Annotated in this window: 51 protein-coding genes, 1 tRNA gene and 7 pseudogenes (2 of these 59 cut by a window edge); 22 read left to right on the forward strand and 37 right to left on the reverse strand. The window is 63.0% G+C overall.

Annotated elements, in window-relative coordinates; translation table 11 throughout:
- Positions 1-111: the 3' portion of a carbohydrate porin gene (locus ACVWYI_RS33840; protein WP_456664268.1), read on the forward strand. It extends 1,254 nt beyond the left edge of the window; only the last 111 of its 1,365 coding nucleotides appear in the window; its start codon lies beyond the left edge, outside the window; its stop codon occupies positions 109-111.
- Here ACVWYI_RS33840 and ACVWYI_RS33845 read toward each other — a convergent pair.
- A complete protein-coding gene (locus tag ACVWYI_RS33845) occupies positions 101-565 on the reverse strand; it encodes a nucleotidyltransferase family protein (protein ID WP_354051750.1) in 465 nt (154 codons plus the stop codon). The genes ACVWYI_RS33840 and ACVWYI_RS33845 overlap by 11 nt on opposite strands.
- A gap of 956 nt (positions 566-1,521) precedes the next feature.
- Positions 1,522-1,725: pseudogene (locus ACVWYI_RS33850) on the reverse strand (cysteine hydrolase); the annotation flags it as partial.
- A gap of 318 nt (positions 1,726-2,043) precedes the next feature.
- Here ACVWYI_RS33850 and ACVWYI_RS33855 point away from each other — a divergent pair.
- Positions 2,044-2,781 carry a thioredoxin domain-containing protein gene (locus ACVWYI_RS33855; protein ID WP_247446503.1) on the forward strand — a complete coding sequence of 246 codons (738 nt, stop codon included), beginning with the start codon at positions 2,044-2,046 and terminating at the stop codon, positions 2,779-2,781.
- Here the strand turns inward: ACVWYI_RS33855 and ACVWYI_RS33860 are convergent.
- Genes ACVWYI_RS33860 through ACVWYI_RS33885 form a run of 6 tightly spaced genes read right to left on the reverse strand, consistent with a single transcriptional unit; the run spans position 2,723 to position 9,772 of the window.
- A complete protein-coding gene (locus tag ACVWYI_RS33860) occupies positions 2,723-3,826 on the reverse strand; it encodes a hypothetical protein (protein WP_456664269.1) in 1,104 nt (367 codons plus the stop codon). The two genes, ACVWYI_RS33855 and ACVWYI_RS33860, sit on opposite strands and share 59 nt — an antisense overlap.
- On the reverse strand, positions 3,823-4,353 hold the full coding sequence (locus ACVWYI_RS33865) for a c-type cytochrome (RefSeq protein WP_247446506.1): 531 nt from the start codon (positions 4,351-4,353) through the stop codon (positions 3,823-3,825). Before ACVWYI_RS33865 ends, ACVWYI_RS33860 begins: the two co-directional genes overlap by 4 nt.
- Positions 4,350-4,880, reverse strand: coding sequence for a DUF3341 domain-containing protein (locus tag ACVWYI_RS33870; RefSeq protein WP_247446507.1), 531 nt, complete (start codon positions 4,878-4,880; stop codon positions 4,350-4,352). Before ACVWYI_RS33870 ends, ACVWYI_RS33865 begins: the two co-directional genes overlap by 4 nt.
- Positions 4,873-6,228: an NrfD/PsrC family molybdoenzyme membrane anchor subunit gene (gene nrfD / locus ACVWYI_RS33875; RefSeq protein ID WP_247446508.1), complete on the reverse strand. Its 1,356-nt coding sequence runs from the start codon at positions 6,226-6,228 to the stop codon at positions 4,873-4,875. The genes ACVWYI_RS33870 and nrfD overlap by 8 nt, the downstream gene beginning before the upstream one ends.
- Positions 6,225-9,119, reverse strand: a complete 2,895-nt coding sequence (locus tag ACVWYI_RS33880; protein ID WP_456664270.1) for a TAT-variant-translocated molybdopterin oxidoreductase — start codon at positions 9,117-9,119, stop codon at positions 6,225-6,227. Before ACVWYI_RS33880 ends, nrfD begins: the two co-directional genes overlap by 4 nt.
- Positions 9,116-9,772, reverse strand: a complete 657-nt coding sequence (locus ACVWYI_RS33885) for a cytochrome c3 family protein (RefSeq protein ID WP_247446510.1) — start codon at positions 9,770-9,772, stop codon at positions 9,116-9,118. The genes ACVWYI_RS33880 and ACVWYI_RS33885 overlap by 4 nt, the downstream gene beginning before the upstream one ends.
- 90 nt (positions 9,773-9,862) lie before the next feature.
- Here ACVWYI_RS33885 and ACVWYI_RS33890 point away from each other — a divergent pair, with 90 nt between their 5' ends.
- The 6 genes from ACVWYI_RS33890 (at position 9,863) to ACVWYI_RS33915 (ending at position 16,280) form a co-directional block, all read left to right on the forward strand.
- The gene (locus tag ACVWYI_RS33890; RefSeq protein ID WP_247446511.1) at positions 9,863-10,246 is read left to right on the forward strand and encodes a hypothetical protein; all 384 of its coding nucleotides are present in this window, start codon (positions 9,863-9,865) and stop codon (positions 10,244-10,246) included.
- A 35-nt stretch (positions 10,247-10,281) separates the two neighbouring features.
- Positions 10,282-11,223 carry a cytochrome c oxidase subunit II gene (locus ACVWYI_RS33895; protein ID WP_247446512.1) on the forward strand — a complete coding sequence of 314 codons (942 nt, stop codon included), beginning with the start codon at positions 10,282-10,284 and terminating at the stop codon, positions 11,221-11,223.
- The gene (gene ctaD, locus ACVWYI_RS33900) at positions 11,220-12,827 is read left to right on the forward strand and encodes a cytochrome c oxidase subunit I (RefSeq protein ID WP_456664271.1); all 1,608 of its coding nucleotides are present in this window, start codon (positions 11,220-11,222) and stop codon (positions 12,825-12,827) included. The genes ACVWYI_RS33895 and ctaD overlap by 4 nt, the downstream gene beginning before the upstream one ends.
- Positions 12,820-13,461, forward strand: a complete 642-nt coding sequence (locus tag ACVWYI_RS33905) for a cytochrome c oxidase subunit 3 (protein WP_247446514.1) — start codon at positions 12,820-12,822, stop codon at positions 13,459-13,461. Before ctaD ends, ACVWYI_RS33905 begins: the two co-directional genes overlap by 8 nt.
- On the forward strand, positions 13,458-13,733 hold the full coding sequence (locus ACVWYI_RS33910) for a cytochrome C oxidase subunit IV family protein (protein WP_247446515.1): 276 nt from the start codon (positions 13,458-13,460) through the stop codon (positions 13,731-13,733). The genes ACVWYI_RS33905 and ACVWYI_RS33910 overlap by 4 nt, the downstream gene beginning before the upstream one ends.
- Positions 13,734-13,859: 126 nt before the next feature.
- Positions 13,860-16,280, forward strand: a complete 2,421-nt coding sequence (locus ACVWYI_RS33915; protein ID WP_354051756.1) for a membrane-bound PQQ-dependent dehydrogenase, glucose/quinate/shikimate family — start codon at positions 13,860-13,862, stop codon at positions 16,278-16,280.
- 4 nt (positions 16,281-16,284) lie between these two features.
- Here ACVWYI_RS33915 and ACVWYI_RS33920 read toward each other — a convergent pair whose 3' ends face one another.
- Both ACVWYI_RS33920 and ACVWYI_RS33925 read right to left on the reverse strand, forming a co-directional pair.
- Positions 16,285-16,719 (reverse strand): PPC domain-containing DNA-binding protein, encoded by a 435-nt coding sequence (locus tag ACVWYI_RS33920; RefSeq protein ID WP_354051757.1) that lies wholly within the window; start codon positions 16,717-16,719, stop codon positions 16,285-16,287.
- Between the two features lie 84 nt (positions 16,720-16,803).
- Complete coding sequence (locus ACVWYI_RS33925) at positions 16,804-19,125, reverse strand: FdhF/YdeP family oxidoreductase (RefSeq protein WP_456664272.1); 2,322 nt, start codon at positions 19,123-19,125, stop codon at positions 16,804-16,806.
- Between the two features lie 117 nt (positions 19,126-19,242).
- Here ACVWYI_RS33925 and fdhD point away from each other — a divergent pair, with 117 nt between their 5' ends.
- Positions 19,243-20,070, forward strand: coding sequence for a formate dehydrogenase accessory sulfurtransferase FdhD (gene fdhD, locus ACVWYI_RS33930; RefSeq protein WP_345946938.1), 828 nt, complete (start codon positions 19,243-19,245; stop codon positions 20,068-20,070).
- 84 nt (positions 20,071-20,154) lie between these two features.
- On the opposite strand, the gene ACVWYI_RS33935 is transcribed toward fdhD, so the two are convergent.
- Positions 20,155-20,919, reverse strand: coding sequence for an alpha-L-arabinofuranosidase C-terminal domain-containing protein (locus tag ACVWYI_RS33935; protein WP_456664609.1), 765 nt, complete (start codon positions 20,917-20,919; stop codon positions 20,155-20,157).
- Positions 20,920-20,949: 30 nt separating this feature from the next.
- Between ACVWYI_RS33935 and ACVWYI_RS33940 the strand changes: the two are divergent.
- Both ACVWYI_RS33940 and ACVWYI_RS33945 read left to right on the forward strand, forming a co-directional pair.
- Positions 20,950-21,266, forward strand: a pseudogene (locus ACVWYI_RS33940) (hypothetical protein); the annotation flags it as partial.
- A 194-nt stretch (positions 21,267-21,460) separates the two neighbouring features.
- Positions 21,461-22,249 carry a GGDEF domain-containing protein gene (locus ACVWYI_RS33945; protein ID WP_247446521.1) on the forward strand — a complete coding sequence of 263 codons (789 nt, stop codon included), beginning with the start codon at positions 21,461-21,463 and terminating at the stop codon, positions 22,247-22,249.
- An 84-nt stretch (positions 22,250-22,333) separates the two neighbouring features.
- Here ACVWYI_RS33945 and ACVWYI_RS33950 read toward each other — a convergent pair whose 3' ends face one another.
- The 3 genes from ACVWYI_RS33950 to ACVWYI_RS33960 form a co-directional block, all read right to left on the reverse strand.
- Entirely contained in the window at positions 22,334-22,534 is a 201-nt protein-coding gene (locus ACVWYI_RS33950; protein WP_345946939.1) for a hypothetical protein, read from the reverse strand.
- Between the two features lie 290 nt (positions 22,535-22,824).
- The gene (locus ACVWYI_RS33955) at positions 22,825-23,073 is read right to left on the reverse strand and encodes a hypothetical protein (protein WP_247446522.1); all 249 of its coding nucleotides are present in this window, start codon (positions 23,071-23,073) and stop codon (positions 22,825-22,827) included.
- A gap of 1 nt (position 23,074) precedes the next feature.
- The gene (locus ACVWYI_RS33960) at positions 23,075-23,299 is read right to left on the reverse strand and encodes a hypothetical protein (protein WP_456664273.1); all 225 of its coding nucleotides are present in this window, start codon (positions 23,297-23,299) and stop codon (positions 23,075-23,077) included.
- Between the two features lie 165 nt (positions 23,300-23,464).
- Between ACVWYI_RS33960 and ku the strand changes: the two genes are divergently transcribed.
- The 4 genes and pseudogenes from ku (at position 23,465) to ACVWYI_RS33980 (ending at position 25,600) form a co-directional block, all read left to right on the forward strand.
- Complete coding sequence (ku, locus tag ACVWYI_RS33965) at positions 23,465-24,394, forward strand: non-homologous end joining protein Ku (RefSeq protein WP_247446524.1); 930 nt, start codon at positions 23,465-23,467, stop codon at positions 24,392-24,394.
- 20 nt (positions 24,395-24,414) lie between these two features.
- Entirely contained in the window at positions 24,415-24,642 is a 228-nt protein-coding gene (locus ACVWYI_RS33970; protein WP_247446525.1) for a hypothetical protein, read from the forward strand.
- A 262-nt stretch (positions 24,643-24,904) separates the two neighbouring features.
- Positions 24,905-25,210, forward strand: coding sequence for a hypothetical protein (locus tag ACVWYI_RS33975; protein ID WP_456664274.1), 306 nt, complete (start codon positions 24,905-24,907; stop codon positions 25,208-25,210).
- Positions 25,211-25,286: 76 nt separating this feature from the next.
- Positions 25,287-25,600, forward strand: a pseudogene (locus ACVWYI_RS33980) (DUF1330 domain-containing protein).
- A 54-nt stretch (positions 25,601-25,654) separates the two neighbouring features.
- On the opposite strand, the gene ACVWYI_RS33985 reads toward ACVWYI_RS33980, so the two are convergent.
- Positions 25,655-25,924, reverse strand: coding sequence for a hypothetical protein (locus ACVWYI_RS33985; RefSeq protein ID WP_247446527.1), 270 nt, complete (start codon positions 25,922-25,924; stop codon positions 25,655-25,657).
- A 239-nt stretch (positions 25,925-26,163) separates the two neighbouring features.
- Here ACVWYI_RS33985 and ACVWYI_RS33990 point away from each other — a divergent pair, with 239 nt between their 5' ends.
- The gene (locus tag ACVWYI_RS33990; RefSeq protein WP_456664275.1) at positions 26,164-27,777 is read left to right on the forward strand and encodes a recombinase family protein; all 1,614 of its coding nucleotides are present in this window, start codon (positions 26,164-26,166) and stop codon (positions 27,775-27,777) included.
- A 352-nt stretch (positions 27,778-28,129) separates the two neighbouring features.
- On the opposite strand, the gene ACVWYI_RS33995 is transcribed toward ACVWYI_RS33990, so the two are convergent.
- The 8 genes from ACVWYI_RS33995 to ACVWYI_RS34030 form a co-directional block, all read right to left on the reverse strand.
- Entirely contained in the window at positions 28,130-30,286 is a 2,157-nt protein-coding gene (locus tag ACVWYI_RS33995) for an exonuclease domain-containing protein (RefSeq protein WP_456664276.1), read from the reverse strand.
- 153 nt (positions 30,287-30,439) lie between these two features.
- On the reverse strand, positions 30,440-31,180 hold the full coding sequence (locus ACVWYI_RS34000; RefSeq protein ID WP_456664610.1) for an SOS response-associated peptidase family protein: 741 nt from the start codon (positions 31,178-31,180) through the stop codon (positions 30,440-30,442).
- 264 nt (positions 31,181-31,444) lie between these two features.
- Entirely contained in the window at positions 31,445-32,230 is a 786-nt protein-coding gene (locus tag ACVWYI_RS34005; RefSeq protein ID WP_247446533.1) for an ABC transporter permease, read from the reverse strand.
- Positions 32,227-33,039, reverse strand: coding sequence for an ABC transporter permease (locus ACVWYI_RS34010; RefSeq protein ID WP_456664611.1), 813 nt, complete (start codon positions 33,037-33,039; stop codon positions 32,227-32,229). The genes ACVWYI_RS34005 and ACVWYI_RS34010 overlap by 4 nt, the downstream gene beginning before the upstream one ends.
- Before the next feature lie 68 nt (positions 33,040-33,107).
- A complete protein-coding gene (locus tag ACVWYI_RS34015) occupies positions 33,108-34,154 on the reverse strand; it encodes an ABC transporter substrate-binding protein (protein ID WP_247446534.1) in 1,047 nt (348 codons plus the stop codon).
- Positions 34,155-34,182: 28 nt separating this feature from the next.
- The gene (locus tag ACVWYI_RS34020; protein ID WP_247446535.1) at positions 34,183-35,490 is read right to left on the reverse strand and encodes an NAD(P)/FAD-dependent oxidoreductase; all 1,308 of its coding nucleotides are present in this window, start codon (positions 35,488-35,490) and stop codon (positions 34,183-34,185) included.
- Positions 35,491-35,505: 15 nt separating this feature from the next.
- Positions 35,506-36,222: an HAD family hydrolase gene (locus ACVWYI_RS34025; protein WP_247446536.1), complete on the reverse strand. Its 717-nt coding sequence runs from the start codon at positions 36,220-36,222 to the stop codon at positions 35,506-35,508.
- 35 nt (positions 36,223-36,257) lie between these two features.
- Positions 36,258-37,337, reverse strand: coding sequence for an ABC transporter ATP-binding protein (locus ACVWYI_RS34030; protein ID WP_354051775.1), 1,080 nt, complete (start codon positions 37,335-37,337; stop codon positions 36,258-36,260).
- 212 nt (positions 37,338-37,549) lie between these two features.
- On the opposite strand from ACVWYI_RS34030, the pseudogene ACVWYI_RS34035 reads away from it, so the two are divergent.
- Positions 37,550-38,489, forward strand: a pseudogene (locus ACVWYI_RS34035) (LysR family transcriptional regulator).
- A gap of 77 nt (positions 38,490-38,566) precedes the next feature.
- Entirely contained in the window at positions 38,567-39,652 is a 1,086-nt protein-coding gene (locus tag ACVWYI_RS34040) for an IS5 family transposase (protein ID WP_456664277.1), read from the forward strand.
- A 122-nt stretch (positions 39,653-39,774) separates the two neighbouring features.
- Here the strand turns inward: ACVWYI_RS34040 and ACVWYI_RS34045 are convergent.
- From ACVWYI_RS34045 to ACVWYI_RS34085, 9 genes and pseudogenes are all read right to left on the reverse strand, one after another.
- A pseudogene (locus ACVWYI_RS34045) lies at positions 39,775-41,537 on the reverse strand (relaxase/mobilization nuclease domain-containing protein).
- A gap of 223 nt (positions 41,538-41,760) precedes the next feature.
- The gene (locus tag ACVWYI_RS34050) at positions 41,761-42,687 is read right to left on the reverse strand and encodes a lytic transglycosylase domain-containing protein (protein WP_247447579.1); all 927 of its coding nucleotides are present in this window, start codon (positions 42,685-42,687) and stop codon (positions 41,761-41,763) included.
- Complete coding sequence (locus ACVWYI_RS34055) at positions 42,684-43,196, reverse strand: S26 family signal peptidase (protein WP_456664278.1); 513 nt, start codon at positions 43,194-43,196, stop codon at positions 42,684-42,686. Before ACVWYI_RS34055 ends, ACVWYI_RS34050 begins: the two co-directional genes overlap by 4 nt.
- A complete protein-coding gene (locus ACVWYI_RS34060) occupies positions 43,193-43,657 on the reverse strand; it encodes a DUF2840 domain-containing protein (RefSeq protein WP_247447577.1) in 465 nt (154 codons plus the stop codon). Before ACVWYI_RS34060 ends, ACVWYI_RS34055 begins: the two co-directional genes overlap by 4 nt.
- Positions 43,658-43,946: 289 nt before the next feature.
- Entirely contained in the window at positions 43,947-44,828 is an 882-nt protein-coding gene (locus tag ACVWYI_RS34065; protein WP_456664279.1) for a replication initiator protein A, read from the reverse strand.
- Between the two features lie 22 nt (positions 44,829-44,850).
- Positions 44,851-45,132: a helix-turn-helix transcriptional regulator gene (locus tag ACVWYI_RS34070; protein WP_247447575.1), complete on the reverse strand. Its 282-nt coding sequence runs from the start codon at positions 45,130-45,132 to the stop codon at positions 44,851-44,853.
- Between the two features lie 128 nt (positions 45,133-45,260).
- Positions 45,261-45,530, reverse strand: coding sequence for a DUF2285 domain-containing protein (locus tag ACVWYI_RS34075; RefSeq protein WP_456664280.1), 270 nt, complete (start codon positions 45,528-45,530; stop codon positions 45,261-45,263).
- Between the two features lie 311 nt (positions 45,531-45,841).
- Positions 45,842-46,036, reverse strand: a complete 195-nt coding sequence (locus ACVWYI_RS34080; RefSeq protein ID WP_247447574.1) for a transcriptional regulator domain-containing protein — start codon at positions 46,034-46,036, stop codon at positions 45,842-45,844.
- A 165-nt stretch (positions 46,037-46,201) separates the two neighbouring features.
- A complete protein-coding gene (locus ACVWYI_RS34085; RefSeq protein ID WP_247447573.1) occupies positions 46,202-46,474 on the reverse strand; it encodes a DUF2285 domain-containing protein in 273 nt (90 codons plus the stop codon).
- A 110-nt stretch (positions 46,475-46,584) separates the two neighbouring features.
- Here ACVWYI_RS34085 and ACVWYI_RS34090 point away from each other — a divergent pair, with 110 nt between their 5' ends.
- Complete coding sequence (locus tag ACVWYI_RS34090) at positions 46,585-46,866, forward strand: helix-turn-helix domain-containing protein (RefSeq protein WP_247447572.1); 282 nt, start codon at positions 46,585-46,587, stop codon at positions 46,864-46,866.
- A gap of 214 nt (positions 46,867-47,080) precedes the next feature.
- On the opposite strand, the gene ACVWYI_RS34095 is transcribed toward ACVWYI_RS34090, so the two are convergent.
- From ACVWYI_RS34095 to ACVWYI_RS34105, 3 genes and pseudogenes are all read right to left on the reverse strand, one after another.
- Complete coding sequence (locus ACVWYI_RS34095) at positions 47,081-47,974, reverse strand: hypothetical protein (RefSeq protein WP_456664612.1); 894 nt, start codon at positions 47,972-47,974, stop codon at positions 47,081-47,083.
- A gap of 371 nt (positions 47,975-48,345) precedes the next feature.
- A complete protein-coding gene (locus tag ACVWYI_RS34100; protein WP_247407056.1) occupies positions 48,346-48,657 on the reverse strand; it encodes a DUF736 domain-containing protein in 312 nt (103 codons plus the stop codon).
- 687 nt (positions 48,658-49,344) lie between these two features.
- Positions 49,345-51,344 (reverse strand): annotated as a pseudogene (locus ACVWYI_RS34105) (ParB/RepB/Spo0J family partition protein).
- An 895-nt stretch (positions 51,345-52,239) separates the two neighbouring features.
- On the opposite strand from ACVWYI_RS34105, the pseudogene istA reads away from it, so the two are divergent.
- Positions 52,240-53,730: pseudogene (gene istA, locus ACVWYI_RS34110) on the forward strand (IS21 family transposase); the annotation flags it as partial.
- A gap of 8 nt (positions 53,731-53,738) precedes the next feature.
- A complete protein-coding gene (gene istB, locus ACVWYI_RS34115) occupies positions 53,739-54,602 on the forward strand; it encodes an IS21-like element helper ATPase IstB (protein ID WP_456661642.1) in 864 nt (287 codons plus the stop codon).
- A 28-nt stretch (positions 54,603-54,630) separates the two neighbouring features.
- Here istB and ACVWYI_RS34120 read toward each other — a convergent pair whose 3' ends face one another.
- Entirely contained in the window at positions 54,631-54,828 is a 198-nt protein-coding gene (locus ACVWYI_RS34120) for a helix-turn-helix domain-containing protein (RefSeq protein ID WP_354045089.1), read from the reverse strand.
- Between the two features lie 127 nt (positions 54,829-54,955).
- On the opposite strand from ACVWYI_RS34120, the gene ACVWYI_RS34125 reads away from it, so the two are divergent.
- Positions 54,956-55,213, forward strand: a complete 258-nt coding sequence (locus ACVWYI_RS34125; protein WP_247447571.1) for a hypothetical protein — start codon at positions 54,956-54,958, stop codon at positions 55,211-55,213.
- Between the two features lie 6 nt (positions 55,214-55,219).
- On the opposite strand, the gene ACVWYI_RS34130 is transcribed toward ACVWYI_RS34125, so the two are convergent.
- Positions 55,220-55,236: transfer RNA gene (locus ACVWYI_RS34130), tRNA-Glu, on the reverse strand; it runs 58 nt beyond the window's last position.

Below are 55,236 nucleotides of genomic sequence, written 5' to 3' on the forward strand. Positions count from 1 at the left end.
CAGTACATCGTCCATCCCGGCGGCGGTGCAACGCTGCCGGCGGGCCCGCTCGCTGGAAAGGCTCTCAGGAACGCTTTGGTGTTCGGTCTCAGAACCACGCTCAAGTTCTGAGACCGGACGCGCGCTGCGCTAGATGTGCTGACCGGAGCCAAGAGCAGTGGGCTAAAAGCTCCAATTGGCCATGTCGAAAGTGAAACGTCGCGACGCGGAAGGCCCACGCCGGCGGTGAACACCTAGCTGAGTGCCAAACCGTAGAAAGACGGGCGTCACGTAAAGCCTGGGTTGCGAGGACCAGTCGCATCTCAGGCGCCATGAAGCCTTTCGTGAGCACCTCGACCCTGCAGCCGAGCAACTCTTCGAGTTGGATCTCGACCCGTGCCAGATCGTAAAGCGAGGTGCCCGGAGGCGCCTCGACCAGAATGTCCAAGTCGGTGTCCTCGCCGCGCGCCACCGATCCGAACACTTTCGGGTTGCGCATGCCTGCGCGGTTCAGGATCTCACGAACCTGGTTGCCGTGCTCAGCGATGGAAGTCGATGGTCTCATCGAACCGGCCTTCCGCGACATTTCTTGGTACGGCTTCTATACCGCCGCCTCAGGAACTCCGGTTAAAATACAACTAGCCGGACCGAGTCGGAAGCGCGCGTATCCAGGTCCTTGCGCCGATAGTTGCCGCTTCAGCTTGTTGGTGCCACCCAGCCATCCCTTGAGCATTCCTCCACTACCCTGGGAACGCCGGTCTTTCGCGGATCGTCCTGATCTTGGCGTCCAGCAGGCCCACGACCATGAGCAGCTGCTCGTAGATCACGCTGGCGTCAGTGGCCGGCTAGGTGGCGTTCGGATCCCTTCGGAAGGGCGAGTTCCGGCTTGCCCGAGGAGACGGAAGCCGGAAGCTGCGGCAGCCTTCCCGCGCTGAAGACCCCGTGCTGTATCGTCGGCGGAAATACGGCAGGGAGCGAGGTTTGCGCTTCCAGCCAGCCTGGCCTTCGCCTAACGGCCGAAGGGGTGTCTCAGCCGACGAGGCCTACCCTTGGTCAGGCGCCCGTCATGACGAGCGCCGATCTTCGATTTGCTCCATGTCCTTGGGGTTGCCCCAGAAAGCGCCCGGACGCAGCCCTCGGAACCGAAACCTTTTCATGCCTTCATGAATTCAGCACAGGGGCATTCGAGCGAGAAGCAGCAGCCAATGGCCCCAATGCCGATAGGCGACGTGGTTCTCACGGTTTCAATCATGACCGTCGCCTTCGTGGGTGAGGTCGCGGTGTTCACCCTCTTCGGAATCTTCTGAGGGGAGGCTCAGCCGCTTAAGCCGACGATGGCGTCTGCAAGCCGCGTAACAGGTCTGCCATTTGCAGGCCTGCAGCGCTTCATGGACCCCTGAAGGAACGGCATCACAGCTTGGTCAGCTCGCCCGCATGCGCCGAACTTCGGATCAGCCTGGTGGGCTCGCACCAGACGCCGAGGCTGACCAAGCTGGAGGGCGGATTGAGCGCGTGCAGCATGCTCAAATCGCGCAACGCCTCGCGCACGTGCGGTTGCTGCGGCGTAATGAAGCGCGTGAAGATGGTTCGTGCCCGATAGCGCGACGCGATCGCTGCAACCGTCGGCAGAACGCGCTCCATCCATGGCGTTGCCCACAGACCTCCGGGCGCAAAGATGTTCTGCATGTCGATGCAGAGATGAACTGGATCCCGGATCTCGGCGCGTTCCGACTTGCTGTCCCTCATAGCCACCAATCGTCATGGGTTCGCGGAGTGCCCGGGCGTCTCCCGGCCGCGCCCGGCAATAGGAACTTGCGTATGGAAGCGGCGTTCCAAAGCCGCCATTGCGAAAGGAAACGTACAATATGGGCTTCTTCACCAAGGACATTAATCGATGGAGGACCTGCTGATCCACGATCTGTCAGTTGCGCATGTTCGTTGCAGGCATCATCCGGAGATCCAGAGATTTTGCAGGCCCAACGCTTGATCGGCAATTCCGAAAGGAAAGCCCGCACAGGGGTCGCGGGATGGATCGTTGCGCTTGTCGTTTGCCTCGCGGCTCCGATGCCGGCGCGCGCGGCCGTCACGGCTTCGCAGCTCGAGCAGGTCGGCCTCGTCCCTCACCTCGACGCCCAACTGCCCTTGCGTACCGAGATGCGCGATCTGAGGGACCGCAACTCACCGCTGCAAAGCTGGCTCGGCGATATTCCCACCGTCTGGATTCTCGCCGATTACACTTGCGAGACGCTCTGCGGACCGACGATATCGATCGTATCGAACGCCCTTGCCGATACCGGATTGAAGGCGGGCAGGGATTTCCGGCTCATCGTCGTCGGTCTCGATCCCAAGGACAGCGCGGCCCAGGCGCTGGCCATGAAAACCGCGCAGGTCAGCACGAGAAGCGACCTGCCGGACCACAGCTATTTCCTGCGTGCAGCGGCATCGGACGTCGAGACATTGACCGGTGTATTCGGGTTGCGCACGGTCTACGACGCCGCGCACGACCAATTCGCCCATTCCGCTGCTGCCTTCGTTGTGACGCCAGACGGGCGAATTTCGCGCGCGCTCTCGGCGCTGGCGGTCGATGCGACCAGCCTGCGGCTGGCGCTGGTCGAGGCCGGCCGCGGACATGTCGGAGGCTGGACCGACCAGATCCATCTGCTCTGCTACGGTTTTGATCCGGCCAGCGGCACTTATACGTTCGCGGCTCGGCGGCTGCTGCTCGCCGCCGCCTCGATCAGCCTCATCGCCCTTGGCGGACTGATCGGGCTGCTGTTTCGCCGCGAATTCGCGGCCAGATGACGTCCAGCGGCGCTCTCCGCTCGGCCTCCCGCGCCAGCAGCGCGTCGAACGCAAGCCACAGAACCGAGCCAACAAGCAGCAGGGCAGCAATCAGCATCACGACGGTCGTGGCGGCGGAAAGCCCGTGAATGGCCGGCAGGATCAGGATCGCGGATTCCAGCCACCGCATCGCCAGCGTGAGCGCGCACAGGGCCAGTAGCCAATGCGGGTCCGAGCGTACCCTGGAGCTCAGCATCGCGCAGAACGGGACCACGAATTGCCCGAAGGCGACCCCGGCGAGGGCATATTGCCAACCGTTGTCGGAGCGCGCGATGTACCAGGAGACCTCGTTCGGGATATTGCCCGACCAGATGACGATGTACTGCATAGCGTGGAGATAGCACCACAGCAGCAACACCGACATCAGCAGCGCGCTGTAGCCGCGGCTCGGTCCGATCTGCCGCATCGACAATAGCCCGGCCGCTACGACGAAGGCTGTCCCGTTTACCATCGCGATGCTGAGATAGAGCAGGCCGTAGATCGACGAGTGAAAATCCGGCTCCAGTGCCTCCATCCAGTCGATCCCTGCGAACGACGCGGTCAGCGCCCACACGATCAATCCGGTCGAGGCTGCGCGCACCATGGGCTCGTCATTGCGACAGGCGCCGCGGAGCCAACTGGCCAACGCAATCCAGACCGCGAAGTAAAGCACGGCTCGCAATATGACGAACCACGGCATGAGCCAGGCCGCCTTGAATGGCGGCAATGACGACGGATCGGCTGCGGCCGGATAGACCTCCTTCATGAAGAGAAGGACCGGAATGAACGCCAGCGCCGCGACCGGCAAGGTGCCCGTGGCCGCCAGAAAGACAGGATGCAGCGCCTCGGTCCAGCGTCGCCGCACCAGATAGCTGGTCATGAACAGCGCCAGCGCTCCGATCGGAACCGCGCTCCACGCGATCCAGGCAGCGAGATAAGCGGCAACCGTCGACCGCGCGTCGAGAACGAGCCCGGCGATCAGGATCAGGCCCGTGACCGCTGTGACAAAGCCGATACGACGCCTCATGGCAAGGCCTCCAGCCTGGCGCGCTCGTCCGCGGGCACGTCGTCGAGCGAGGCGTGGCGGCTGAGCTGAAGCGCGCGGATATAGGCGACGATCGCCCAGCGGTCGGCCGGCGGCACCCGCGCGGCATAGGAATACATCGCGCCATAGCCGTTGGTGATCACGTCGAAGAAGTGCTGGTCGTCGGCGGTGAGCAGCCGCTGGTCGTGATAGCTCGTCGGATGCGGCATGCCGCGCTGGACCACAATGCCGTTGCCGTCGCCGCCGGCGCCGTGGCAGGGCGAGCAAAAGATGCCAAAACGCTGCCGTCCTCGCGCCAAAAGTTCGATGGAAAGCGTTGGTCTGGTGGTCGCGGCCTTCTCCCGGTCGAGATCGTCGCGGGCGACGGTATTAGCCGGCGGGCGCCGCAGCACGCTGCCCCGGAACAGCGGCGCGCGCGAATAGTCGCTGTAGCGGGGCTGCGAATCCATGTTCTGGTCGCAGCCAACGAGCAGCATCGCAAGCGCGATGATGAACGGTAGTCTGTTCATCCCGGCACAAGCTCCACCGAAAGCGCCCCCGTGCCACTGAGAAAGACCAGGGTCTCGTTGGCACTGAACTTGGCATCTTCCGCGCTCACGCAGAGGAAGAAGCGGTCCTTGCTGGCGCGAAAGAAGCGTGTGTCGCCGAACACGGGATAGTTCAGCCGCGGCAACCCATTTTGCACGAGCATCCCGAACAGCATGGCCAGCGCAGAGAACAGGATGGTGAGTTCGAAAGTCACGACTGCGAAGGCCGAGAGCGCATAGACCGGCCGGCCCCCGACATTGAGCGGGTAGTCGTAGTTCGTATAGAGCTGCATCGCGAGCGCGATCCCGGCCCCGAAGATGGCGCCCGCCAGCCCGACGAAGGAGATCCTTGGTCGCGGAAGGTGCAGGATGCGGTCCAGCCCCTCGACCGGAAACGGCGTGAAAGCGTCGAGATTGCGGTACCCGGCCGCGCGCGCCTTCCGCGTGGCGGTGATCAGGTCCTCGGGGCTCTTGAATTCGGCCAGCGCGCCGTAGAATTCCTCAGCCATGCCGCTCCTCCTCCTTCTCCTGGTGGAGAAGCTCCTTGGTCTCGAAGATCGAGATCATGGGGATCAGCCGGATGGCGATCAGGAACGGCACCAGGAAGAGACCGATCGTGCCAAAATAGGTCGACCAGTCCCAGAACGTCGGCGTGAAGTGGCCCCAGGACGAGACCAGGAAGTCGCGGTAGAGGCTGGTGACGAGAATCATGTAGCGCTCGAGCCACATACCGACCGCGACGGAGACCGAGATCAGCAGCAGCATCCATCCGGTCCGCCGGACGACGCGCCACCATAGCGCCTGCAGCGGGATGAAGTTGAAGACCACCGCGCCCCAATACGACCAGGCGTAGGCGCCGGTGAAACGATTGGCCAGCGTCTGGAGCTCATGAGGCTCGCCGGAATAGAGCGCGTCGAACACTTCGAAGACGTAACCATAGGCCGTCATCAAGCCGGTGGCGAGCAGCACTTTTCCGAGCAGATCGAGGTGATCGTCGGTGACGAGGTTTTGCAATCCGAACCACGAACGCAGCGCGACCGCGATGATGGACACGACGGCGAAGCCGGAGAAGGCAGCGCCGAGCACGAAGTAAGGTGGGAAAATTGTCGAATGCCAGCCGGGGATTTGTCCCGCGGCGAACAGCAGCGACACCTCGCTGTGGACGGAGACGACCAGGGGCACGGCAAGCCCTGCCATCAACCGGTAGGCCTGCGACCAGCGCAGCCAATGCGTGGCCGAGCCGCGCCATCCCAACGCAAGAACACCGAAGAAGATCTGCCAGCCGCGGCGGGTCGCGCGGTCGCGCGCGGCGGCGAGATCGGGGATCAGGCCGGTGTACCAGAACGCGATCGAGACCGTCAGATAGGTCAAAACCGCCCAGATGTCCCATTCCAGCGGGCTGCGGAACTGCGGCCACACCCCCATGGTCGCCGGATAGGGAAACATCCAATAGACGTACCAGGGTCGTCCGAGATGCAGGATCGGGTAGATGCTGGCACAGACCACCGCGAACAGGGTCATGGTCTCGGCGAAGCGGTTGAGCGAGTTGCGCCATTCGCTGCCGGTGAGCAGCAGCAGCGCCGAGATCAGCGTGCCGGCGTGGCCGATGCCGAGCCACCAGACGTAGTTGTGGATCGCAAACGCCCAGTTCACGGGGATGTTGATGCCCCAAATGCCGACGCCGCGGGTGAACAGCGCAATTACCGAGACCATCAACAACAGCAGCAGCGCGCTCGCGAACGCCATCGCGATCAGCCAGCGCCGCTGGGCCGGGAAATGCAGGGGAATGCCGGTGAGCTGGTCGGCGATTCCGCCCATGCTCTGACGCGTCGGCAGGATGTCGGTGCGATCGCTCATCCCTGCGCCTCGTCGTCGCGCCAGCGCGCCAGATAGGTCGTGCGCGGCCGCGTTCCCAGCTCCTCGAGCAGCACGTAGTGCCGGCCGTCTCGCTTCAGCCGTGACACCTCGGAATTGGGATCGTTGATATCGCCGAACACAATGGCCCTGGTCGGACAGGCCTGCTGGCATGCGGTGATCACCTCGCCGTCACGTATCGACCGGTTCTCCTTGTCGGCTGCGATATGCGCCGCCTCGATGCGCTGCGTGCAATAGGTGCATTTTTCCATGACGCCGCGCGAGCGCACGGTGACATCAGGATTGTGGGCGGCATGCTCGGATGACTCGGCCGGCGCACGATAGTCGAAGAAATTGAAGCGTCGCACCTTGTAAGGGCAGTAGCTGGAGCAGGTCCGCGTGCCGATGCAACGGTTATAGACCATCTGGTTCACGCCTTCAGGACTGTGCGTCGTCGCGTGCACCGGACAGCCCATCTCGCAAGGCGCCTCCTCGCAATGCATGCATGGCACCGGCTGGAAAAAGCTGCGCGGCTGTTCGATGTCGCCGGTGTAGTAGCGCGCGATCCGCAGCCAGTGCATCTCGCGGCCGGCCTTGACCTGGTCGGCCCCGACCACGGGCACGTTGTTCTCCGCCGTGCAGGCCGTTACGCAGGCATTGCAGCCGATGCAGCTGTCGACATCGATCACCATGCCCCAGGCGTTCTTCGACGATGGCCAGGCCGCATAGAGGCTGGCCTGATCCGGGCTTGGCGGCGGCGTGACATGGCCGGGGCTGACCTCGCGGACGAGGTCGACCCCCTCCATGCGATGATGCAGCTGGGTCACCGCCAGGTCTTCGCTGGCGTCGAGCTTGCGCAGGCTGCCCCCGGTCAGCGACGGCGCGGCCGCGGGCTGTACGCGGTAAGCATCGTGGCCGAGTTCGTTGCCGACACGCCCTGCCCGCGTCCGTCCGTAGCCGAGCCAGAGCGCGACGGTGCTTCCGGCCTGCCCCGGCATGATCCAGAGCGGACCGGTGACGCGACGGTCGCCGACCGCCACTTCGACATGATCGCCATTCACCGCAGCGAGACGCTTTGCCAGCGCCGGACTGACCGCGATCACGTTGCTCCAGGTCACGGTCGTCAGCGGCTTGGGCAGCTCCTGAAGCCATCCGACATTGGCGAACTGCCCGTCCCACACGGTCGGGTCGGGCCGGAACACGATGTCGAGTTCGCCGGCGGGGCCTGGTGGCGAGATTGCCGTGCTCGCGGTGGCGACCGTGATGAAGGGGGCGGCGCCGTCGACAAAGCCGTCGTGCAGCGCCTGCTTCCAGCGCGCTCCGAACGCATCGCCAAAGCTCATCTGCCAGGTCACGCGCACGGCGCCGTCCACGACCGGGTCAATCTCGCCGAGCAGCATCGCAAGGATCTGATGCGCCGTCTTGACGTCGTGGAACGGTGAAATCAGCGGCTGCAATATGGTCGCGGTGCCATCGACGGCACGGGCGTCGCTCCAGCTTTCCAGCGCATGGGCCAGCGGAAGCTGCCACTCGCACAGCGCGCCGGTCTCGTCGCGATGCAGTCCGATATGCAGCGACACGCGCACGCGCTTGATGGCGTCGCCGACATTGAGCTCACCGGGCGCCGTGTAGGCGGGATTGCCGTCGAGCACGATGAGCGCGGTGACGCGCTCCGCATTGATATCCGACACGAGCTCAGCCAGCGAGCGGGCATTCGGCGGGCCCGCGATCGGCGCTGTAAACCGGAGTGTCTGGCCGGCATTTTTGAGTTGTTCATTGATCCGGGCGATCCAGTGAGCCGTACTCGGACCTCCGCTCAGGCCCCAGACGAATAAGGAGCGCCCTGCCCGATCCTTGCAGGCGTCGGTCACGGTCGCGACCCAGCGGCTTTCGACCTCCGTCAACTGCGCCTTTGACGCGCCGGCAACGCCGAGCGCGCCTGCCAGCGCCTCCGCCAGCAGCGGCATGCGCCGGGGGCCTCGGGCCTCGGCGACCAAGCGCTGGCCCGCCATCGCGCCCGTGGCCGACGGCACGCTCTCGGCCATCAACAGGCGATTGCCCGGCCGGTCATCGGACCGCCGCCGCGCTTGCGACCAGCCCAGCGCGTTGCGCACCTGGTCGGGTCCGGGCCCCAGGAAATCGTCGTCGAGGCTGACGACGACATCGCATTCGCCGAGCACATAGTGCAGGTCCAAGGCCTGCCCGTACACCGCAGCCGCGATTTGACGTCTCGCATCCGCGCCTGCGGCCGAATGCCGATGAACGCGCGCGTTGGGAAATTGCTTCAGGAAGGTTTCTATCTGCCGCAGCAGCGTCGGAGACGTCGTCGGTCCGAGCAGCAACCGCACGCCCTCACCCGCATCGACCCGCCAGCTCTCGCGCATGATGCCGATAGCCGCCTCGACGTCGCTCCAGCTCGCGGGCTCGCCGTGCCGGGTCGGCGCGGCCGCACGATCGGGATCGTACAATTGCAGCACTGCGCTCTGCATGAAGATGTCGCTGCGGCCCTGCGTGACCGGATGGCGGGGATTGCCGTCGAGCTTGGTCGGCCGACCGGCGTAGGCCGTGGCGATCACCGGCTGCGCAAAGCCGTCGAGCAGCACGGCCGTCGCATAGTAACGCGGCAGGCCGAGCGTCTCGGCGGCGGGCTGGTCGACGTAAGGCAGCGCCGCAACCAACGAGCTCTTCTCGCAGCCGGTCAGCCCCGCCAGCGCGAATGACGCGCCCATCAATCTCAGGAATTCGCGTCGTGCCGTCTTCGAGAATTGCTGAACCGCCGGGTATTCCGCCTCGATGAAGGCCTGAAATCGTGGATCGTCCGAGAGCTCTTCGATGCCCGCCCAGAGTGGCTCCCCGCCCGCCGTCCGAGGCTGATGGTCAATGCGCCGCTTCATCGGTGACACACATAGCAATGCGTGAGCTCGCCGAAACGGATACCCTCGTGAGCGGCAATCGCTTCGCCTTGCTTGCGCGGGTTCGCAGGCGGCTTCCAAGCCATGTCCGTGACATGACCTTTCGGACGCAGATGCGGCGCGGGATCGCGGTGGCAATCGATGCAAAACTCCATCGTGAACGCTTTCGCGCGATAGGTCAGCGCCATCTGGTCGACGCGGCCGTGGCAGCTCTCGCAGCCGACCCCCTTCGCGATGTGGATGTCGTGCCGGAAGAACACGTAATCGGGCAGCTTTGCGACGCGGGTCCACTGGATCGGCGTGTGGTCGGCAAGGCTTTTTCGGACCGGCGCCAGCATCGCCGCGTTGGTCCAGATCTGCGAGTGACACGTCATGCAGGTCTCGGTCGGTGGGAGGCCGGCGCGCGGACCGGCGTCGACGTTGCTGTGGCAGTAGCGACAGTCGATGCCGAGTTCGCCCGCGTGGTGGCGATGACTGAACGGCACAGGCTGATGTGGGCGGATGCCGGTGTCCGTCATGTAGGCCGAGTGCGCGAAACCGACGGCAGCCACGATGCTGCCGCCTGCGAGCGACAGGCCGCCGACCAGAAGCAGGCGTAACCACGTGTCCGCCACAGAAGAGAATATTTGCGCCATTCTCGCTGTGACCCGATCGCGAGCTGTCGGATCGACAATTCTCGCCCTTGGACATTGGTTCCAACTTGGAACACTCTTCTCGATGCGGAATTGTCCCGCCGCATCGAGGACATCGGTATGGCGGCGGAAAGCAAGCGCTTCGGCTACGAGCGGTCGGACGTCTCGATGCGCCTCGTCGTCTGGCTCGCGGCCGGCCTTGCGACTTTCGTCGTGGTCACGCCTCTCGTGCTGCCGCTGATCTTCCCGCAATCACGCACCCGCACCACGCCCGCGAGCCGGCCTGCGCTCAGCTCGAACGTGCCGCCGCTCGAGGTTGCCCCTCGCAAGACGTTGCAGATCGTACGGCATGACGAGGAGCAGCTCACGCGCGATTACGGTTGGACCGATCGCAGCCGGGGAACGGTTCGCATCCCCGTCGATCGCGCAATCGACATCCTGCTGCGCAAGGGATTGCCGGGGTGGCCCTCTCCATGATGCCAATCTATGCGCGTCGATGGAGGGTGCCGTAGATGTGGCGCCAGTGGATCCCGTTCTGGCAGCCCGGGCTTTCGCCGCATGCCGGCGATGTCGACCTGCTGTTCGCCGGCTTGCTGATCATGAGTGCGCTGGTGCTCGGGTTGCTGTTCTTCCTGCTTGCGCTGTTTTGCGCCCGCTACCGCGCCGGCAACCAGACCGACCGCGACCATCGCGTCGAGAAAGGCTGGCGCTGGGAAGTCGGCTGGACCGCCGCCTCGTTCATCGGCTTCCTCGGCCTCTTCATCTGGGGTTCAGTCGTCTATTTTCAGATTTACAAGACGCCCGCGGACGAACTCGACGTGTTCGTCGTGGCAAAACAGTGGATGTGGAAGACGCAGCATCCCGGCGGCCAGTCCGAGATCGACGCGCTGCACGTCCCGATCAGGCGCCCGATCCGCCTGGTGATGGCGTCGCAGGACGTCATTCACAGCTTCTTCATCCCCGCATTGCGGCTCAAGCACGACGTCGTGCCCGGCCGTTACCAGGACATCGAAATCGAGGTCGACAAGCCCGGCAGCTATCATTTGTTCTGCGCCGAATATTGCGGCACCGATCATTCCGGCATGATCGGCGAGATCGTGGCAATGGCGCCGGCCGACTTCTCGAAATGGCTGGCGCAGCAGGCCCCCTCGAGCCCGCTTGCGGACGAAGGCGGCCAGCTGTTTCGCGCGCTCGGCTGCAGCGGCTGCCACGGCAATGGCAGCAAGGTCCGCGCACCGCCGCTCGAGGGTCTCTACGGCAAGCCGGTGCCGCTGTCCGACGGCAGCAGCGTGATTGCGGACGACAAATATATCCGGGATTCCATCCTGTTGCCGCGCAGCCAGATCGTCGCCAGCTACGAGCCGCTGATGCCATCGTTCGAGGGCAAGGTCAGCGAGGATCAGCTGCTGCGGCTCGTCATCTACATCAAATCGCTCGCAGGACGCCCATCATGAGCGAGAAGAACTATCTCACGACGGACTACACGCTGAAATCATGGTTCACCACCACGGACCACAAGCGGATCGCGATCCTGTATTTCGCCAGCCTGATCGTCTTTTTTTTCATCGGCGGCGCGGCTGCCACCTTGATCCGGATCGAGCTTGCGACCCCGCAAGCCGATCTCGTCAGCTCCGATACCTACAACCGCCTGTTCACCATGCACGGAATCATCATGGTGTGGTTCTTCCTGATCCCCTCGATTCCCAACACGCTCGGCAATTTCATCGTGCCGCTGATGATCGGCGCGCGCGACCTCGCCTTCCCCCGGCTCAATTTGATGAGCTGGTACATCTTCATGCTCGGCGGCTCGCTCACGCTGTTTGCGATCTTCGCGGGCGGCATCGACACCGGCTGGACCTTCTATACGCCGTTCTCCACGCTCTATTCCAACAGCTATGTGATGGCCGCGGCCGCGGGGGTCTTCATCGCCGGATTCTCGTCGATCCTGACCGGCCTCAATTTCATCGTCACCATCCACCGGCTCCGCGCCCCGGGGCTGACCTGGTACCGGCTGCCGCTGTTCCTGTGGTCGCTCTACGCGACGTCCGTGATCCTGGTGCTGGCGACGCCGGTGCTCGCGATCACGCTGCTGCTCATGGCGACCGAGCGCTTCTTCGGTGTCGGCATCTTCGATCCCAGGATCGGCGGCGATCCCCTGCTGTTCCAACACCTGTTCTGGTTCTACTCGCATCCCGCCGTCTACATCATGATCCTGCCGGGCATGGGCGTCATCAACGAGCTGATCTCCTGCTTCTCGCGCAAGCCCGTGTTCGGCTACAAATTCGTAGCCTGGGCGAGCCTGGCCATTGCAGCGCTCGGCTTCCTGGTCTGGGGCCATCACATGTTCGTCAGCGGCCAGTCGCTGGTCGCAAGCCTCGTCTTCTCCTTCATGAGCTTCATCGTCGCGGTGCCCTCGGCCATCAAGGTCTTCAACTGGACCGCGACGCTGAACAAGGGCTCCCTGCGTTTCGACGCGCCGATGCTCTATGCGCTGGGGTTCATCGGATTGTTCACGATCGGCGGGCTCACCGGCCTGTTCCTGGCCTGCCTCGCCTTTGACGTCCACGCGACCGACACCTATTTCGTCGTCGCGCATTTCCACTACATCATGGTCGGCGGAATGGTGACGGCCTATTTCGGCGGCCTGCATTATTGGTGGCCGAAGATTACCGGCCGGCTCTATTCGGAATATTGGGCTCGCGCCGCCGCGGTGCTGATCTTCTTCGGCTTCAACCTGACGTTCTTTCCGCAATTCATCCTCGGCGCGGAGGGCATGCCGCGGCGCTATCACGTCTATCCGCCGGAATTCCAGGTCTGGAACGTGCTCTCGTCCGGTGGCGCCGCCATGCTCGCCGTCGCCTATCTGATGCCGCTGTTCTATCTCGGCTACTCCGCCTTCTTCGGTGCCCGCGCGCCGGCGAATCCGTGGAACGCCACCGGGCTGGAATGGCAGACATCTTCTCCGCCGCCGGAGTTCAATTTTCCGACCCAGCCCGTGGTGACGCGGGCGCCCTATCAATACTCCCGCGACTTCGAGGCGGAGCCGCAAAATGCCTGAAGCTCCCGCCGTCGCACCACAATATCTCTCGGCTGCGCAACGCGACCACACCGCGGAGCTGGGGATGTGGGTCTTTATCGCCACCGAGGTGCTGTTGTTCGGCGGACTGATCCTCGCCTTTCTCGTCTATCGGCACGCCTATCCGCATGCCTTTGCCGAGGGCAGCCGGCATACCGATATCGTGATTGGAACGGCCAACACGGCGGTTCTGCTGACATCGAGCTTCCTCGTGGCCTGGGCGGTCGAGATCTTCTCGCCCAGGACCGCCAGGATCGTCACGCGGCTGCTCGTGGGTGCGGCCTGCCTCGGCTTCGTCTTCATCGTGCTCAAGGGCATCGAGTACAGCAACGAATATGAGGATCATCTGGTCCCGGGAATCGACTTCCACTTCGCCGGGCCGCTGGCCAATGGCATCCAGCTGTTCTTCATCTTCTACTTCATTGCGACCGCGATCCACGCCCTGCACATGTTCATCGGAATCTGCCTGCTGATCACGCTCGCAACCATCTGCCGGAAGGCGCCGACCACGCGCCACCGGACGGCCCTGCACAGCGCGGCGCTGTATTGGCACTTCGTCGACGTTGTCTGGATTTTTCTGTTCGCGCTAATCTATTTGCCGGGACGGTCCTCATGACAGAATGGCGACCACCGCCTGTCCTGATCGGAGCCTGGCTCGGGCTGCTGGCCCTGCTGGCCTTGACCGTGATGCTCGCCTACGTCCCGCTCGGAGCCGGCAATGCCGTCGTGGCTCTGAGCATCGGCACCATCAAGGCGGGACTCGTTGCCGCGGTCTTCATGGAGTTGCGGCATAGCAACGGGCTGACGCTGGTCTTCGCCGGCGCCGGCTTGTTCTGGCTCGGAATCCTGCTCTGGCTCGGCTTGATGGACTTTATGACGCGAACGTAGGATTCGGTTAGGGTTCGGTCGGCACGCGCAACGGCCGATGCAACTATTGGATACCACAGTCCGGAGGAACGATCGACACGACTTGCGTTTGACCCCACGTTCCCTCACGATCGGACGAGGTCTGCCATGTCACGCGCGCGGTCGATTTTCAACACCTGGGCGGCGCCTGTTGTTGGCGTCATCATGGCCGTCATCGGCATCGTCCTGCTGATCGGCGGCGCCTGGCTCATCTCGCTGCATGGATCGCCCTATTATCTCTGTGCCGGCATCGGTCTCATCGTGTCGGGCATCCTTCTGGTCATGCGTAAATCCGAAGGCGCGCTGCTCTATCTCCTTGTCTTCCTGGCAACGCTGGCCTGGGCCTATTGGGAGGTCGGCATCAACGGATGGGCGCTGGTCCCGCGCGTGGTCGGGCCCGCGGTGCTTTTGCTGCTGACGCTGATCGTCAGTCCGACCCTGACGTCCTCTCGGCGCGGCACCGTGCCGGCGTTCGCCGCCGCCTCGGTCCTCCTGCTTGCCGCGACCGTCGCCATGTTCGCGGGACCGCGCATCGCAAGCGCGCGGGCCGATACCGCGCCTGCTCCTTCTGCGTCTTCCTCTCCTGCGCTGACCATGAACGATCCCTCTTCGCTTCGAACTGGCGCGGACTGGCCGGCCTATGGCGGCTCCTTCAGCGCGCGGCGCTATTCGCCGCTGGATCAGATCACGACCGCCAATGTGGGTTCGCTGAAACGCGTGTGGGAGGTCCACACCAAGGATCTACCGGTCTCCGAGACCAAGGGCACCTATGGCTCTGAAAATACGCCGCTGAAGGTCGGCGACACCCTTTTCGTCTGCACGCCCAAGGACATGGTCATCGCGATGGATCCAGCCACGGGCCAGCAGCGCTGGCGCTTCGATCCGCAGGTCCCGGACGTGTCCATCCCTTATACGGCTGCCTGCCGGGGCGTCGCCTATTTCGTCGTTCCTGATGCCGACGTCACGGCGGCCTGCGCGAGGCGGATCGTGCTGGGGACGCTGGATGCACGGCTGATCGAGATCGACGCCAAGACCGGGAAGCGGTGTCAGGCCTTCGGCCATGGCGGCGAGGTCGACACCGCGCTCGGCATCGGTCGTCACGATCCCGGCATGTACTCGATCACCTCGGCCCCAACCATCGTGAGGAATGTGATCGTAACGGGGCATCAGGTGCTCGACGGTCAGAAGCGCGACGCGCCCTCGGGCGTGATCCAGGGTTATGACGCGACCACCGGCGCCCTCAAATGGGCCTGGGACATGGTGAAGCCCGACGCGCCGGCCGTTCCGCCAGAGGGCCAGACCTACACGCGCGGCACACCCAACATGTGGACCACCGCGTCCGGCGACGAACAGCTCGGATTGGTCTATCTGCCGCTCGGCATCTCCGCGGTCGACTATTGGAGCGGCAGCCGCTCGGATCGCGAGAAGGAGTTCGGCACCTCGCTGGTCGCGATCGACGTCACCACCGGCAAGGTCGCCTGGCATTTCCAGACCGTTCACAACGACGTCTGGGACTATGATCTGGGATCCCAAGCGTCTCTGGTCGATTTCCCGACCGACCAGGGCACGGTCCCCGCGCTTGTATTGCCCAGCAAACGCGGGGACATTTTTGTGCTCGACCGTCGCAACGGCAAGCCGCTGGCCGGCGTCGAGGAGCGCAATGTGCCGCAAGGCGGCGTCGAGCCCGAACAGCGGTCGAAGACGCAGCCGTTCTCGCTTTACCATACGCTGGCCAAGCGCGATCTGACCGAACGCGACATGTGGGGCATGTCGCCGATCGATCAGATGATCTGCCGCATCGAGTTCAAGCGTGCCAGCTACCAGGGTATCTTCACGCCGCCGACCACCGACACAAAATACATCGAGTATCCCGGCTACAATGGCGGATCGGACTGGGGCGGCATCGCGATCGACCCGGCGCGCGGCGTGATCGTCGCGAACTACAACGATATGCCGAACTACAATCGATTGGTCCCGCGCGATGAGGCCAACAAGCGCGGCTGGACGCCGCGCGACCAGACCCGCGGCCGCATCGGCGGTGTCGAGGGCGCCGGCGATCCGCAGGCCGGAACGCCCTATGCCATCAACGTCAATGCCGGCTGGCGACTGCCGGGAACGGGACTGCTGTGCAAGCAGCCGCCGTACGGCGGCATCCGCGCCATCGATCTGAAGACGGGCAAGACGATATGGGACCGCCCGTTGGGCGAGGCCCGCACCAACGGCCCGTTCAACATTCCCTCGATGCTGCCGATCACGATCGGCACGCCGAACAACGGCGGCTCGATCATCACGGCGGGAGGCCTGATCTTCGTCGCGGCGGCGACCGACAATCTGATCCGCGCCATCGACATCAAGACCGGCAAGACGGTCTGGCAGGACAAGCTTCCGGCCGGTGGACAGGCGACACCGATGACCTATGAGGAAAACGGCAAGCAGTACCTCGTGATCATGGCCGGCGGTCATCACTTCATGGAGACGCCGATCGGCGACGAGCTGATCGCCTACGCCCTGCCGTCGAAAGCGTCATGACGGGCTAAATGCTGATCAGCGCGATGCCTAGATCAGGGCGCTTCCTGCGGCGAAGATGAACCACCGTCTCCCTGATCATCACCTCGAGGGTCGGCTGAACCGACCCCGACAGCAGGTGCCCGCCGCGTACCGTTCCGTCCTGTAGACCGAGCACGGCATGCAAATGCAGGCTGGCCTTGCCGTCATCGCCCTGTGCGACATCGCCCAGCAGGCTCAGCACCTCGCACTGCTCGTTGAGTTCGATCGGTTTGTAGGTCTTGGCGGCGAAGTCGAACCAGCCGACCTTTGCCGTCGAGAAGGCACCGATCGCCGACACAGAGGCGCCCGTGATCTTCTCGCGACCGGCGAATTCGGTGATGGATTTGAAGGCCTCTTCCCCGGGATCGAGGATGAGGACGAATGTTCGTTCGACGCCGTCATTGATCGACTTTGATTTCATCGGACAGTCCGTAGGCTTGCCGCAGATGCTGCCGACCGGCAACCCGCGTCGCGCCACATCCGTTCCGTCACGTTCGTCGCCTGCTCAGACCGTCGTGATCGGAATTTCTCCGCCGTCGATGATCTCAGGCACCACGGCCTTGAACACGCGCACCGGAACCGACTTCGCCGCCGGCACCTTGCTGCCTTCCGCGTGGTGCCACAGCGGGATCAGCCCGTTGCACTCCGGGTAATAGCCGGCGATGCTCCGGCGCGGGATGTCATAGGCGACGACCTGGAGCTCGCTCAGGCTGCGCACGACGCCGTCGCCGGCTTCGGTCACCAGGGTGACGGTGTCACCCGACTTGAGACCATCGGCTTCCATGTCAGCCGGGTTCATCAGGACGACGTAGCGGCTGCCCTTGAGGCCGCGGAAGCGGTCGTCTTCGTTGTAGATCGTGGTGTTGAACTGCCCGTCGGCGCGCATGGTCATCAGCTCATAGACGCCGTCGGTCTCATTCGGAGGGCTGAAGGCCGCCTTCGGCACTGTGAAATTCGCCTTGCCGTTGGGCGTCTTCCATTTGCGCTCGCGCGCGGCGAGCGGCCGCGGAAAGCCGCCGGGCTCGAACATGCGCCTGTTGAAATCCTTGAATTGATCGGGGTAGGTCAGTTCGATGGCGTCGCGCACGCGTGAATAATCGGCGACCCAGCTCTCCCAGTCGATCTTGGGGTTCGGCTTCAGCGTCGCCTTGGCGAGGCCGGCGATGATCGCCGGTTCCGACAGGGCGTGCTCTGCGACCGGCTTGCGCTGGCCGCGGGAGCCATGGACGCAAGCGGTGGAATCCTCCATCGAGACGGCCTGCGCGCCGCCCGCCTGCTGGTCGATCTCGATCCGGCCGAGGCATGGCAGCAGGTAAGTCACCTCGCCCGGCACGATATGGCTGCGATTGAGTTTTGTCGCGATCTGCACCGACAGACGCAAGCCCGACCATGCCGGCTCCATCAGCGACCGCTCCGGAATGGCACGCACGAAATTGCCGCCGAGACTGACGAAGCCACGCACGTCGCCTTTCAAAATGCCCTCGCAAGCATCCACGGTCGTCAGCCCATCCCAACGCGGCGGCTCGAAACCGTAGAGTTCGGCGAGCCTGTCCAGCGGCACCAGCTTGGCCTTCTCGGAGATGCCGACGGTACGCTGGCCCTGCACGTTGGAGTGGCCGCGGATCGGCGAGATGCCGGCGCCGGGCTTGCCGATATTGCCGCGCAACAGCAACAGATTGACGATCATTTTCGCCGTCTCGACGCCGTGCTTGTGCTGGGTGATGCCCATGCCGTAATTGGCGATCACGGCGTTCGCGCCCATATAGGCGTTCGCGGCGTCGAGCATCGCGGCGCGCGCGAGACCCGACGCCCGCTCGATCTCGCCCCAATCCTGCGCGCGGCAGAACGCGGCAAATTCCTCGAATCCGGCGGTGTGCTGCGCGATGAAATCGGCGTCGACAACCCGCGGGCTGCCGTTCGCCTGCGCGAGATCGTCGGATTCGATCACCCATTTGCAAATGCCGACGATGGCCGCGGCGTCGCCGCCGACACGCACCTGATGGTATTGCGAGCTGATGCGGGTACCGCCCGCGATCATCTGCACCGGATTTTGCGGATTGACGAAGCGTTCCAGTCCGCGCTCGCGCAACGGATTGAAGGTCACGATCGGCACGCCGCGCTGGGCTGCCTCCTGCAGCGGATGCAGCATGCGCGGGGCGTTGGTCGTGGTATTGTGACCGAAGAAGAAGATACAGTCGGTGCTGTCGAAATCCTTCAGCAGCACCGTGCCGACCGGCACGCCGATCACCGGCGGCAGCGCCACCGATGTGGACTCGTGGCACATGTTGGAGCTGTCGGGGAAATTGCTGGTGCCGTACATGCGGCCGAACAGCTGGTACATGTAGCTGGCCTCCAGCGAGGCGCGGCCGGACGTGTACATGACGACGGAGCATGGATCGAGCTTGTTCAGTTCGGCGCCGATCTCCCGGAACGCGTCCTCCCACGCCACCGGAAGATATTTATCGCTGCCGGGATCGTAGCGCATCGGCGTCGTCAGGCGCCCCTGCTCCTCCAGTTGATGGTCGGACCAGGTTCGCAGCTCCGCCAGCCGGTGCTGCGCGAAAAAATCGGGCGTGACGGTCTTTCCGGTGATTTCCCAGGCTGTGGCCTTCGCGCCGTTCTCGCAGAACTCGAACGGATGCGGATCCGCGGGCTTGGCCCAGGAGCAGCTCACGCACATGTAACCGCCTGGCTTGTTCTGCTTCAGCAGAATCTCGCTGCCGAGGATCGCGACCTCTTCCTGCGTGAGAATATGCATGACGGCGTTCAGCGATCCCCAGCCTCCAGCCGGCGAATCATTATTCTCGACTTTTGCTTTTTGCCGCATGACGGGCCCTTCAGCTGCAAGCCCCGACCGGAAAACCGGAGAGCCGGTCGCTAGTTCCTCGGCATTCGGAACATTGAGCTATCTCGCGCGTCGATACATCGTCGTAGGGCACACACCATGCATGGCTCCCGCTTCGGCGAACGCGACCGTCTGTCGGCCCCCACTGCTTCCGTCAGGATGCCCCGGCTCACGTCGAGCGGCGTGCAGGATGAACGTGAGGTTGCCGAGGAGTGCCCGGTCGCGCTCGTCTACGACGGAACGACCGTGGCGGTTCTGATGGCCACGCCTGCCGACCTGGCCGATCTCGCGCTCGGCTTCAGCCTCACCGAGGGCATTATCCAGGACGTGGGCGAGATCGATGAGCTTCTGGTCGTTCCGGGACCCGACGGCGTCGAGCTGAGGATGTGGCTGCGGCCAAATGCCGGCCGACAGTTGAAGGAGCGACGGCGGCACCTGGTCGGCCCCACCGGCTGCGGCCTGTGCGGAATCGAAAGCCTGCGCGAAGCCAACCGGATCATCCGACCCGCCAAGCGGCAGCTCAGCCTGACAGCCGAGCAAATCAGCCGATCGATCGAGATGCTCACCGCGGCGCAGAGTCTGGGCCGCGCGACCCGCGCCACTCACGCCGCCGGATTTTTTCAACCCGAGAGCAGCAACATGATCGTGCGCGAGGACGTTGGCCGCCATAACGCGCTCGACAAGCTCGCGGGAGCCCTTGCGACACGAGGACTTTCAGGCCGCACTGGCGCCGTCGTGCTCACGAGCCGAATGTCAGTCGAGATGGTGCAAAAGGCCGCCGCGATCGGCGCCGGCATCATCGTTGCCATTTCGGCGCCGACCGGGCTTGCGATACGCACGGCTGAAGCCGGCGGAATCACGCTCGCCGGCATCGCACGCGGACGTGAGTTTGAAGTCTTCTGTGGTCCGGCCGGCATCAAGCTATGAAGGGCACTCGCCGGCGGGGCTCCAGCCGATTTGCCTAACCCCGATGGGCCAAGCATGTCATGGACCGTCTCGAGGTGATTTCTGTCACTGGCATGCGAAGCGAAATACGCTCCACGACGCTGGTGGTATTTTCAGCTGCCATACGCCGTTGTCGATCGTGGCGTCAGGGCCTCGCTCAGGTCGTACGCGCTCGGGATCGTCAGCGGTATTCGTCGCGTCCAGGTCCGCCGATGTCATCACGCGGCTGTCGATGAAGCTGTCGAGCTTGAACCCGCGCAGATCGATGTCCAGATCAATTGCCCGTCCGAAATTACGATTGACGCAAAACAGTGCGAGGCTCTGTCCGTCCTCCGCCAGCACGGCAGTGCTGACGATGTCGGGAAACCGTTCGCCATTGCTTGCGGCGAACGTTCCGCAGATCAGGCGCATGTCGAGGACCGTGCCGCGGGCCCACTGCGACGCATGCTGGAACGGATAGAAGATCGGTTGGCGCCAGGCCCGTCCCCCTGTCTCGGTCATGATCAGCCCAGTGACATTGACGAGTTGAGCCACGCAGGCAGCTTTGACCCGGTCGCATCGGTTGATCAGCGTCAGGAGCGCAGCGCCGAAGACCAGGGTGTCTTCCATCGTATAAAGCTCTTCGAGAATGGCCGGAGCCTCCGGCCAACCCGGCTTGGTGCGGGTCGCGCGGTCGCGCGTGCGATACCAGACATTCCATTCGTCGAAGGACAACATGATCCGCTTGGACGATCGCCGGCGCAGCGACCCCGTCTGCGACGGCGACGATTTCATCGATATATCGACCGACCAGATCGGCTTCAGCCATGAAGTCATGAGACTTGTCGCCATGCTTGGAAAAGTAGCCGTGGAGCGTCCTAAATATTTACCGAGGCAGCGGGCCGACCCGAGGGTTACGGGCAACGCTTTTAAACCGCCGACGGGCGCGCAGACCTCACGATCCAGGCCGCGTCCAACGTCGAGAACGATGCTCCCGCTGCTTTTCTGGCAAAGAAGCATCCGCCTCCTCGCATTCAGTACAAGCGAGTGACACCACGGTTCTTTGCAGTGTCCAGCTACAAGGGCGACAAGGTTTTGTACAACCGCTGCAACTTCTCGGGGCGGCCGGTTCATTGCGTCTCCTGATCAACTATCCCGCCGACGAAGAGCGTGACTGGGACATGACTCGCATCAGCCTACTTGCCGCGAAGCGACAGGCTCAAGCGAGGTTTCTGAAGCGCAGGACTCCAGGCCGCTGCGCTTTTCATGGCTGACCATCGCAATTTGAGCTTCGTCTTTAGGTCGGCGTTAACGGCGTCTTCGGAGCGGAGCGTGCCTTAACCTGCCTTGAAGGTGAGGGGGCGGATGCTGGCCGCTTTACGACGGCAGAGCCATGGCCATCGACATCATTACGCACCGGGACGCGCTACGCCACACGATGGGCCGTTCCGCCGTGAGCGTCGGCCTGACCGTCGTCTTGACGTTGTCCCTGTGCCTCCTGCAGTTCGGACCCGATCCGGATGCCTTGGTGCGCGTCGGCTTCGTGACCAAATCGTCCATCCTAATCAGCATGATGATTTCGGGGCTGCTGACGGCGGCCCTGAGCTACCGGTCCGCGCTGACGATGCGCGAGCTGGCGCTGACGCGCGCCGAACTGCAGCGAATCTCCGGCACCGACCAGCTGACCGGACTGCTCAACCGACGGGGCTTCGATCAGGCCGCCGAATCGGCCTTGACCAAGGCGCGCGATGCGAACCTGCCGACCACCGTGCTGATGTGCGACATCGACCGCTTCAAGGCGATCAACGACCAGTTCGGGCATGAGTTCGGAGACAAGGTGCTCATCGCGGTGGCGCAGGTGTTGTGCTCCTTCGCGGAGCGAAGGCAGATGCTGGTGGCAAGGCATGGCGGCGAGGAATTCGCCGTTGTGATGACCGGGGTGTCCAAGGAACGCGCTGCCCAATACGCCGAAGATCTGCGGCAGGCCTGCGCCGCCGAAGCAGTCGTCGCTGAAGGTGCCTCGACCAACGTGACGATCAGCATCGGGCTCGCCGAATCCCATGGCGAAATAGATCTGGGCAAGATCATGCGGATGGCCGATCAGGCGCTCTATGCGGCCAAGCATCGAGGTCGCAATCGCGTGGTCCGGGCGGACGTCCTGGTGGACTCCATCGCGGCGTAGCCCGAGGGCGTGCCGGACCTACGGCGGCCTCGTTCAGCAGCATCAGCTGTTGAATTCGTCGACATCCCATGAGCTCGGCGACCTTCACGGCATTCCTCCGATCGGCTGTCGCGGCCGCAACTCCAGTCCGTCGTAGATATCTCGCAGGCCGAGTGTCACGTTCAGCCTTTCGAGTTGGATGACAGCATCGAGCCCCTCGACCAGGCGGTCCTTCCAAAAGCCATTGACGCGCGAATACAGAAGCACGCGCGGATTTTCGGTATCCACGAACAGGATGTGGTCCACGCGCGATACGGACTGATATTCCGAAAGCTTTACGGTCAGGTCGAACCCGCCCGTCGCCGGCGACGGCCATCAACGACTGATCCTCCGGGCGTCCGCAGTCTACGCCCCGATCCGGCATGCGTCGCGTGGCCGGCATGGACCTCCACGGAGTTGGCCATGAATGGCGGTGAGGAGATTCACGACGACGCGGTCGTGCCGTCGTGCGGCCGGGGCCAGCATCACGATCTCGCCATCCACGAGTTCAAAGCGACCTTCGTGCGCGGTCACCCAGGCGAAGAACTGATCGGGAGTCACAGCGCGCTCAGATCGTCCGGCACCTCGCCGAACTTCCGGATGCCCTTGGCGTCGCCGAATTCGCCGGTCGCCGGGTCCCCGCTGCGACTGAAGGCCACCGCCCCGACGTGGCCCGGCTTGCGCGCGAGCGCCTCGGCCTGCATAACGGCGGCGTTCGGATTGAAGCACTCGACCGCCTCGCCGGCGGCGATGCCGTCATCGGCCGCTACGAAGGGCAGGGCGACGTAGTAGGTGACCTCAGCCATCTCAGTCGTACCAGTCCTTTCGATCGCGCAGTACCTCGAACCGGCCGCGCGCGTAGCCGGCGGAAACCGCCGCCCGTAGCTCGTCGACCTGGACTTCCAGGAAGCTGTTCGCCACGATCAGCGCCTTGACGGCTTCCCGAGCGTCACCGCCGCAGGCCGCGATGGCCTGGTCGGCGGCGGCCTCCAGGTCGTCAGGGGCGGGCGCGGACGTCTCGGGGGCGGCCATGCCCCAATGTTCTCTCTTTGTTCGATGCTAGTCAAGCAGACCGCTACTTCCGCTGGCGCGGCGGGATGCCCCGTTAAAGATGAATCGAGGGCAGGACGGGCGATTGTCGGAACCAGACCAATTGAATCGTCTTGAATCCGTGCCGCCCTCGAGGAGTTTTGCGTAATGGCCCCGCGCGCCAACTGGAAAGGCTTCCTTCGCCTGTCCCTCGTCACCTGCCCAGTTGCGCTGTATCCGGCCACGTCCGAGAGCGAGAAGATCTCGTTCAATCAGCTCAACCGGCAGACCGGCCATCGGATCAAGTACCTGAAGGTCGATGCCGACACCGGCGATGAGGTGCCCAACGAGGACATCGTCAAGGGGTATGAGCTCGACAAAGGCCAGTACATCGAGGTCTCCAAGGAGGAGCTCGAGGAGATCGCGCTGGAATCGACGCGCACCATCGAGATCGACGAGTTCGTCGGCAGAACTGACATCGACCCGCGCTACCTGATCCGCCCCTACTACATCCGCCCGGACGGCAAGGTCGGTCATGACGCCTTCGCGGTGATCCGGGAGACCATCCGCGAGATGGACAAGGTCGCGATCGGACGGGTGGTGCTGACCAACCGCGAGCACATCATCGCGCTCGAGCCGATGGACAAGGGGCTGGTCGGCACGCTGCTGCGCTATCCGTACGAGGTGCGCAGCGAGCAGGAGTATTTCGACGAGATCCAGGACGTGAAGGTGACCAAGGATATGCTGGATCTCGCCAGGCACATCGTGAATCAGAAGGCCGGGCGGTTCGCCCCCGAGAAGTTCGAGGACCATTACGAGACCGCGCTGATCGATCTCATCAACCAGAAGCGCGCCGGCAAGCCGATCACTCCGAAGGAGCGTCCGCGCGGCGAGAACGTCGTCGACCTGATGGACGCGCTGCGCAAGAGCGTCGGCGCCGCGACGGCGGAGACCAAGGCTCCGAAGAAGCCGGTCAAGAAGGCGAAGAAGGCGGCGGCCGGCCAGAAGGAGATGCTGATGCCGATCGCGGGCAAGAAGCCGGCGAAGGATGCGGCGGCGAAGAAGCCGGCGGCCAAGCCGCAGCGGAAGACCGCCTAACGACGGAATAGGAGAGCCGCATGGATATGGATTTGAAGGAAGCCTCGGCAATGACCGAAGCCTCCGGGCTGACGAACGAGATGGACGGCAACGAGCAGACCTCCGGGGCCCGCCGGCGACCGGCCCAGCCCGCGAAGGATGCCGCCATCGTTTGGGCGGACCGCCTCCGCAGGGTAACCGTCCAGGCGCCCCTGCAATCGCTCGCCGTCGCGTTCGTGCTGGGAATGTGGGTCGCCCGCCGGCGCTGACGAGCAGCGAGCGGGCGCGACATGGCGCGAAAGCTCAAGACGTATCAGACCTCGCTGGGATTCTACGATCTTGCGATCGCCGCGCGCTCGATGAAAGCGGCGCTCGAGGCGTGGGGCGGAGGCAGTAACTCTTCCATCAGGGGCACGCCAAAGAGACCGACGATCCGGAAGTCGTCGCCGCCACCATGGCGAAGCCCGGCGTGGTGCTGAAGCGCCGGCGGGATCGAGCGGTCGGTTCGCCGAGCATGCCGAATTGCCGGACTTGGACCAGGAAGAAAGTCGCGCGAAGAAACCTGGGGGTTCGGCCTCGAACAAGCCACCGCTTCCAAAGATCAGCATGGAGGATGCTCGCAAGGCCGCCGCGGAGTTCGAGCGCGAGCAGAAACGGCGCGATGCGGACCGGCGCAGGGAGGAGGCAGCGCGAGAGAAGGAGCGGGAGCACCAGGAACGGTCCGAGTCACTCAATGCCGAGCGGGCTGCGATCGAAAAGCGGATCGAAGCCGAAGACGCGAAATGGGCGAGCGAGCGGGAGAAGCTGAAGCGCGCCCTGCGCAGCGCCCGGGCGTAGGCCGGCAACATCCGATCTACCGTCGTGACTGGAAGGCAAATACCCCTACTTGTCGGCATGCTCTGATTGCGGTTTGATGTGCCCTTTGAGCAGGGAGGCCATTTTGACAGCTTATTTTGTCGTCCAAGTGACGGTCACCGACCAAGCTCAGTATCAGAAATACCGTGAAGCCGTCGTTCCGCTGATGGTGAAGTTCGCGGCAAAGTCGTCGCGCGGGGCGCCAAGGTCGATGTCCTCGAGGGCGAGCACGACGAGCGACCGGTGGTGATGTTCGAGTTTCCGTCCATGGAAGCAATCCATTCATGGTGGGAATCGCCGGAATACGTTCCAGTAAAGAAGCTGCGCGAAGGGATCGCCACTATAAACGGTTGGGCTTTCCCCGGCACCTAGAAATCAATCGGGGCGCCCGGACGTCCTGCAGTAATGCCGGGACGGTTCACGGTATCAAACATCTTCCGGCAGACACTCCGGACAGCTGTCGCCGATCGAATCCAGTACCTCGCGCACTTCCGCGACGGCATCGTCCGGAGGGACCCCGGACGGCAGCTCCTGTCTGGTGATATCGAAGGCACGCTCTCGTGCATGCGGATCCGCGCGGTCACGCGCCCAACCGTGTTCCTCGCATTCGTGGATGGCGCCGGCCTCCTGCAGCACGTGGATCGCCCAGCCGCGCAGCGTGCGGTTCGCCGGCCGTCTTTCCTTCGTCAACAGCATCGAGCTTGCTCCTGCCGGGACGAATCCTTTCGCCCGTCTTCTCGTTCCGGGCGGTTAGCACGCAGCAGGGATTCGCAATCGGCAGGGCTGAGGTTTGTCCCCGTGTTCCGCGGCTCTGTGCACAAGCCAACTTCCGGCCCCGGCATGAGGCGCGCTCAGTGCTTCTGGAAGCATTGCTATCCCGGCCGCAGGAGGTGTATTTGCAATTGCGGGTACCTCTGAAGTGGCAGGAGGGGTGCATGGGTAACTGGCTCGTTGTTCCCAAAGGGACAAGCTTGGCGAGGCGGACCCGATCGCGCCGTGCTGCGCAGTACGTTCGAATGTCGAGGGAGCTCCAGCGTTACTCGATCCAGAACCAGATGGCGGTCATAGCCGCCTATGCCGAGACGAACGCGCTCACGATTGTGCGCACCTATCGCGACGAGGGCCGCAGCGGCCTCCGGATCAAGGGGCGTCCTGGTCTCATCGAACTGATCGAAGATGTTCAATCGGGCCGAGCCGACTTCGACCACATCCTCGTTTACGACGTCAGTCGCTGGGGCCGGTTCCAAGATGTCGACGAGAGTGCCTACTACGAATTCCTGTGCAAGCGGAGCGGCGTCCAGGTCGAATACTGCGCGGAGATATTCAAGAACGACGGCACCTTTGTTTCCGGGATCGCGAAAAGCCTGAAGCGCGGCATGGCCGCCGAGTGGAGCCGAGAGCTCTCCGTCAAGGTGCACGCCGGACACTGCCGGGTGGCGAGCCTTGGATACCGCGTTGGCGCTCCCGTCGGCTACGGCCTCAGACGCTTGATGGTCGACGAAAGCGAGCATCCGAAGGGCCAGCTTGAGAAGCGTCAGTACAAGGCTCTGCAGTCGGATCGCGTTCGGCTGCAGCATGGTTCTGCCGAAGAGGCGGAGGTCATCCGATGCATATTCGACCAGTTCGTCAACAGTCGGAAATCGTACAGCGATATCAGGCGCCAACTGAACGACGCGGGCATCGCCAATCACAATGGCCGACCTTGGACCGATGGTATGATACCGACAATTCTCTGCAACGAAAATTATATCGGCAAGACTATCTACAATCGTACCTCGAGACGCTTGGGGCAGAAGCTGGTCAAGAATCCGGACAACGCTTGGGTCCGGGGCGCTGCCGCCATCGAGCCTATCGTCGATCCGGGCATCTTCTCACGCGCCCATAAGCTGCTGGCCGAGCGGCGCGTGGAGATTCCGGAAGATGAGATGCTGTTGCGCCTTCGTCTCGCGCTCCGCCGGCGGGGTAAGCTCAACTCGCGCATCATCAATACGACGCTGGGTCTCAATCACGTCTCCTCGTACGTGAAGCACTTCGGTTCGCTGCGGAAGGCCTATGCGCTGATCGGATATGTGTCGCCGCGCGACTGCGACTGGATCGATAACCGGGATTTTTGGGCCGCTGAACAATCGAGGCATGCCAGCGAACTCGCCGAGGCGCTGCGAACGGAACTTGGTCTCCAGGCTGATCTTGTTCCGGACGGCATCGGGCTTGATGTCGGAGGCGCGCGGGTGGTTTCGTTTCTGGTCGCGCGACGACTGGCGCATCGTGGAAAGGACCACGCTGCGCAATGGAAAGCCTACCGAAGGCAGATCTCGTCGGGCCTACTTGCCGTGATGCGTTTGGATGCGGCAAATCGGGAGATCGAGGACTACGTGCTGTTGCCTGCACCGTTGAGGTCAGGACGCTACGTCTGGCTCTCATCCGATTCCCTTCGTCGACGTCGGGGCGCGCTTTACGAGGAAAAGGAGGCATTGTTCGCTGCCATCAAGGCAACGCTGGCAAAAACCAACCGTGCCGCCCCAACCAGCTCAGAACCGTCGAAAAAGTGATCGAAATCAGGCCGGACCAAAGCCAAGGGCAACGGCGGGCGGCGCTCACGGTGCGGAGATACAAAATCGCTCCGATGAGCGTGCCGTAGTTCTTTCGGAAGTCACCATTCAGTTTCGCGATCTTGGACAATTCCGAGGATGTATCGGCGTCATTCGCCATCGGGCTGGCTCCTTCGTCTGCTAGGACCAGCGCCTTATGAACCACTGTTTTGCCCGACGGCGCAAGTGGTATTTCTCTTTATCAGAAATGGACCTGAACGCTGCGGCTGACGAACTGCCGTCATGATGGACTAGATTCGCTTCAATATCGGCCACACGGCGGGGTTCCTGGCAGCTCTTCGTATCAGAGGCCTTACGCTGCTTCAGCGCTGTGTCTCTCTTCGCTCCGCTTCCGATTGATGAGTTTCAACAACTGCGCCGAGGCCCTCGCATCGCACAAGGCGCGATGGTGATTCTTGAGGTCTATGCCGTAGATCTCGCAAAGCTTTCCAAGTCCGTAGGATTTGTGTCCCGGATAGCGCCGCCGCATTCCGGCGCACGTGCAGAGCTTCGGGAATCTGAAGCGTCGCCCAATCCGCTCGAATTCGTGAGCGATGAAACCGTAGTCGAAACTGACGTTATGGGCGACGAAAATGCCGTCCGCCATGAACTCCATGAATGGATCCGCAACTTCTGCGAATAAAGGCGCGTCGCGAACCATTTCGTTCGTGATGCCGGTCAGCTGAACGATCTTTGCGGGAATGGAGCGCTGCGGATGGATGAGAGAATGCCATTCGTCGACGACGCAGTGATTGCGAACCTTCACCGCACCGATCTCGGTGATGCGATCGCCGTTCGACCAGGAGCCGGTCGTCTCGATATCGACCACCACGTAATCCTGCGCGGGGTCGAAACGGTAATCGACCCGGCCGATCTCGGCCATGATGCCAGCGGCGCCGAGTTGGCGGAGGCGGGTCAACTGGTTACGGCGAATCACATCCCCTTCCGCCTTGATCTCCATGAAGGACGCCTTCCCGTCCTGCACCAGCATCAGGTCGGGGAAACCGTCTCGCATCCCGCGGAAGTCGTCACACATGCTGCCGATGATGCTGGCGATGCCAGCCGGATCGGATCCTTCGAGCAGGGCGCGCAGCGCCTCCACTTGCACATGATCCCAGCTGAATATCCCGTTCGGGCGGCCCCATCTCGCTGCGACGGTGCGGAGAATCAACGGGAGGGAAGTTCCGGCCGCGATGGCCGCCAGCTTCTCGTCGATCGCCGCGGCGAACAGCCGACGGAAGCTGCGGTCCTTCAGGCAATGGGGTAGCCAATCGAACCCGCTGGGCATCCGGGTGCTCTCGAAGAGCTCGTCCCAAAAGAGCAGGCCGAACAGAGTTTGCCACAGCACATTCTCAGCGAAGAAAACCTTGGTGCCCTCGCGCCGCAGAACGCCGGCGACGCCGGCTTCGGGGTTGCCGCGATAAGTGTCGTCGACGGTGATCGCGCGGCCGGACCGCAACACTTCGGTGTAGAGGCCCGTACGCCGTCCGCCGAACTTGCGGGCGTAGAAGTCGGTGGCGAAAAGGTGCTCCCCGTCGCTGGCGGGATCATCGATCATCCGGTGCAGCAGTTCTTCGGCTCCGATCCGATCGCCGGTGTTGTAAAGCAGGCGAACCAGGCGCTCGTTGCAGTCCGGCGAAGACCCCGCCCGGTACAGCTGTCGGGCAAGATCGCTCTCGCCCGCTTTCTCGAAGAAGAGTCCCGTCTGATGCGCGGCTCGATTGCGCAGATCGCCGCCGAACTGGGTCCCGCAGGCGGGCCCGGTGAGCACGTCGATGGCGGCCCGCCTGTGGACGGGCTCTGATCCTTCTTCGAGGCTGTCGAGAACCTGGCTGTAGTGGAACGAGGCAAGCGCTTCCTCCGCATCGGTGAAGCGCGCGCTGAACGAGGTCTCGCGATTGGTGCGAAGGATCCCCAGGTCGCGCAGCGCGAAGTTCTTCAAGCTCACCTCGGTCTTGCCGAAATACAGGTACAGCAGAAACTGGATCGGCCGCGTTCCATCGAGCGCGATGAAGTTGTGTGCGCCGCAGTGCTGCGCCGCGACCGAAAAGGGGATAAGCTCTAGATAGTAGTCGATGAACTTCGGCTTCGACCATGATCTGCGCACATCTCCTCGGCCGGCCGCCTGCGCGCCTGTGACGAGGACGTCCTTCGGCAGGCATGAGACGAAAGCCGCATAGTCGGCCTCCCCGAGCGCGCGCGCGTGACCGGCCGCTGTCAAATCGAAGATTGCCCGCTCGACGTCATCGATCTCGGAGTAGTTGAACAGGGATCGGTTGAATATGGCACCACGCCGGTTGATCATACGAACCAACAGGCATCGGGCGTCTCTCGAGAGGCGCTCGAACCGCGCTATGAACGCGTGATGATCCGGACCGAGAACGGGTTCATACGTCCGCTGCACGAACCCGAGCATCTCGGCGAAGTGGTCGAGGTAATAGTAGACGGGCAGTTGCGGCAGTTTGGCCAAGCGTACCTTCGCGGAGGGAATCGTTCGTTCTAGTTTTTGTTCGAATGGCATGCATGGAGTCAAGCGCCTCGATGGGCTCTAGAATGCCCGTCGATGTTCGCCGGCTGCGCCGTCCTTCCGCCGCACGAACCCAGGACCCGGACTCGCGCGGTGTTAGGAAAGCGCAGGTGCGGTATCTTCCTTCGCGCCGCGGGCGACGATCCGGAGCGCCCCGTCCGGAAGCGGCCGTTGCAGCTTCAAAGCTTCGTCCGCCGGTGCCGTCATCCAGGTTTCGACCTCGTCGGGCGTCGTCAGGATCACCGGCATCGCCTTCGGGTGGATGGCGCCGACTTCGGCATTCGGCTCCGTCGTCAGGAACGCGTAGAGGTTGTTGGTCGTCTCGCCTTCCTTCACCTTCCGCACTGACGTCCAGTTGGTCCAGATGCCGACGAAGCACGCCAATGGTCGGCTTTCGTCGAGCACGAACCAGATGTCGCCCCCTTCGGCCTTGTTGAACTCGCTGAAACTGTTGAATGGCACCACGCAGCGGTTCTCCGGACCAAGCCAGCGCGTCCAGTGTTTGCTCTTCACGTTGCGGATGTTGGTCGTGCCGCCATCCGGCTCCATCCGGAGCAATTCCTTGAAATCGACGGTCTTGCCCTTGGCTTGCAGCTTCTCGGCGCGCTTCTTGGTGGCGTCCATCAGCGCTTTCGACGACGACGGCATGCCCCAGCGCGCGGTCGCGAGCTCGCGGCCCTCGGCACCGGTCCGGACGATCGGCGCCTTGTAGTCCGGGAAGACGCCGGGCATCGGCGCGAGGTTGCCGACGTAACGGTTGACGACGCGGAACAGCGCGCTGGGCGGTGCTGCGATGGACGTCCCAGATCGTGGGGGCGAACTTGGCGCGATGCTCATCGATGGCGAGCGCGCAAAGAGCATGCCGGCGAACATCCTGACACGATGCCACAATTCGTCGAAGTGACCGATGCAACGAGTCCGGAGCGGCCTCCCACATTCCAGCTGTCATCCCCCGCGAAAGAGGGCGAAAGAGGGGAAATCCGCTACACGCGGCCCATCGGTCTGGCGCGGCGTCGCCACCGCTCGGCTTCCCAATCTTGATACTGGATCGCCCGATCTCAAGTCGGGCGATGACACCGAGAATGGGTGAGGATCGCCCCTTCACTCGCCCTTCTTCTGCCGCGCACTCGCCAGCAGCACTAGCATGAACGACGCCGCCGTCATCAGCGTCGAGATCGCGGCAATCGTGGGGTCGATCTCGTCGCGCAGCGCCGTGAACATGCGCTTGGTCAGCGGCTGATATTGGCCGCCGGAGATGAACAGCGCGACGATGGTCTCGTCCATTGCCGAGATGAAAGCAAAGATGCCGCCCGCAACCACACTGGACTTGATCTGAGGCAGAGTCACCGCGAAGAAACTGCGCAGGCGGTTCATGCCGAGGCTGCGCGCCACCATCTCCTGCGCCGGCTCGAAACTCTGCAGGCCTGCGAGCACCGAGATGATGACGTAAGGCAGGCCCAGCATCACATTCGCCAGCACGAGGCCCGGCAGGGTCGCGACCAGCCCGACCTTGGCATAGACGAAGAAGATGCCGACCGCGGTGATGATGATCGGCACCACTAGCGGCAGCAGCAGCATCATATGGATCAGCCGCATGACGCGCAATTTCGACTGGCTGATGGCGTAGGCAGCTGCGACACCCAGCGGGGTCGCGATCACGACGGTGAGAAACGCGACTGTCAGCGTCACCCGCGTCGCCTGCATCCATGTCGGATTGGCGAAGTATTGCTGATACCAGCGCAGCGAGAAGGACGGCGGCGGAAAGGTCAGGAAGCGCGCGCTGGAGAACGAGATCGGCGCGATGATCAGCACGGGCAGGATCAGATAGACCAGCACCAGCGTGCTGATCACGTAGAGGGCGATCCGTGCGGGCGAGATGCGCGTCATTTCTGCCCCAGCACGCGATCGAGCGAAATGAAGCGGCTGACGACGAAGAAGATCACGAGCACGCTGGCGAGCAGCACCACAGCGACCGCACTCGCCGCACCGAACTGGTTGTAGAGCTCGACATTGCGGCTCACCAGCATCGACACCATCACGGTACGGCCACCGCCGAGCAGTTCCGGCGTGATGTAGAAGCCGAGGCAGAGCACGAACACCATGGTGCAGCCGGCGAGCACGCCCGGCAGCGACAGCGGCAGGAACACGCGGACAAACGTCAGCGACGGGCTCGCGCCCAGGCTGGCGCCGGCCTGCATGAGATCGCCGGGGATCTTCTGCATGGTGGCGTAGAGCGGCAGCACCATGAACGGCAGCAGGATGTGCACGGTCGCGACCACTGTGCCGAATGTGTTGTGCACCAGCGCGAACGGCTCGGAGATGACGTCGAGATAACGCAAAAGCTGGTTGATCACGCCGGTGCGCTGGAGCAGCGCCAGCCACGCATAGGCGCGGACCAGCACGCTGGTCCAGAACGGCAGCACCACCAGCGAGAGGATCAGGATGCTCCAGCCTTTCGGCACGGAATTGGCGAGATAGGCCACGGGGTAACCGAGCAGCAGCGCGATGATGGTGACCGCGAGGCTGATCTCGAAGGTCAGCGCAAAGCTCCGCCAGTAAATGTCCTCGGTGAAGACGCGGCGATAATTCTCCAGTGTGAAGCCGTCATGGTAGATCGACTGCCAGGCCAGCCAGCCGACCGGCAGCACGATCAGCAGCAAAATCACGAGCAGCGCCGGCGACACCAGTGCCAGCATCAGGCCGTGCTCACGACGTTGATGCTTTTGCGATGGATCTGGCACAGACATCGTCAACGCTGCCTCGCTTACTTCTGCATGAACGAGGCCCAGCGCTTCTCGGCGGCTTCGCCGGCCGGCGAGGACCACCAGGCGTAGGACATCAGCGCCTGCTTGGCCGCGTTGGCCGGCTCGCTCGGCAATTGGGCGGCGCGCTCCGGCTTGATCACGCTGGTCTCGAACGCCTTGGGATTGCCCGGGCCGTAATCGATGTTGAGCGGCAGATTGGCCTGGTGCACGGGATCGACGGCCTCGTTGAGGAATTTCACGGCGGTGTCGAGGTTCGGCGCGCCCTTGAGGATGCAGAGCGAGGTGCTTTGCAGGATGCCCTGGTTGTAGGTGAACGACACTTTCGCGCCCTCCTTCGCGACCGCGCTGACGCGGCCGTTCCACGCCATCTCCATGTCGACCTCGCCGTCATTGAGGAGCTGCGCCGACTGCGCGCCCGATGTCCACCACACCGTGATGCTCGGCTTGATCTCTTCCAGCTTCTTGAAGGCGCGGTCGACGTCGAGCGGATAGAGCTTGTCAGGCGCAACGCCGTCGGCCATCAGCGCGGCCTCTAACGTAGCGATCGGATGGTTGCGCAGCGCGCGCCGGCCAGGGAATTTCTTCACGTCCCAGAAATCGGCCCAGCTGTTCGGCGGGTCCTTCGGGAAGGTCTTCTGGCTGTAGGCCAGCACGCTGGAATAGAACTCGTAGGACACCGAATAGGGACTGCGATAGCCCTCCGGCATCGCCGCGGCGTTCGGGATCTTCGAGAAGTCGAGCTTCTCGATCAGGCCCTGCTCGCCGCCGCGCAGGCAATAGCCGGTAGGTGTATCGACGACGTCCCAGATCGGCTTGCCGCTGCCGACCTGCGTCTTGATCGCGGGCCAGGCGTCGGGAATGGAATCCTGATTGATGGTGATGCCGAGCTTCTTGGCGGAGGGATCGAGGATCGCCACCGTCTGCGCCTGCTGATAGGCGCCGCCCTGCGAGACGAAAGTGATCTGCTCGGCGGCATTCGCCGCGGTGGTAACTCCGATCGCGCCCAGCAACGCGCAGCCCAATCCCAAATTCCGTTTCGCCTTCATTCTCGCCTCCTCCATCGCCAAAGAGATCTCACTGACCGATCGCATCGAGAAACTGGTACCAGCCGGCGACCATGCGCACGGCGGGCTCGCGCAACGGATAAAACGGAATGGCCTTCATGCGGCTAACCTCGAGCAACCCGACCGCGGGCGTTTCGCCGCGCACGAAGGCGGCGAGATAGCGCCCCATCAGGCTCGACATCGCCACGCCCGCGCCGTTGTAGCCCATCGAAACCAGCGTGCGATCGTCGATCCGGCCGATATGCGGCACCGAATCCAAGGTCATGCCGACCAGGCCCGACCATTTGTAGGCGAGCGGCAGATCGGCGAGATCAGGGAAGATGCCGATCATCGCCTTGCGCAGCGCGTCGAAGGCGGCTTTCGAGTCCTGCTTCCCGAAGGCACCGCGGCCGCCAAAAATCACGCGGTTGTCGACCATGCGGAACCAGCGCATCATCCGCTTGGTCTCGGTGTAGGTGCGCCCGGTCGGCATCAGCTTGCCAGCGAGATTCTGCGGCAGCTGCTCGGTGGCAATGAGGGCGCTGCGGAACGGGATCAGCGTGCGCTGTAGATGCGCGGTCGCGCCGCTGAGATCGGAATAGCTGTTGGTGGCGATGATCGCCTGTTTTGCTCGCACCGCGCCCTGCGGCGTCTCGGCGACGATGCCGCCCTGCTCGCGCCGGAGTTTCATCACCGGCGATTCCTGGAAGATGGAAACGCCGCGGCGCGCGACACCATCGGCGAGGCCGCGCAGATAGTTCAGCGGATGAATGCCGCCCGAGCCGGGATTGAGCACGCCGCCGACAAAGATGTCCGAGCCGGTCTCGTCGCGCACTCCACGCTTGTCGAGGATGCGGAGCTCGGCGTCGCCCATCTCGCCCGCCATCCAATTGGCTTCGTCGATCGCAGCCTTCAGCGTGGTCGCGTTATGCGCGGCCTTGACTTGGCCGGTGCGGGTCAGGTTTGCGCTGGTGATGCCGAATTCGGACACCAGCTCCTCGACCATATCGGTCGATTCATGCGCGATCTCATACATCCGCTTGGCCATGGCGCGGCCATGGGTGGCGTCGATCTGGCGGAACGAGAGACGGAATTTTGCGGTGATCACGCCGCCATTGCGCCCGCTCGCGCCCCAGCCGGGCCGGTTGGCTTCCAGCACGACCGGCGACAGGCCGCTCCTGGCGATGTGGTGCGCGGCGGACAGGCCGGTATAGCCCGCACCGATGATCACGACATCGGCTTTACTCTCGCCCGACAACACGGGAAAAGCGCGCGCCGGCCCCGCCGTGGCTTCCCACAGCGAATTGGCCGATGGCAGCGCGCTCCAGTCCCGTGTCATGCCCGCGCTCATGGATTACGCCGCAGGCCCGATGGCCGCGTCGGCCAGCGCCTTCAGCGTCGGGAAATGAAAGTCCGGCTTGGTCAGCGTCTCGACGGCCGGCGTGCCGCCAAAGCCTGCCATGCCCTGGCGGCGCTCGATCCAGCACACCTTGTAGCCAAGCTTCCGCGCGATCCCGATGTCGTGGTGCTGGCTCTGCGCCACGTGCAGGATATCGGACTGCTTGTAGCCGAAAGCGGACTGACGCCCCTTGTTGTAGGCGAAGAACTCCGGGTTCGGCTTTGCCACGCCGGTGTCGTCGGCGCAGACGGTGTCGTCGAAGTGATTGCCGAGCGCGTGCGCGTAGCAGGACAGCGCGACGCGGTCCGCATTGGTCATCGCCACCAGCCGAAATTTGGTACGCAGGCGCTTCAGCGCCTCGACCGAATCCGCAAACGGTCCCCAACGCAGCACCGAGAGCTGGAACACGTCGCAGGAGGCATCGTCAGCCGGCAGTCCGAGCTCGGTGGCCAGGTGGCGATAGACGTGGAACATCACCTCGCTGGAGCGCTCGTAATGCTGGTCGCGGCCGCGCTTGTAGGATTCGAAGATCTTGTCGTCGCTGAGCTCGGTCGGCGACTTGCCGGAGATCCTGCGCACCGCGGAGAGCACGCCGGTCTCGAAATCGATCAAGGTGCCGACGACGTCGAAGGTGAGAACCTTGAAATTGCTGAAAGCGGCTTGGGTCGACATTTTGGCTTATTCTCTCGGTTGGACAAGGCGTGGGTTCAGTTCGTCCGGGGCACGACGATGGTGTCCTCGGGGTGAAGGGTGACGGTGAGGCTGCCGCCGAGCGGCGGGATGCGGCTATAGGCCTGGTGATAGCTCGGCTGGCGCAGGCTGAGCGCGATGCCGTCAGTGAGCGAAAGAAAAATGCGCAGGCTCTCGCCCTGATAGACAATGTCGGTGACCGTCCCGGTCAAGCGGTTGCAGGCGGCATCCTGCGCGCCATCGTCGATCAGGAGCTTTTCGCTGTGCACGGCGAGCATCAGCGCGTCGCCGTCGGGAATGGCGCGGGCGCTGCGCAAAAGCGCGTTGCCGAGCGCTACGCTGGAGGCATCGACGCGGCGGACCGGCAGCATCGTCGCCTCGCCGATGAAGCTCGCGACAAAGGAATCAGCGGGATGATCGTGCAGCCGCTCGGGCTCATCGATCTGGATCAGCCGGCCGTCCTTCATCACCGCGACACGGTCGCTCATGGTCAGCGCCTCGCGCTGATCATGCGTGACATAGATGATGGTGGCGCCGATACGTCGGTGCAGCGCGCGCAGCTCGATCTGCATGGATTCGCGGAGCTGTTTGTCGAGCGCGGAGAGCGGCTCGTCCATCAGGATCAGCCGCGGCTCGAAGATCATGGCGCGCGCGAGCGCGATGCGCTGGCGCTGGCCGCCGGAGAGCTGCGCAATGCCCCGCTCCTCGTAGCCGGCGAGGCCGACCATCGAAAGCACCGCGCGCACCTTGTCGGGCCAGCTCGCTTTCGGCAGGCGCCGTGCCCGCAAGGGAAAGGCGACGTTCTCGCCGACGCTCATATGGGGGAACAGCGCGTAGTTCTGGAAGACCACGCCGATGTCGCGCTTGTGCGGTGGCATGTAGGTGACGTCGCGGCCGCCGAAGAGAATTGTGCCCGAAGTCGGCAGGATGAAGCCGCCCAGTATTCCGAGCAGCGTGGTCTTGCCGGAGCCGGAGGGACCGAGCAGCGACACAAACTCGCCGGCGCCGACATTGAGGGAAACGTCGTCGAGGGCGCGAACGGCGCCGTACGCCTTGCTCGCGGACCTGATCTCGACGCTTTCCGCCCGCTTGTCCAACGATCGACCTCGCCTCGTTCGCTGCAATGGCGTGCCTCACTGCGCGCCATGAGCCTGCATTATAGACAGCGTCCTGGAGCATTCACGGCCGCAGCGTGCGCCGCACCAAATCTTCTCCCGAACGCCCTATCTTTGGGCTGCGATGCCAATGTCACCAGACTTTGCAAAACTCGGCAATTGCCAAATTCTCACCGCGCTCATAACATGGCGTTATGCCCGAGCTGCGCCGGATGCTGCCCTCCAGTAACGCCCTGTTCGTCTTCCACGCAGCAGCGCGCAATGGCAGCTTCACGGCTGCCGCCGCCGAATTGAATGTCACCCAGCCGGCGGTGAGCCGCATGCTCGGCCAGTTCGAGGAGCATCTCGGCGTTCCGCCTGTTCGACCGCAAAGCGGGGCGCGCGGTGCTGACCGAGGAAGGCGAGCTGTTGTATCGCCGCGTGCTCGAAGGCTTTCGCAGCATCGAAACCGGCCTCATCGAGATCGAGCGGCGCCGCAAGGGCACCGAGACGGTGACGCTGTCGGTCTCCTCCGCCTTCACCACGCATTGGCTGATGCCGCGCATCGACAAGCTGCAGCGGCAATTCCCACAGGTCGATCTGCGCTTCCAGCTGATCTCCGGCGCGTTGCGCGGACCGGTGGAGAATGTCGACGTCGGCATGCGCTTTCGTGACCGCGAAGAGCCATCCTCCGGCGGCACGCTGGTGATGAAGGAAGTGATGCTGCCGATGTGCAGCCCCAGCTATCTCGGCGAGACCGATCCCGCAGAGAGCAACACCATCATCCGCCTCGCCGAGACGCCGGGCGACTGGGCCGCGGATTATTCGTCGCTGCTCAAGGGCCGCCGCGGCGCCGCCAAGGCGTTGAGCTTCACCGATTATGCCATCGTGATGCAGGCAGCGCTGCTCGGCCAGGGCATCGCGCTCGGCTGGCTGACGGTCGCCTCGCACTGGTTGCTGACCGGCGCGCTGGTGCCGGCCTCCGACAGGCTCACCACCACCCGCCGCATCTGCGAATTCCTGCCGCCGCGTAATCGCCCGATGCGCCCCATCGCCGCGGAGATCCGCGACTGGATCACCGCCCAGATGCGCAGCGAGATCGCGGCCATCGACAAGCTCTATCCGAAACTCGGCGCGATGGCGGCGTGCTACTAGCACTCTGCTGAAGAACCCCCTCGCCAGGGAGGGGACTTGATGATTCACTTTATCATCTCGAATCGGCGGAGACGATCATGCGCGGCAGGTTTACGGATCAGGGCGGCCTGTTTTCGTACATCGCGCCGGATAAACGTGTGCCAGCGAACCATCCGCTGCGGAAGGTCCGGGAACTTGTCCGGGATGTTTTGAATGATTTGAACCGCAGCCTTGGAAAGCTATACGCCAGCGAGGGACGTCCTTCGATCCCTCCGGAGCAATTGCTGAGCGCCTTGCTGCTGCAGGTGTTCTACGGCATCCGCTCGGAACGCCAGCTGATGGAGCAGCTGGACTACAATCTTTTGTATCGCTGGTTCGTGGGACTGTCGCCGGACGATCCGGTCTGGGACCCGACCACCTTTACCAAGAACCGGGAGCGGCTGCAGAACGGCGATGTGTTCACGAAGTTCATGACCAGGCTTCTGAACCATTCTCAGGTCAAGCCGCTATTGTCGGACGAGCATTTTTCGGTGGACGGAACGCTGATCGAAGCCTGGGCTTCGCAGAAGAGTTTTCGCCCCAAGGACGGCAGCGGCGACGATGATGACGGCGCCAACTTCCATGGCCAGAAACGCAAGAACGACACCCATGCGAGCACCAGTGACCCGGACAGCAGGCTTTATCGCAAGGCGGCCGGACGGGAGGCCAAGCTTTGCTATATGGGCCACACCACCATGGAGAACCGGCATGGGCTGGCGGTGGCCGGCAGGGTCACGCATGCCAATGGCACCGCCGAACGCCGGGCTGCGGAGGTCATGCTGAAGGCGAGACGCAAAGCCGCAGGTCGCCGCATCACGGCTGGTGAGGACAAGGCGTACGATACGGCCGATCATGTCGCCAACCTTCGCGCCATCGGCGTGACGCCGCATGTGACACAGAACCAGGCCATCACCAAAACCGGCAAGAACCGTAACAGCGCGATCGACGAACGAACCACGCGGCATCCGGGATACGGCATGTCGCAATCACGCCGGGCGATGGTCGAGTGCATTTTCGGATGGGGCAAGCAGCATGGCACCATGCGCAAGACCAAACATCGGGGCATCGCTCGCGTCGCCGCCGACTTCCTGCTTAATCTGATCGCCTATAACCTGATCCGAATTCCAAAACTGCTCGCCGCATAGCCACCCCGCGCCGGGGCACACTCAATAACAAGCTCGAAATTACATCCAACTCTACCGCGCCGCTCCAAAAACGACCGGCGGAAAAATGAAAATTCTCCATTTCAAGATTTTTCAGCAGACTGCTAGAGGCCCAGGTCGCGCTTGCGACCAAAACCCCATTCAATGCCGCCGCCGTCCTTCACGATGCCGGTGACGTGCTGGCCGAGCCTCTTTTCGAGCTCGCGCGACCAGGGTACGAGCTGGAAGCCGAGCCCGTTATCGATCATGGCGAAGCGTCCCGAGGCGAGCGTCAGGCGCTGGCGATAGGTGCCTGCCACGTGTTCACCGGAGGCCCCCTTCACGTACGGAAGCCCAGTCTCGGCAGCGATCCCTGTTCCCACCTCGTCCCACTCGCGTCGGCGTAGCGTGTTCAGGAGGTCGCGCTGGAAGATGATGCGCTGGCCCTGCCGCCGCGCGAGGCCTTCCCGAACCAGATGCTCGGCACGCGCCTCCATGGCGTCGCGGGTCTCGCGGCCGAATCCCCCCATGCGAGTGGCATGGGGTCGCGCTCGACCAAGCGGTGGTCGAGCCAGGTCGCCCCTTTCGCGGTGATCTGTTCACCGAGATCGAGATCGGAGCGGATCGCCAGCACCAGGGCGGGGCGCGGATCGCCGGCTTGACCGACGCGTCGCACTTCGACAATTCCGCCGACCGGCGGTGCATGTTCGAAGGCCTCAATTCCGCGGAAGCGGATGTGGTGCGCGCGTCCGTCTATTCCGTCGATCACGGCATAGGCCTCGCCAGGCAGTTCGTCATGCAATCCCCGATCGACCAGCCGTCCGACGATCTGGGACATCGGCTGTCCCCCTTCGATGACGTAGTCGGAAACGCCGCGCGCTTCCCCACGCTCGGTGAAGGCACGGTGCATGGTCTTGATGATATCGCCGCGCATGCCGAGGTCGCGCAGGTTACGCTCGGCTTCCACCCCGACCATCCATTCCCCTGGAGCAGCTGATGCCGCGAGGCCCATCTTTTCCAGGTGTTGAAGGCGGCCAACCATCAGGCGCCGGATCTCGGGATCCGAACGGCTGGGATTCGCGGGGCGAAGATCGATGTAGCCGGTTTCGTCGGCTGCCACCCGGATCTGCTGATCTAGTCGTGTCCATCGCTCTGCCGTGACTTCCCGTTCCAGAGAATTGCGGATTTCGTGCTCCGGCCTTGGTCCCAGTTCGATGGCGACTAGTTCCTCGGCGCGTGAACGGAGGCCCCGGCTGATGTAGTCGCGGGAGATCACGAGATCGGCGCTTTCTTCGTCAACTCCCCGAACGAGAAGATGGACGTGAGGGTTGTCCGTGTTCCAGTGATCGACGGCCACCCAATCGAGCCGTGTGCCGAGATCGGTCTCCATCTGCTTGGCGAGGTCGCGGGTGAAGGCCCTGAGGTCGGTCATCTCGCCGGCGTCCTCAGGCGAGACGATGAACCTGAAATGATGGCGGTCGTCCTGGCACCGTTCCGCGAAAGCCGCGCCATCGGCACGGTCGCTGCCGGCATCAAACATCTCCGCCCGCTCGCCACTCCGGGTCACGCCATCGCGCTTCAGATATGAGAGATGAGCCGTCAGTGGTGCTGAGCGGAAGGCTCGTCCTTTGTGGCGAACAACACGCGCCTTCACCACAACTCGCCGCGCCGGGCTGAATAACCGGCTGCGGCTAAAGGAAAGCCGGCCGCGCCCGAAGGTGGAGCGCCCGTAGGCTGCAGAACGCTTGCCCGCCCCAGCTCGACCCGAGGTGTGGCCGGCTTTCTTCGCGGCGCGTATCACCTGGTTAATAAAACTCTTTGGCTTTGGCGCGCGTGTGCTGCGGATGCGCCCGGGTCGAATACGCAGTTCGCTATCACCTGCGGTCATGGCCGGCGCTCCAAGCGAGCGAAAGCGCCTACAGTGCCGAAAATGGTCTTGATGGCATTGTTGAAAACGCAAGGCGCGGCACGTGCCCCGACCGACCGGCACGGCCGAACCCAAGCCATGTCAATGGCTTGCGGTTCGACCGGCGAGCCCCTTTTATCTCGCCGTCCTGCTGTCGTGCCTCCCCACTGCGCTTGTCTTTCCGCCCATTCCTCGCCAAGCCGCACTAATGCAGGCGAGCTTGCGCATTCGCTCGTCGCGAGCCTCCCACGTCAGATCGCGCGACGAACAACCCTGTTGCCCGTGGCACAATGGCCGAGGTGTCCTGAACGGAGGTAGTCGTCGGAGCTCGGTTCGAGGGACTCCCAGGTTGCAGCCCGGCAGCGGTCTTCGAGCTTTCAGAGCGCGCCACGAAGAGCGCTCCCATCGAGGACCGCAGACTCGCGATTGCAGAGGAACCTGCAATGTCGCCACCGATGATCGGCACAAGCTTCTGCAGATCTATCTGGGTTTCAGCGGGCAATGGACGGCCGGCCAGGTGCTCTTCGTAGCGAGTAGGTCCTGCATTGTAGGCCGCTAGGAAGCCCGGTAAACCGTACCGGTCGTGCAGCTCGCGAAGGTACGCTGTCCCCGCAAGAATGTTGTCATGGGGATCGTAGGCATCGCCGCCGAGGTCGTAGCGCAGACGTAGCTCTGCCCATGTCTCTGGCATGATCTGCATCAGTCCCACGGCACCTTTCGGGGACCTCGCACGCACGTCTTGGTCGCTTTCGACGTCCAGGACTGCGCGTATCCAGCGGACCGGCACGCCGAAGCGGCGAGAGGCCTGCTCGACAAACTCCGCAAACGGATCGCTAGCTCGATGACGCGCCGAAGGCACCGCGGGTCGCGTCTCGGCGACAGCAGCGGCGTTACTCGCGGTCAGCGCAATGAACAACGGTACGACAGCGCGCAAGCTCCCCTCGGACAAACGCAAGCGTGCCGCCGTGCTCGCGCCCGTCCAGGTTGAAGCCGCTTCGCGCCGGCCTTTCGGCCGCCCTGGACCGCCGCTGCTCGCGTCGGCCTTGCAAGCTTTGGTCGGGACGGAGGAATGGTCCTGCACTTGATCGAACAGAGGAATGGCAGGACGGAAGCGCAAAACACGCACGATCATTCCTCCCACGTCCACACCGGGAGGGCACGGCCGATCACGGCCGACGCCGGAAGGAAACCAAAATATCGGCCGTCAAGGGAGTCATCCGACTGCCAGTTCATGAGGAACAGCTCGCCGTCGCCAACCACCCGACAACCCTGCCATTTCGGCAACGGCCGCCCGCGCCCGTCGCGATCTCGCGCCTCGCCCATTTCAATGCCGTCAACCGAAATAGTGAGACCGCTTCTGCAGACCGTCTGCCCCGGCAGCGCCAAGACCCGCTTGAGCATGGGGACGCCGACCGGCAGATAGCCGTTCAGGTCGAGGAAAGTCGCGAGCGGCTCCGGCGGCTGAACCGCGACCAGCTCGGTGACATGGAAGCGCATCGCTGGCCGTAAACGATAGAGGCCGACCGGCACGCTCGCCGATGCATTCCAGATGTAGAGCGGAAGCGGGTCCAGCACGATTGTCGCGACAAGTGCGCCAGCTACCGCAAACATCGTGGTCAGCGTCATCAGGCGGCTCGTCATCGCATTACTCTCTGGCGATGGAGCCAAGCCTGGTGGCGCGCCTTCGTGTAGGGACGCGGGTTTTCGTTGACGGACAGACGGTTATGAACGTGATGCCAATGATCGGGAGCGACGTCGGCTGGATCGATGGCGAGCGCCTCGATGGCATCGGTCATTTGCAGCACGCGTTCGACCTTTGGCCAGCCGGAGAGTCGCAGCAAAATCTCGCCGCCGGGCGTCACATACGGCACGGTCGAGCAGCGCTGTCCCGGCGCGACCGCGCGCAAGATGTCGACCTGCGAAATGATCGTGCCGAAGTCGTTGGAGGTCCAACGGACGAAGGCAAAGATGCTGCCGGGCGCAAATGACAGGACGTGCCGATGGCGATCAAGCTTCCGTTCCTTGACGATACGACCGAACCGAATACGGTTTTCGATGCGCTTCTCGAGCCACAACACTTCCACTTCGGTGAGGTCGCTCATGCTGCCGCTCCTCGAAGCTGGGACCGGTAGCCGTGAGCTTTGCAGTCAGTGAAGTGCGTATGCGGCTTCTGAAGGCAAGCAGGACTGACGGCCCGCCGTTGCGACTCGCCCCCAATGCGGCTTGTGGTCTGGTCCGTTAGAAGAAATCCGAAGGATTTCTGGTTAGTAAAGTTAGAGCGGCTGGAAAGCGCTGAAAAACAAGCAGTTAAGCTCGATTCCGGTCCCCGATAGCACGAGGATCGGGTCCCCGATAGCACGCGGGTTGCGGTCCCCGATAGCACGAGCTGATTCACAGGTTGTCCTCCGAATTTCGAATGAGACCGCGCCGGCGCAGGCGCGCCGTTAGTGGACCGACGGGCATTGGCGCGAAGTTCAGACGCTCGGTGCCGTTCGGGTCGCGTGTGAGCACGAGCTGATAGCCGGGCAATGTCTGGCACTGCACGATCTGACGTACGTCGTAGGCAAAATGCTTGAGCGGGGAGAGGATGCCGGACTTGGCATGGAGGTGCACCAGGTCAAAACTCCAGCCACCTTCCTGGCGCCCACCGTGCTTGCGCACGAGCCGGTAGAGCCACCGCTCAAGTCCGCCCGTCAGATTGAAATAGGCGCGATCAATCGTCGGCACGAGCGCGTCATCGATGACGCCCGCGTAGAACCAGTCCGGCAGGATCAGCTCGAGCCCAAATGGACGACCACTTGCATCGGCCGTCTCCTTCCACTCGTTGATCCAGGAGAAGCGATGCCGTCGCCGCTCTGCCGGCTGGCGGATCGATGTCAGCACGGTCGTTGACTGAAGTCTGTCGAGACCCGCCTTCAGCCGGTCATAGTCGCGTGCGCTGGTGCCGCGGCCGACAAACGTCAGAATCTCGTAAGGCGTTGCAGCCATCAGGCGCGACGTCTTCAATCCGGCGTCACGGGCTTCGACGATCTGGGAAGCGGCCCAGATCAGAACGTCCGCATCCCAGATGGTTGCCATGCCGTGTTCCGGCACGGCTTCGACACGAATTGCGATCGCACCGGTACGGAAATCGATCGGTACAATCCGCCTTGTTTTTGCGAGCGAGAAGAATGGATAAGCCATCAGATCCTGCGCGTCGCGCGGCGCGAGATCGCCGGGCAGCGCCCGAAAGAGCTCAAGCTGGTCACGCTCGGAATGGTGTTTGCGCCGCATTTTCACTGCTCTCACGCGGCGATCAGCGACGTTCTTGGCCCGCATACGGGCGCAGACCCGGGTGCTTCTTGGCCGGCAGCACAGTGCCCCTGCCGGGATCCGAGGTTGACGTCTTGGCGCCGAGATCAGCCCATGCTTTCAGATCATCCAGAGCGTAGACGACGCGCCCGCCGATCTTCCGATACGTTGGCCCAGTACCGTACGTGCGGTGCTTCTCAAGTGTGCGACCGGAGAGGCCAAGATATCGCGCGGCCTCCGGTGTACGCAGGAAGCGCGGGGGCAGTCCGGCCATCGGATCGGGCATTTGAGCACTCCAAGGTGACGGCGCACCGCGTATGGCGGCGCCGGCGTGTGTGCGGTCATCATGGAGAAGCGCAGTCTCGGAGGGGGATGCCGATCGGGGGGTCGATTTTCGGCACCCCAGGAAGGGCGCTACTCGTCCCTACGCCTGGGCCGAAGCAGCTTGCGATAGCCGCCGCGCACAAATGCGAGGCCGCTTTGTACAAGGCGACGGGTTCGGCTGCGCAGATCGTGTGTTTTCCAACCACGATCCGATATGCGCGCGTTGCCAAACAAAGCTTCTGCGATGCTGCGATAAGTCGCGCCGGCGAGATACGCGGCGACCGCGCGAAGAGCTGCGCACAGTCGTTTCGCGCCGCTGTTTGGGCACGCGATGAAACGGAGGTCCTGGCGCGCGTCCATTCATCGCGCGCCACAGCCGCGTGGCGGCATGCGCGCGCGCCTCGAAATCGCGGTCAGATGGCAACTCGGCCGCATAGCGAGCGCCTGCGGTCAGCGGCTGTTTCGACCAGATGCGATGCTCCGCCGAACCGATTTGCAGCACGGCGTGCCAGCCGTCAGCGGCACGGCGCACGTGGCCAGTTGCAAGATCAAACGGTGGCTGAGACGTTGGGCCTTGACCAAGCGTTGAAGTGGTTACAGCGACCGGAACGACGGTCGGCAGAACCTCGGGCGCCCAAAAGATTGTCTGCTCGCGGAATGACCTCTGCGGGTCATGCGCGAAAGCAGAGGCCCCACCTCCTCCTGAATTCCTCGGTCACCCCGCCATCTGAGCTGCTAGCGATGATCGCATCGTAGTCACGCTGATAGTCCACGTTCATACGAAGGCCTACCCAGGCGATTTCAGTGATCTCAGCGTTCTCTAGGCTCTTAAATGAATCCGGCGATCGCCAGTCGAATTCAGGCATTGTTTCCGCCCCATTGCACGCAGCTAACAAGGATTGCGGCGCAATAGTTATGAACGAAGCGGTTGTAGGAAGCCCCTAGTTTGGCACCACGTGGTGCATAAGAATGACCACCGGTTAGCGGAAGAAAATAGTTCTGGCTGCAAGTCTTCAGTCAGCGATTTTCTTCTATTTTGAGCCGGCGCCACGCAAGAGGCGCCCCTGCTCGGTCACCCATTTGGCGCGCGCAAGATGACTCTGATATGCAGTACGCGCACGATCAGGCTCTCGCTCCGGATCGATATGTAGGACGATACGAGCCACCTCCCGCCAGTCCGCTCCCTCACCCTCCGCCTGCAGAAGGCGAATGTACGTGACGACATGCTGTTCGTCATAGGTCGTCATCGCCGATTCATTTGGCGCCGCATCTGCAACGTCGGGGTCCACTGGCGGTCTATTCATGTAGCATACGGCACTTCATTGAAGCCTGAGCCTATCTTATGGACTAAACTATCGAAATAGATCGGTTATAGCCAGTGGTTTGATGGCCTACCAAATGGCTGCTTTTGCGCATGAAAGCTCGTGCGCTTGTGGCCTGGAATGTCCGCCGGATACGCGTCGATCGCGGCATTCCGCAAGAGCAATTGGCATACGATGCCGGGATCGATCGCTCATACATGAGCGGTCTCGAACGGCAATCGGAGAACCCGACGATTGATCTGCTGGACCGATTGGCGGAAACGCTTGGTGTTCAGTTATCGGAATTCTTCCTCCAGCCGCCTAAAGGAGCGACGACGCCCAAGACATTACCCAAGGGTCGCAAACCGATCCGACCGGATCGCAAAAAGAAGTAACTGTTACCGGCTCTTCCACCTTGGCAGTGGCTGGATGCCGACTGTCTCACTTTTCTAGTTTGTTCCTTTGTTATCGCGAGCCGGGCCGAAGGCCCGGCGAGCGCCGGACGCGGACACGCGTCGTTGCCGCCGGTCCGGCCTGCCGGACCGGCGGCAACGCATAGGCTATCGGGAAGTAGCCGCGCAACCGGTTCCGATTGCGCGGCTCGTCCCCTCAGATGGCGCGCTCCATCAAGCGCTTTGCCTTCCCTTCGAGTTCAAGCCTTGCATCCTGGTGCGATTTGGTGCGGGCCAGCGCCGTAATCCCCTGCACGAAATCAAAGATGCTTTCCGGCTTGCGGTTCTCCTCGCCTAGAACGGTCTCGATGATCTTCGTCGTCTCCGACTTGGAAAATCCGCCCTTGCGGAGAAAGTTTTCTCGGTCCTCGTCCGTGCGAGCAACGATTCGCTCTCGCGCGGCCTTGATCCCGGCCACGAATGGCGCGGGCGAGGAATTGGCAAAGCTCGTCAGCGCTGGCGCCGCCTCATGTGCGAAACGTTGTGCGGCGAATTTCGAATGCCGGATCGTGATTTGCTCGAAATTCTCCACACCCCATAGATTGCGGTTCATGCAGACGGCCCGGAGGTAGAAGCTCGCAATGCCCAGCGTCTTGCTGCCGACTTCGCTGTTCCAGCAGTAGAATCCCCGGAAATACAAATCCGGCGATCCGTCTCGCAGTCGCCCCGCCTCGATCGGATTGGTGTCATCGACCAGAAACAGGAATACGTCGCGGTCGCTGGCGTAAAGCGTCGTCGTGTCCTTGGTCACTTCCACAAAGGGATTGTGGGTCATCGTGGACCAATCCAGCACGCCCGGCACTTTCCACCGGGTATCGCCGGAATTGTTGCTGTTGGCCTCCACCCGGATGGCCCGGCTTTCCACCGTCCGCGCTTGCGCGCACTCGGCGCGGCTGCGCACGGCGTTATAGAGGTCGGGCAGGTTCAAATAACGTTCGTCATCCGGTCGTGAGAACCATTCCGACGACACACGGCCAATCCGTTGGCCGCGCGACACGTCCACACGAAAGCCGCCGGACACCGGTTGTTCGCTTTGCGATAAAGTCATCATGCTCATGGTCGTTTCTCCTATGGGCTGAGTTGAAGCGCAGCGCTGCGCTGCAACCCTGCCCGTCGGCGAGACCTGGGGTAGCAAGGGCAAGGGCGGCCGAAGCGGAGGGGGATCACCCGCCTGATAAGGGCGCGCTTGATAAGCGCGCGTCTGCACGCGCCTTGACGACTTTGGTCGTCATGAATCATGGCGCGGAAGACCGGGGATACCGCTCCGGCCGGCACGCACAGCGTGCTTTACCCTTGCCCGCGCGAGGGCGGAGCCCTTAGCGATTCACTTCCAAAAAATTGTTCTTCCTCCTCCCTGCCAGGCGGTAACAAAAACGCAAAAAGCCCCGCCTCCGAAGAGGCGGGGCGGATGATCCGGATGGATCAGTCGCCGTTGCGGCGAGACCAGATCAGGGTGAAGCCCTCGTCGCCCTCGACCTTCACCAGCGAGGCGTAGATCGGCGCCGGGAAGCTCGGATCATCGAGCTTGACCGAGAGGTATTCGCGTTCGGTCTCGCGGGCGGTCTTTTTCCAGGCGGCACCGAATTCGGTGGTACCGGCGAAGATTCGGAAGTCGGGCGCCTTGTCGTTGTCCTTTTCGGACGGGGCGAACCTTGCCTTGATGTTGAGCGTCAGCGTCTTGATCGAGCCGACGTAGCCGTTGTCCGAAGCGGTGAAAGTGCCGATGGTAGCCATGGTGGTCTCCGTTGGTTGCTCGGGCCGCGCCCATCGCGGCCTCGATGGCGATCCTTGGCCCGGGGAGCGATCGGTCCGCAGCCGTCAGGCCCGCAGCGCAGCGGAGGACGGCGGTAAGCCTGCTTTTTTGCTTTCCGCGAGGAATGCCGCCTCTTTTGCGGCAGGGGAAAAAAGCAGGCGTAGCCGTTGCGGGAAGGCGATCGAGGCTCTTGCCGTCCCTCGGGCTTGATCAGCCCATTCGAGGTTGCGTTGGACGCCGCCCGTGAAAGAACTGGCGGAGACCACCATGGCTGCCGGCAATCAAGCAGCACAAGGACGCGGCTTGATCGGTCGAACACACGCTGACGCCCAAGCATCAACGGCGGTAAAGACGCGCCAAAGAGAACGATGAGCGACCAATTTCGCATGCGGTCGTGGCGCATCGGAGCGCCGCTGGTAGATGGCCCCCGCCGAAATACAATCCGGACGGCGGCAGTCGATTGATCAAGGACCCGGCGAAGGGCCCATCGCTGCTGATGAAGGGGGCTAGACGACGATCCTGTGTCAGCGGCTCGCTACGATCGGCACTGATCGGAACGGCCCGTGCTCCGTCGTCCAGGTGCGCGCTTGCGTCTCTGAGTCGCTGCTTTGCCTCAATTGAATTGGCCGCAGATGGCCGGGGCCGCATGCGCGGCCCCGGCCAAAAAATCACTCGGCAGCCTCCGAATAAGCGTCACCGCCTTGTACATCGGTGCGCTCTTGCGGCTTTGCTGTCCTCAGCAGAGGAGGCAGCCGGTCTGTCGCGCTCAGCAACTGCTCGGCTGCTTCCGCCATATCGACCTTCTTCATATCTGCCATCCGCTCGGCAGCCTCGCCGCTCACACCGTCGCAGACAGCCTCCAGAATGCGTGCCTTGGTGACGCGACCGAGATAGCTGCGCACGGTCGGCCGCCAGTAGCCGGTCATGTCGAGGGAAACGACTTCCGCCAGGCGGTCGGCTGTTGCCAAAGCGCGGGGCCTTCGCTCCCACGGCAGTTTGACCGCGTTGACGGTCAGCGCGACACAATGGGCGAACAAGGCCATGCGGCTGTCGGGATCAAGCTCGGCGACGAACGCCCAGAGGCTCGTGACTTCGCGCGGTATCTGCCTTGCCCAATTGGCGTGGCGGTCCGCCCAAGCCTTGCCGGCGGGCGTGTCCTCGATCCCGTCCGCATGGCCTGCCAAATCCGTCTTGATTGGTTGGATACCGACGACATGGGCGTCCGCGCCGAGATAGAAGATTTGCGCAGCGAGTGCATGGGTAACCGCAACGATGGCGACTTCCGGCTGTTCACTCAGATTAAGCCGGAGGCCAAGGTTCGATGCGGGGTGAGGTCGCGAACGAGAACGTCAGCCAATGGGCGGTCGTCTTCTTCCTCGTTGGCTGCACCTGCACCCTCCCCGCTTTCATCTTGTACTGCCTGATCATCTAGCTCCGGATCGCCTGTCGCTGAAGCTTCTGCGGTTTGCTCCGCTTCGGATTGCGGCTTTTCGTCCGCGGGCCGGATGAAACCGCGCTCGATCCGCACGGCACCATCGTGATTGAGGATCACGAATGCACCGCCGCGCGCAACGTCGTCGCGGTCGTACGCCTGCCGCTTGGCCTCCAGCCGCTCGATCTCGGCCTCAAGTTCGCCGAACCGGGCATCCACTTCATCGGGAAGTTCGTCGGCGGTCTGGTGCTTTTCGGTGAGGCCGTCGAATTCTTTTTGTACCGTTGCAAGAGCGGCCTGATCATCCACCGAAAGCTCGACCGGATGCGGATAGGTCCGCCGCATGCCGTGGGCGTGTGGGAAATCGAGATGGGCTTCCGTCCATTTCCATCCCTCGGCCGCCCGGACCGCATCGGCTTCGCGACCAAGCTTTGCCGTGACCAGCAAATCAAGCAGCGCCACGTCTTCCAGATAGCCGCCGCGATCCTCGGTGAAGAGGTCCCGAAGGATCGAGCCGCCTGCTTCGGTGTACGCTTCGATACCGACAAAGCGCGCGCGGCGGTCGGTTGCGACCACATGGGTTTCGGTGAGCATGCGACGGATGGTGCTGGCATCCCGGTTATAGGATAGCCGCTCATAAACACTTTCCTGCCGGGCGTGATCATCGGTGATGGCAAAGGCCATCAACTGCTCAAGGGCCAGATCGCCCTCGCGATAGACCTGCATCAGCTTCGGAGAGACTGCGCCCAACCGCAGGCGCTTCCGTACCACATGCGGCGTCACACCGAAGCGGGCGGCGATTTCTTCGGCACCGAAGCCGCGCTCTTCCGCCAGCTTCTTGAACGCCTCGAACTGATCGGCCGGATGCATGTTTTCCCGGGTGACATTCTCGTCCAAGCTGATTTCGTGCGGATCGTTCGCGGTATCGACGATGCACCGAATCGGCTCGGTCTTCTTGATTTCCTTCCGCTTCACCCGCAGAAGCTGGGCAAGCCGCCTGCCCTCGCCGATGGTCACAAAATAGAAACCCGTAGCGGTCCCCTCTCCATCGACCTCCGGCTCGACGACCAGATTTTGCAGAATACCCTTGGCGGCGATGCTCGCCGCATAGGCCTCGATCGCCGCATCGCTGTGCGGCGTCTTGCGTGCATTCTTCGGGGACTTCTTGAGCTTGTTGAGCGGAATGAGAACTTGCGTTCCGTTCTCGGGGAGTTGTTCAACGTGCTTGGCCGACATGATCGATCTCCTTTTGCTTTCATGGGTGCAGGGCGCACTCCGCGCCTGCGCCCCTGCCCGTCGGCGAGACCAGGGGTAGCAAGTGCCAGGGCGACCCGAGCGGAGGGGGATCGCCCGCCCGAGAGGGCCGCTCGAAGAGCGGGTCTGCACAAGCGCGTGCCAGGATTTCCAGTGTTGAGAATCTGAGAAAGCGCGGAAGACCGGGGAGACCGCTCGGATCGGCGCCGGCACGAGCCGGCGCTTTACCCTGGCGCGCGCGAGGGGCGGAGCCCCTTAGATCTAGAAGATGGGGCATGTTGGCTGGTGCAAGCCATGCCCGGCAGAGAAAAAGGCACCCGCAGGAGGGTCAGCATAGCGCCGACGCGTAGCGGCGGGACCCGGGACCGAGTGCAGTCGCGAGACCGGTTAAGAAGTCGCCCGAACGAAGGGCAGTGATAGCGACGCCGGAATGAAATGACGGCGGGACCGAGAGCGAGTGCCTCCGGCGAGCGACACATTATTCTGCGCGAGGGATCGAAGCCGCACGGCCGAGACGCGACGCGGCTCGGTTCACGAGAGCCCGGTCCGGCACTTGCCGGACGCGTACAAACGGAAATGAAGCGCTAGCTGAGGCTTTGGATTTTCTCGCGGGTTCGCGGGCGGTAGCACTCCAAACCCTGAGTTCCTGCCATTGCGAATCCCAGCCATGTGCTAGCAGCCGGAACGAATAACGGACAAAGCGATTCGCCGTATCAGGAGCTGTTCCTATGCTGATGACAAGTGAACGAAGACCGGCGATACGTGTCATTCGGCCTGCAATATTGACCCCCTAAGCCGGGGGATCGGCGTCCAAAATTGACCCCCTACAGGTTGGTCTGTTGCGCTGCCTGCTTCGTAACAAAGCAGGTGGTGGGGGATGCTGATCGTGGAGACGATTGCCCGGATCCGGCGCGAGCACTTCATCAAGGGCAAGACGATCAAGGAGATCGCCCGTGACCTGAAGGTGTCGCGGAACACGGTCCGGAAGGTGCTGAGGTCGGGAGAGACCTCATTCGAGTACGAGCGGCAGGTGCAGCCGCGGCCAAAGCTCGGACAATGGGCAGTCGAACTTGACGGGCTGCTTGCGTCGAACGTGACTAAATCCGCTCGTGAACAGTTGACGTTGATCCGGATCTTCGAAGAGCTGCGCGGCCGCGGCTATGACGGCGGTTACGATGCGGTGCGGCGTTACGCCAGGCGCTGGAGCAAAGAACGCGGGCAATCGACCGCAGCCGCTTATGTTCCGCTGAGCTTTGCCCCAGGCGAAGCCTACCAGTTCGACTGGAGCCACGAGGTGGTCTTGCTGAGCGGCACCACGGTGATGGTGAAGGCCGCCCATGTCCGGCTCTGTCACAGCCGCATGCTGTTCGTGCGAGCCTATCCGCGGGAGACGCAGGAGATGGTGTTCGACGCCCACGACCGGGCGTTCGCCCTGTTCAAAGGCACCTGCACTCGCGGCATCTACGACAACATGAAGACCGCGGTAGAGACGATCTTCGTCGGTAAAGGGCGTCTCTACAACCGCCGCTTCTTGCAGATGTGCAGCCACTATCTGGTCGATCCGGTCGCCTGCACGCCAGCGTCGGGCTGGGAGAAGGGGCAGGTCGAGAACCAGGTCGGGCTGGTCAGGGAACGCTTCTTCACGCCGCGGCTGCGGTTCAAAAACCTCGACGAGTTAAACGCCTGGCTGCTCGACAAATGCATCGCCTACGCCAAGGCTCATCGCCATCCGGAGTTGGTTGATCAGACGATCTGGGACGTGTTCGAAGCCGAACGCCCCAAGCTCGTTCCCTATGCCGGCCGCTTCGACGGCTTCCATGCCGTGACGGCGTCGGTCTCGAAGACCTGCCTGGTGCGCTTCGACAACAACAAGTACTCGGTCGCAGCCAGCGCAGTCGGACGACCGGTCGAGGTTCAAGCCTATGCCGATCGCATCGTGATCCGTCAGGATGGACGCATCGTTGCCGAGCACCCGCGATCCTTTAGTCGCGGCGATACCGTCTACGACCCCTGGCATTATGTGCCGGTGCTCGTCCGCAAACCCGGCGCCCTGCGCAACGGTGCTCCCTTCAAGGACTGGGTGCTGCCGGCCGCGATCGAGCGGATCCGGCGCAAGCTTGCCAGCACCGACGATGGCAATCGGCAGATGGTCGACATCCTCAACGCGGTGCTGACTGACGGTCTCCCCGCGGTGGAAGCGGCCTGTGCCGAAGCGCTCAGTCACAGCGTCCATTCCGCAGATGTCGTTCTCAATATCCTGGCCCGGCAACGTGAACTCGCCCCACCGGCCAACATCATGACGCCGGCCGCACTGACGCTCCGTCATGCACCGATCGCCGATTGTGCCCGCTACGACAACCTCCGGAGGACCATCTGATGGAACGAACCCAAATCTTCGACCTCATGGGCGAACTCAAGCTCTATGGCATGAAGGCGGCCTTCGACGAGATCATGGCGATCGCTGTCAAACGCCAGCACGAACCTCAGCGCATTGTCGGCGACCTGCTCAACGCCGAGATCAATGAGAAGCAAGCCAGGTCGATCAAATACCAGCTCACCATTGCCAAGCTGCCACTTGCCAAGGACATCGCCGACTTCCAGTTCGATGGCACGCCAATCAATCAGACTCTCGTCAATGACCTCGCCGGCGGCGGCTTCATCGCCCAGCAACGCAACGTCGTACTGGTTGGCGGCACCGGCACAGGCAAAACCCACCTGGCCATTGCCATCGCCAGAAGCTGCATCCGCGATGGCGCTAGAGGACGCTTCTACAACGTCGTCGACCTCGTCAACCGGCTCGAGACCGAGACCCGCAACGGACGGCAAGGACGGCTCGCCGAGCATCTGACCCGGATGGACTTCATCGTGCTGGATGAACTCGGCTATTTGCCCTTCGCCCAGTCGGGTGGCCAGCTTCTGTTCCACCTCGTCAGCCGGCTCTATGAGCGCGCCTCCGTCATCGTGACGACAAATCTCGCCTTCGGCGAATGGCCGAGCGTGTTCGGCGACGCCAAGATGACCACCGCGCTGCTCGACCGGTTGACCCATCACTGTGACATCGTCGAGACCGGCAACGACAGCTGGCGGTTCAAAAGCCGAGACGACGATCACGCCACCCGCGCTCGTCTCGCCTCCGCTATCCCGGCCAGCTCCGACGAGACGAGCGCTACCAGCAAACATCGCCGCGCAAAGGGGTCAAAATTGGACGCCGATGAGGGGTCAAAGTTGCAAGCCGATTGACAAAGTGCGTTCAAAGTGGGCGCTCCCTTCAGTCGCACGACCATTGGTTCGACATGCTGGTGTCAAGCAGCGCCAGAAGTGAGCGCACCACTACTAGTCGCCGACGTCCGATCGTTGTCGTGGCGATACGCCCAGTTCCTATCAACTCGTAAAGCTTCGTGCGTCCCAAGCCGGTAACTTCGCATGCATCGTCAATCGTGCAGGTGAGCCGCTGGGCGAATGGCATCGTGCTCCGTTCTGCGGCTTTCGGGGCGGATAGACTGACGTGTGACTGGTGTCCGCCAGTTTTCTCTCGTCGATTGTAGCTCACGTGGACCTCCTATTCGCAGAAAGCTCGACGGGACAAGAGTTGATTGTGCGACGAGCAACGTCAATGCGAACAGCCGAGGGCGCTCGCGTACGACAGCGCACGTCAGCGGCGGTTTGACTATTTCCGGACATCAAAGAGCGACGCGAAAATTTTTCGCGAATGCGCCAGCCACTGTGAGGCATCGCGCCGAGGCTATTTGGCGAATGTCGGCAGCAAATTCCGCAAGCGTTCGCCGCTGATCACCAGCGTCTTATTCAACCGTTATTCAACGAACGCGGCTGATGGCTACCTAAGTGCCTGAGTTTGCTGGCGCTCCCTAGGGGA

Source organism: Bradyrhizobium sp. LB13.1 (genome assembly GCF_054056815.1).

Coding starts and splice junctions, on each gene's coding strand:
- ACVWYI_RS33845 (WP_354051750.1), bottom strand. CDS start 565: ATGTCGCGGAAGGCCGGTTCGATGAGACCATCGACTTCCATCGCTGAG.
- ACVWYI_RS33970 (WP_247446525.1), top strand. CDS start 24,415: ATGGATATGGATTTGAAGGAAGCCTCGGCAATGACCGAAGCCTCCGGG.
- ACVWYI_RS33885 (WP_247446510.1), bottom strand. CDS start 9,772: ATGGCGCAAATATTCTCTTCTGTGGCGGACACGTGGTTACGCCTGCTT.
- ACVWYI_RS34005 (WP_247446533.1), bottom strand. CDS start 32,230: ATGACGCGCATCTCGCCCGCACGGATCGCCCTCTACGTGATCAGCACG.
- ACVWYI_RS34070 (WP_247447575.1), bottom strand. CDS start 45,132: ATGCCCGATCCGATGGCCGGACTGCCCCCGCGCTTCCTGCGTACACCG.
- fdhD (WP_345946938.1), top strand. CDS start 19,243: ATGCATGGCTCCCGCTTCGGCGAACGCGACCGTCTGTCGGCCCCCACT.
- ACVWYI_RS33935 (WP_456664609.1), bottom strand. CDS start 20,919: ATGGCGACAAGTCTCATGACTTCATGGCTGAAGCCGATCTGGTCGGTC.
- ACVWYI_RS34080 (WP_247447574.1), bottom strand. CDS start 46,036: ATGCCTGAATTCGACTGGCGATCGCCGGATTCATTTAAGAGCCTAGAG.
- ACVWYI_RS33870 (WP_247446507.1), bottom strand. CDS start 4,880: ATGGCTGAGGAATTCTACGGCGCGCTGGCCGAATTCAAGAGCCCCGAG.
- ACVWYI_RS33860 (WP_456664269.1), bottom strand. CDS start 3,826: ATGAGGCGTCGTATCGGCTTTGTCACAGCGGTCACGGGCCTGATCCTG.
- ACVWYI_RS34060 (WP_247447577.1), bottom strand. CDS start 43,657: ATGAGCGACCTCACCGAAGTGGAAGTGTTGTGGCTCGAGAAGCGCATC.
- ACVWYI_RS33945 (WP_247446521.1), top strand. CDS start 21,461: ATGGCCATCGACATCATTACGCACCGGGACGCGCTACGCCACACGATG.
- ACVWYI_RS34100 (WP_247407056.1), bottom strand. CDS start 48,657: ATGGCTACCATCGGCACTTTCACCGCTTCGGACAACGGCTACGTCGGC.
- ACVWYI_RS34025 (WP_247446536.1), bottom strand. CDS start 36,222: ATGTCGACCCAAGCCGCTTTCAGCAATTTCAAGGTTCTCACCTTCGAC.
- ACVWYI_RS34085 (WP_247447573.1), bottom strand. CDS start 46,474: ATGAATAGACCGCCAGTGGACCCCGACGTTGCAGATGCGGCGCCAAAT.
- ACVWYI_RS33895 (WP_247446512.1), top strand. CDS start 10,282: ATGTGGCGCCAGTGGATCCCGTTCTGGCAGCCCGGGCTTTCGCCGCAT.
- nrfD (WP_247446508.1), bottom strand. CDS start 6,228: ATGAGCGATCGCACCGACATCCTGCCGACGCGTCAGAGCATGGGCGGA.
- ACVWYI_RS33990 (WP_456664275.1), top strand. CDS start 26,164: ATGGGTAACTGGCTCGTTGTTCCCAAAGGGACAAGCTTGGCGAGGCGG.
- ACVWYI_RS34065 (WP_456664279.1), bottom strand. CDS start 44,828: ATGCGGCGCAAACACCATTCCGAGCGTGACCAGCTTGAGCTCTTTCGG.
- ACVWYI_RS34095 (WP_456664612.1), bottom strand. CDS start 47,974: ATGATGACTTTATCGCAAAGCGAACAACCGGTGTCCGGCGGCTTTCGT.
- ACVWYI_RS34055 (WP_456664278.1), bottom strand. CDS start 43,196: ATGACGAGCCGCCTGATGACGCTGACCACGATGTTTGCGGTAGCTGGC.
- ACVWYI_RS33920 (WP_354051757.1), bottom strand. CDS start 16,719: ATGAAATCAAAGTCGATCAATGACGGCGTCGAACGAACATTCGTCCTC.
- ACVWYI_RS33925 (WP_456664272.1), bottom strand. CDS start 19,125: ATGCGGCAAAAAGCAAAAGTCGAGAATAATGATTCGCCGGCTGGAGGC.
- ctaD (WP_456664271.1), top strand. CDS start 11,220: ATGAGCGAGAAGAACTATCTCACGACGGACTACACGCTGAAATCATGG.
- ACVWYI_RS33855 (WP_247446503.1), top strand. CDS start 2,044: ATGCCGGCGCGCGCGGCCGTCACGGCTTCGCAGCTCGAGCAGGTCGGC.
- ACVWYI_RS33955 (WP_247446522.1), bottom strand. CDS start 23,073: ATGGCTGAGGTCACCTACTACGTCGCCCTGCCCTTCGTAGCGGCCGAT.
- istB (WP_456661642.1), top strand. CDS start 53,739: ATGGAACGAACCCAAATCTTCGACCTCATGGGCGAACTCAAGCTCTAT.
- ACVWYI_RS34075 (WP_456664280.1), bottom strand. CDS start 45,530: ATGGACGCGCGCCAGGACCTCCGTTTCATCGCGTGCCCAAACAGCGGC.
- ACVWYI_RS33985 (WP_247446527.1), bottom strand. CDS start 25,924: ATGCTGTTGACGAAGGAAAGACGGCCGGCGAACCGCACGCTGCGCGGC.
- ACVWYI_RS34000 (WP_456664610.1), bottom strand. CDS start 31,180: ATGAGCATCGCGCCAAGTTCGCCCCCACGATCTGGGACGTCCATCGCA.
- ACVWYI_RS33910 (WP_247446515.1), top strand. CDS start 13,458: ATGACAGAATGGCGACCACCGCCTGTCCTGATCGGAGCCTGGCTCGGG.
- ACVWYI_RS34090 (WP_247447572.1), top strand. CDS start 46,585: ATGAAAGCTCGTGCGCTTGTGGCCTGGAATGTCCGCCGGATACGCGTC.
- ACVWYI_RS34120 (WP_354045089.1), bottom strand. CDS start 54,828: ATGCCATTCGCCCAGCGGCTCACCTGCACGATTGACGATGCATGCGAA.
- ACVWYI_RS33865 (WP_247446506.1), bottom strand. CDS start 4,353: ATGAACAGACTACCGTTCATCATCGCGCTTGCGATGCTGCTCGTTGGC.
- ACVWYI_RS34040 (WP_456664277.1), top strand. CDS start 38,567: ATGCGCGGCAGGTTTACGGATCAGGGCGGCCTGTTTTCGTACATCGCG.
- ACVWYI_RS33880 (WP_456664270.1), bottom strand. CDS start 9,119: ATGAAGCGGCGCATTGACCATCAGCCTCGGACGGCGGGCGGGGAGCCA.
- ACVWYI_RS33960 (WP_456664273.1), bottom strand. CDS start 23,299: ATGGCCGCCCCCGAGACGTCCGCGCCCGCCCCTGACGACCTGGAGGCC.
- ACVWYI_RS33915 (WP_354051756.1), top strand. CDS start 13,860: ATGTCACGCGCGCGGTCGATTTTCAACACCTGGGCGGCGCCTGTTGTT.
- ACVWYI_RS34020 (WP_247446535.1), bottom strand. CDS start 35,490: ATGACACGGGACTGGAGCGCGCTGCCATCGGCCAATTCGCTGTGGGAA.
- ACVWYI_RS33905 (WP_247446514.1), top strand. CDS start 12,820: ATGCCTGAAGCTCCCGCCGTCGCACCACAATATCTCTCGGCTGCGCAA.
- ACVWYI_RS34015 (WP_247446534.1), bottom strand. CDS start 34,154: ATGAAGGCGAAACGGAATTTGGGATTGGGCTGCGCGTTGCTGGGCGCG.
- ku (WP_247446524.1), top strand. CDS start 23,465: ATGGCCCCGCGCGCCAACTGGAAAGGCTTCCTTCGCCTGTCCCTCGTC.
- ACVWYI_RS34010 (WP_456664611.1), bottom strand. CDS start 33,039: ATGCTGGCACTGGTGTCGCCGGCGCTGCTCGTGATTTTGCTGCTGATC.
- ACVWYI_RS34050 (WP_247447579.1), bottom strand. CDS start 42,687: ATGATCGTGCGTGTTTTGCGCTTCCGTCCTGCCATTCCTCTGTTCGAT.